This window comes from Actinoallomurus sp. NPDC052274, assembly GCF_040679475.1.
Taxonomy (GTDB): Bacteria; Actinomycetota; Actinomycetes; order Streptosporangiales; family Streptosporangiaceae; genus Actinoallomurus; species Actinoallomurus liliacearum.
Genome location: NZ_JBFAUT010000031.1, coordinates 1 through 55827 on the forward strand (window position 1 = coordinate 1; position 55827 = coordinate 55827).

54 protein-coding genes and 2 riboswitches (1 of these 56 only partly in view) are annotated in these 55827 nt (G+C 71.6%); of the genes, 32 read left to right on the forward strand and 22 right to left on the reverse strand.

Translation table 11 applies throughout. The features are described from left to right. The 3 genes from AB0K82_RS25035 to AB0K82_RS25045 form a co-directional block, all read right to left on the reverse strand. A partial coding sequence (locus tag AB0K82_RS25035) for a hypothetical protein (RefSeq protein WP_364401008.1) occupies positions 1-233 on the reverse strand: 233 nt, incomplete at its 3' end. 70 nt (positions 234-303) lie between these two features. Then, positions 304-1191 (reverse strand): YegS/Rv2252/BmrU family lipid kinase, encoded by an 888-nt coding sequence (locus AB0K82_RS25040; protein ID WP_364401009.1) that lies wholly within the window; start codon positions 1189-1191, stop codon positions 304-306. 131 nt (positions 1192-1322) lie between these two features. Next, complete coding sequence (locus tag AB0K82_RS25045) at positions 1323-2891, reverse strand: FAD-binding oxidoreductase (RefSeq protein WP_364401246.1); 1569 nt, start codon at positions 2889-2891, stop codon at positions 1323-1325. Between the two features lie 55 nt (positions 2892-2946). On the opposite strand from AB0K82_RS25045, the gene AB0K82_RS25050 reads away from it, so the two are divergent. From AB0K82_RS25050 to AB0K82_RS25060, 3 genes are all read left to right on the forward strand, one after another. After that, positions 2947-3531, forward strand: coding sequence for a TetR/AcrR family transcriptional regulator (locus AB0K82_RS25050; RefSeq protein ID WP_364401010.1), 585 nt, complete (start codon positions 2947-2949; stop codon positions 3529-3531). Beyond that, complete coding sequence (locus AB0K82_RS25055; RefSeq protein WP_364401012.1) at positions 3528-5075, forward strand: glycerol-3-phosphate dehydrogenase/oxidase; 1548 nt, start codon at positions 3528-3530, stop codon at positions 5073-5075. The genes AB0K82_RS25050 and AB0K82_RS25055 overlap by 4 nt, the downstream gene beginning before the upstream one ends. Before the next feature lie 150 nt (positions 5076-5225). Continuing rightward, a complete protein-coding gene (locus tag AB0K82_RS25060) occupies positions 5226-6068 on the forward strand; it encodes a TauD/TfdA family dioxygenase (protein WP_364401014.1) in 843 nt (280 codons plus the stop codon). Between the two features lie 25 nt (positions 6069-6093). Here the strand turns inward: AB0K82_RS25060 and AB0K82_RS25065 are convergent, their stop codons facing one another. Further along, entirely contained in the window at positions 6094-6555 is a 462-nt protein-coding gene (locus tag AB0K82_RS25065) for a hypothetical protein (protein WP_364401017.1), read from the reverse strand. 281 nt (positions 6556-6836) lie between these two features. Here AB0K82_RS25065 and AB0K82_RS25070 point away from each other — a divergent pair, with 281 nt between their 5' ends. Beyond that, positions 6837-7484: a phosphoribosyltransferase family protein gene (locus AB0K82_RS25070; RefSeq protein ID WP_364401020.1), complete on the forward strand. Its 648-nt coding sequence runs from the start codon at positions 6837-6839 to the stop codon at positions 7482-7484. A 210-nt stretch (positions 7485-7694) separates the two neighbouring features. Continuing rightward, positions 7695-7871: a hypothetical protein gene (locus AB0K82_RS25075; RefSeq protein WP_364401023.1), complete on the forward strand. Its 177-nt coding sequence runs from the start codon at positions 7695-7697 to the stop codon at positions 7869-7871. Between the two features lie 84 nt (positions 7872-7955). On the opposite strand, the gene AB0K82_RS25080 is transcribed toward AB0K82_RS25075, so the two are convergent. Further along, on the reverse strand, positions 7956-8252 hold the full coding sequence (locus AB0K82_RS25080; protein WP_289848350.1) for a WhiB family transcriptional regulator: 297 nt from the start codon (positions 8250-8252) through the stop codon (positions 7956-7958). A 156-nt stretch (positions 8253-8408) separates the two neighbouring features. Continuing rightward, entirely contained in the window at positions 8409-9320 is a 912-nt protein-coding gene (locus AB0K82_RS25085) for a sucrase ferredoxin (protein ID WP_364401026.1), read from the reverse strand. Between the two features lie 428 nt (positions 9321-9748). Between AB0K82_RS25085 and AB0K82_RS25090 the strand changes: the two genes are divergently transcribed. The 3 genes from AB0K82_RS25090 to AB0K82_RS25100 all read left to right on the forward strand — a co-directional run bounded on the left by AB0K82_RS25090 (position 9749) and on the right by AB0K82_RS25100 (position 13999). Next, complete coding sequence (locus AB0K82_RS25090; protein WP_364401028.1) at positions 9749-10906, forward strand: EfeM/EfeO family lipoprotein; 1158 nt, start codon at positions 9749-9751, stop codon at positions 10904-10906. After that, the gene (efeB, locus tag AB0K82_RS25095) at positions 10906-12153 is read left to right on the forward strand and encodes an iron uptake transporter deferrochelatase/peroxidase subunit (protein WP_364401030.1); all 1248 of its coding nucleotides are present in this window, start codon (positions 10906-10908) and stop codon (positions 12151-12153) included. The genes AB0K82_RS25090 and efeB overlap by 1 nt, the downstream gene beginning before the upstream one ends. Before the next feature lie 220 nt (positions 12154-12373). Continuing rightward, positions 12374-13999 (forward strand): alkaline phosphatase family protein, encoded by a 1626-nt coding sequence (locus tag AB0K82_RS25100; protein ID WP_364401033.1) that lies wholly within the window; start codon positions 12374-12376, stop codon positions 13997-13999. 74 nt (positions 14000-14073) lie between these two features. On the opposite strand, the gene AB0K82_RS25105 is transcribed toward AB0K82_RS25100, so the two are convergent. Then, complete coding sequence (locus AB0K82_RS25105; RefSeq protein WP_364401036.1) at positions 14074-15027, reverse strand: YihY/virulence factor BrkB family protein; 954 nt, start codon at positions 15025-15027, stop codon at positions 14074-14076. A 186-nt stretch (positions 15028-15213) separates the two neighbouring features. Then, the gene (locus tag AB0K82_RS25110; protein WP_364401039.1) at positions 15214-16002 is read right to left on the reverse strand and encodes a TIGR03084 family metal-binding protein; all 789 of its coding nucleotides are present in this window, start codon (positions 16000-16002) and stop codon (positions 15214-15216) included. Between the two features lie 92 nt (positions 16003-16094). Here AB0K82_RS25110 and AB0K82_RS25115 point away from each other — a divergent pair, with 92 nt between their 5' ends. The 9 genes from AB0K82_RS25115 (at position 16095) to AB0K82_RS25155 (ending at position 24613) form a co-directional block, all read left to right on the forward strand. Next, on the forward strand, positions 16095-16256 hold the full coding sequence (locus tag AB0K82_RS25115; protein WP_364401041.1) for a hypothetical protein: 162 nt from the start codon (positions 16095-16097) through the stop codon (positions 16254-16256). Positions 16257-16539: 283 nt separating this feature from the next. After that, the gene (locus AB0K82_RS25120; RefSeq protein ID WP_364401043.1) at positions 16540-18195 is read left to right on the forward strand and encodes a nitrite/sulfite reductase; all 1656 of its coding nucleotides are present in this window, start codon (positions 16540-16542) and stop codon (positions 18193-18195) included. After that, positions 18192-18368 (forward strand): Insertion element protein, encoded by a 177-nt coding sequence (locus tag AB0K82_RS25125; RefSeq protein WP_364401044.1) that lies wholly within the window; start codon positions 18192-18194, stop codon positions 18366-18368. Before AB0K82_RS25120 ends, AB0K82_RS25125 begins: the two co-directional genes overlap by 4 nt. Continuing rightward, positions 18365-19078, forward strand: a complete 714-nt coding sequence (locus AB0K82_RS25130) for a phosphoadenylyl-sulfate reductase (RefSeq protein ID WP_364401047.1) — start codon at positions 18365-18367, stop codon at positions 19076-19078. The genes AB0K82_RS25125 and AB0K82_RS25130 overlap by 4 nt, the downstream gene beginning before the upstream one ends. Further along, entirely contained in the window at positions 19060-19833 is a 774-nt protein-coding gene (locus tag AB0K82_RS25135; RefSeq protein ID WP_364401050.1) for a sirohydrochlorin chelatase, read from the forward strand. Before AB0K82_RS25130 ends, AB0K82_RS25135 begins: the two co-directional genes overlap by 19 nt. A 461-nt stretch (positions 19834-20294) precedes the next feature. Continuing rightward, positions 20295-20441: riboswitch (cyclic di-AMP (ydaO/yuaA leader) on the forward strand. Between the two features lie 107 nt (positions 20442-20548). After that, positions 20549-20690: riboswitch (cyclic di-AMP (ydaO/yuaA leader) on the forward strand. 12 nt (positions 20691-20702) lie between these two features. Continuing rightward, positions 20703-21455: a CHAP domain-containing protein gene (locus AB0K82_RS25140; RefSeq protein WP_364401053.1), complete on the forward strand. Its 753-nt coding sequence runs from the start codon at positions 20703-20705 to the stop codon at positions 21453-21455. Between the two features lie 142 nt (positions 21456-21597). After that, on the forward strand, positions 21598-22215 hold the full coding sequence (locus AB0K82_RS25145) for a hypothetical protein (protein WP_364401056.1): 618 nt from the start codon (positions 21598-21600) through the stop codon (positions 22213-22215). A 120-nt stretch (positions 22216-22335) separates the two neighbouring features. Next, positions 22336-23019 carry a TetR/AcrR family transcriptional regulator gene (locus AB0K82_RS25150; RefSeq protein ID WP_364401059.1) on the forward strand — a complete coding sequence of 228 codons (684 nt, stop codon included), beginning with the start codon at positions 22336-22338 and terminating at the stop codon, positions 23017-23019. Then, a complete protein-coding gene (locus AB0K82_RS25155; RefSeq protein WP_364401061.1) occupies positions 23006-24613 on the forward strand; it encodes an isovaleryl-CoA dehydrogenase in 1608 nt (535 codons plus the stop codon). Before AB0K82_RS25150 ends, AB0K82_RS25155 begins: the two co-directional genes overlap by 14 nt. 119 nt (positions 24614-24732) lie before the next feature. Here AB0K82_RS25155 and AB0K82_RS25160 read toward each other — a convergent pair whose 3' ends face one another. The 5 genes from AB0K82_RS25160 to AB0K82_RS25180 are packed head-to-tail and all read right to left on the reverse strand — an operon-like array spanning position 24733 to position 32041. Beyond that, positions 24733-26880, reverse strand: a complete 2148-nt coding sequence (locus AB0K82_RS25160; RefSeq protein WP_364401064.1) for a trehalase family glycosidase — start codon at positions 26878-26880, stop codon at positions 24733-24735. A gap of 2 nt (positions 26881-26882) precedes the next feature. Further along, positions 26883-28922, reverse strand: a complete 2040-nt coding sequence (locus AB0K82_RS25165; RefSeq protein WP_364401066.1) for a beta-galactosidase — start codon at positions 28920-28922, stop codon at positions 26883-26885. Then, positions 28919-29764, reverse strand: a complete 846-nt coding sequence (locus tag AB0K82_RS25170) for a carbohydrate ABC transporter permease (RefSeq protein WP_364401069.1) — start codon at positions 29762-29764, stop codon at positions 28919-28921. Before AB0K82_RS25170 ends, AB0K82_RS25165 begins: the two co-directional genes overlap by 4 nt. Beyond that, on the reverse strand, positions 29761-30705 hold the full coding sequence (locus tag AB0K82_RS25175) for a sugar ABC transporter permease (protein WP_364401071.1): 945 nt from the start codon (positions 30703-30705) through the stop codon (positions 29761-29763). Before AB0K82_RS25175 ends, AB0K82_RS25170 begins: the two co-directional genes overlap by 4 nt. A 4-nt stretch (positions 30706-30709) precedes the next feature. Then, on the reverse strand, positions 30710-32041 hold the full coding sequence (locus AB0K82_RS25180; protein ID WP_364401074.1) for a sugar ABC transporter substrate-binding protein: 1332 nt from the start codon (positions 32039-32041) through the stop codon (positions 30710-30712). A gap of 101 nt (positions 32042-32142) precedes the next feature. On the opposite strand from AB0K82_RS25180, the gene gcvPA reads away from it, so the two are divergent. The 6 genes from gcvPA (at position 32143) to AB0K82_RS25210 (ending at position 38283) form a co-directional block, all read left to right on the forward strand. Then, the gene (gene gcvPA, locus AB0K82_RS25185) at positions 32143-33504 is read left to right on the forward strand and encodes an aminomethyl-transferring glycine dehydrogenase subunit GcvPA (RefSeq protein WP_364401077.1); all 1362 of its coding nucleotides are present in this window, start codon (positions 32143-32145) and stop codon (positions 33502-33504) included. Next, entirely contained in the window at positions 33501-35075 is a 1575-nt protein-coding gene (gene gcvPB / locus AB0K82_RS25190) for an aminomethyl-transferring glycine dehydrogenase subunit GcvPB (protein ID WP_364401080.1), read from the forward strand. The genes gcvPA and gcvPB overlap by 4 nt, the downstream gene beginning before the upstream one ends. Next, positions 35072-36178, forward strand: coding sequence for an NAD(+)/NADH kinase (locus AB0K82_RS25195; protein ID WP_364401083.1), 1107 nt, complete (start codon positions 35072-35074; stop codon positions 36176-36178). The genes gcvPB and AB0K82_RS25195 overlap by 4 nt, the downstream gene beginning before the upstream one ends. A gap of 16 nt (positions 36179-36194) precedes the next feature. Next, a complete protein-coding gene (locus AB0K82_RS25200) occupies positions 36195-36956 on the forward strand; it encodes an SDR family NAD(P)-dependent oxidoreductase (RefSeq protein ID WP_364401086.1) in 762 nt (253 codons plus the stop codon). A gap of 41 nt (positions 36957-36997) precedes the next feature. Further along, complete coding sequence (locus AB0K82_RS25205; RefSeq protein WP_364401089.1) at positions 36998-37639, forward strand: GntR family transcriptional regulator; 642 nt, start codon at positions 36998-37000, stop codon at positions 37637-37639. Between the two features lie 158 nt (positions 37640-37797). Next, the gene (locus AB0K82_RS25210; protein WP_364401092.1) at positions 37798-38283 is read left to right on the forward strand and encodes a DUF6194 family protein; all 486 of its coding nucleotides are present in this window, start codon (positions 37798-37800) and stop codon (positions 38281-38283) included. A 110-nt stretch (positions 38284-38393) separates the two neighbouring features. Here the strand turns inward: AB0K82_RS25210 and AB0K82_RS25215 are convergent, their stop codons facing one another. The 4 genes from AB0K82_RS25215 to AB0K82_RS25230 all read right to left on the reverse strand — a co-directional run bounded on the left by AB0K82_RS25215 (position 38394) and on the right by AB0K82_RS25230 (position 42268). Next, entirely contained in the window at positions 38394-39293 is a 900-nt protein-coding gene (locus AB0K82_RS25215) for a TauD/TfdA family dioxygenase (protein ID WP_364401095.1), read from the reverse strand. 26 nt (positions 39294-39319) lie between these two features. Further along, positions 39320-40207, reverse strand: a complete 888-nt coding sequence (locus tag AB0K82_RS25220) for an ABC transporter permease (RefSeq protein ID WP_364401098.1) — start codon at positions 40205-40207, stop codon at positions 39320-39322. Positions 40208-40407: 200 nt separating this feature from the next. Next, positions 40408-41199, reverse strand: a complete 792-nt coding sequence (locus AB0K82_RS25225; protein WP_364401101.1) for an ABC transporter ATP-binding protein — start codon at positions 41197-41199, stop codon at positions 40408-40410. Between the two features lie 52 nt (positions 41200-41251). Beyond that, a complete protein-coding gene (locus AB0K82_RS25230; RefSeq protein WP_364401104.1) occupies positions 41252-42268 on the reverse strand; it encodes an ABC transporter substrate-binding protein in 1017 nt (338 codons plus the stop codon). A gap of 358 nt (positions 42269-42626) precedes the next feature. On the opposite strand from AB0K82_RS25230, the gene AB0K82_RS25235 reads away from it, so the two are divergent. Both AB0K82_RS25235 and glgX read left to right on the forward strand, forming a co-directional pair. Next, the gene (locus AB0K82_RS25235) at positions 42627-43940 is read left to right on the forward strand and encodes an MFS transporter (protein ID WP_364401107.1); all 1314 of its coding nucleotides are present in this window, start codon (positions 42627-42629) and stop codon (positions 43938-43940) included. A gap of 278 nt (positions 43941-44218) precedes the next feature. Beyond that, positions 44219-46327 (forward strand): glycogen debranching protein GlgX, encoded by a 2109-nt coding sequence (glgX, locus tag AB0K82_RS25240; RefSeq protein WP_364401108.1) that lies wholly within the window; start codon positions 44219-44221, stop codon positions 46325-46327. Here the strand turns inward: glgX and AB0K82_RS25245 are convergent, their stop codons facing one another. After that, positions 46328-46744: a hypothetical protein gene (locus AB0K82_RS25245; protein WP_364401110.1), complete on the reverse strand. Its 417-nt coding sequence runs from the start codon at positions 46742-46744 to the stop codon at positions 46328-46330. A 104-nt stretch (positions 46745-46848) separates the two neighbouring features. Here AB0K82_RS25245 and AB0K82_RS25250 point away from each other — a divergent pair, with 104 nt between their 5' ends. The 3 genes from AB0K82_RS25250 (at position 46849) to AB0K82_RS25260 (ending at position 50422) form a co-directional block, all read left to right on the forward strand. Beyond that, positions 46849-47580 carry a pyrimidine reductase family protein gene (locus AB0K82_RS25250; protein WP_364401111.1) on the forward strand — a complete coding sequence of 244 codons (732 nt, stop codon included), beginning with the start codon at positions 46849-46851 and terminating at the stop codon, positions 47578-47580. 20 nt (positions 47581-47600) lie between these two features. Further along, positions 47601-48662: an ATP-dependent DNA ligase gene (locus AB0K82_RS25255; protein ID WP_364401113.1), complete on the forward strand. Its 1062-nt coding sequence runs from the start codon at positions 47601-47603 to the stop codon at positions 48660-48662. Between the two features lie 323 nt (positions 48663-48985). Then, on the forward strand, positions 48986-50422 hold the full coding sequence (locus AB0K82_RS25260; protein WP_364401116.1) for an aldehyde dehydrogenase family protein: 1437 nt from the start codon (positions 48986-48988) through the stop codon (positions 50420-50422). A gap of 15 nt (positions 50423-50437) precedes the next feature. On the opposite strand, the gene ligD is transcribed toward AB0K82_RS25260, so the two are convergent. After that, positions 50438-51487 (reverse strand): non-homologous end-joining DNA ligase, encoded by a 1050-nt coding sequence (ligD, locus tag AB0K82_RS25265; protein ID WP_364401119.1) that lies wholly within the window; start codon positions 51485-51487, stop codon positions 50438-50440. A gap of 70 nt (positions 51488-51557) precedes the next feature. Between ligD and msrB the strand changes: the two genes are divergently transcribed. Together msrB and AB0K82_RS25275 are read left to right on the forward strand one after the other, a co-directional pair. Next, the gene (gene msrB / locus AB0K82_RS25270; protein WP_364401121.1) at positions 51558-51959 is read left to right on the forward strand and encodes a peptide-methionine (R)-S-oxide reductase MsrB; all 402 of its coding nucleotides are present in this window, start codon (positions 51558-51560) and stop codon (positions 51957-51959) included. A 221-nt stretch (positions 51960-52180) separates the two neighbouring features. Then, positions 52181-53080: a terpene synthase family protein gene (locus tag AB0K82_RS25275; RefSeq protein ID WP_364401124.1), complete on the forward strand. Its 900-nt coding sequence runs from the start codon at positions 52181-52183 to the stop codon at positions 53078-53080. Positions 53081-53181: 101 nt separating this feature from the next. On the opposite strand, the gene AB0K82_RS25280 is transcribed toward AB0K82_RS25275, so the two are convergent. Next, entirely contained in the window at positions 53182-53541 is a 360-nt protein-coding gene (locus AB0K82_RS25280; RefSeq protein ID WP_364401127.1) for an SH3 domain-containing protein, read from the reverse strand. A 277-nt stretch (positions 53542-53818) separates the two neighbouring features. After that, the gene (locus AB0K82_RS25285) at positions 53819-54322 is read right to left on the reverse strand and encodes a hypothetical protein (RefSeq protein ID WP_364401130.1); all 504 of its coding nucleotides are present in this window, start codon (positions 54320-54322) and stop codon (positions 53819-53821) included. 374 nt (positions 54323-54696) lie between these two features. On the opposite strand from AB0K82_RS25285, the gene AB0K82_RS25290 reads away from it, so the two are divergent. Both AB0K82_RS25290 and AB0K82_RS25295 read left to right on the forward strand, forming a co-directional pair. After that, a complete protein-coding gene (locus AB0K82_RS25290; RefSeq protein WP_364401133.1) occupies positions 54697-54966 on the forward strand; it encodes a hypothetical protein in 270 nt (89 codons plus the stop codon). 76 nt (positions 54967-55042) lie between these two features. Then, positions 55043-55564, forward strand: coding sequence for a DUF6879 family protein (locus tag AB0K82_RS25295; RefSeq protein ID WP_364401135.1), 522 nt, complete (start codon positions 55043-55045; stop codon positions 55562-55564). A gap of 182 nt (positions 55565-55746) precedes the next feature. On the opposite strand, the gene AB0K82_RS25300 is transcribed toward AB0K82_RS25295, so the two are convergent. Then, a protein-coding gene (locus AB0K82_RS25300) for a hypothetical protein (RefSeq protein ID WP_364401138.1) crosses the window boundary here: on the reverse strand, positions 55747-55827 show its 3' portion. 276 nt of this gene lie beyond the right edge of the window; only the last 81 of its 357 coding nucleotides appear in the window; its start codon lies off the right edge, out of view; its stop codon occupies positions 55747-55749.

The window sequence follows — 55827 nt, forward strand, 5'->3', positions numbered from 1 at the left end:
GCGGACGGGGCCGGCTGCGGCCGGCCGGGACCGGACGAGGCGGGCTGCCGTGCGGGCCGGTGCTCCGCCGGCCCCTCCGCGAACGTCCTCGGGAACCGGTGCCCGACGTGGGCCCACGGGACGTACCGGGCCGGCAGTCCCCCGGCGGGCCGCCCCTCCGGCCTGGGCGCCAGGGCCGCCAGCACCGGCAGGCCCACCGCGATGCCCGCCACCGCGGCCAGCGCGTGTTTCACAGTGATCGCCCCCGCACACCGGGAACGTACCGCCGCCCTCTTCTGGGACCGGTAAACCGCGCGCCAAGTGTCAGACCGGATCGGCGATCACGTTCAGCGCGCCGGGCAGCACGCGCGCCGTCGCCGGCAGCACCCCGAGCAGCTCGCCGTCGGCGCCGTACGGGATCTCCCGGTCGGCCTCGACCCGCACCTCCCGGCCCCGCAGCACCTCGACCACCGGGCGGTCGACGTGCGTGCCCCGCGGCAGCTCCCGCATGACGGCGAAGAACAGCCGTTTCGGCGCGTGCCGGATGATGACGACGTCGAGGAGCCCGTCGTCGACCGCCGCGTCCGGCGCGATGTGCAGGCCGTAGCCGTAGAACCCGGAGTTCGCGACGACGACCGTGTAGCCGCGCTCCTCGTGGAGCTCGCCGTCCACGGTGACGCGATAGGAGACCGGGCGCCAGGTCGCGATCGCGCGCAGCGGGCCCAGGTAGTAGGCGAGCGGACCGGGCAGCCGGGTGAGCCGGTTGATGTGGACGTTGGCGACCGAGTCCACCCCGGCGTACACGCTGCCCGCGACGACGCGCGACCCGCCGCCCGGCGAGGTCACCTCGATCGCGTCGATCCGCCTCGGCTCGGCCTCCAGCAGCAGGGCGGCGAGCCGGTCCGGCTCCTCCGGCAGCCCGAGCTGGCGGGCGAAGTCGTTGCCCCGGCCCGCCGGCAGGATGCCGAGCACGCCGTCCGTGCCGGCGAGGGCCCCGGCCAGCCCGCCGACCATGCCGTCGCCGCCCGCCGCGATCACCGTGTGGCCCTTGTCGGCCGCGGTGCGCGCGAGTTCGGCCGCGTGCTCGAGGCTGCGGCTGTACTCCACGGTCATCTCCGCGCCGGCCTCGCGCAGCAGCCGCGCGAGCGGGATGAGCCGGGCGGCCGCGTCGCCGCCCGCGGCCGGGTTCACCACGGCGGTGAACGAACGCATCCTCAGCACCCTTTCTTCCAGTACCGCGAGTCCGGCTCCGCCGGGAAACGCGCACGGAACGGGCCGCCGGGCCTCCGGCGTCCCTTCCGCGTGGCTCCGGCGGTGCCACGTCCTCCGCCGGATCGTACGGGTCATCCGGCGGCGGGCGGGACGAGCACGCCGGGATTGAGGATGCCGGCCGGGTCGAGCCGGTCCTTGACCGCGCGCAGGACGTCGACGCCGAGCGGGCCGATCTCGTCGGCGAGCCGGTCACGGTGGTCGGTCCCGACGCCGTGATGGTGGGTGATCGTGCCGCCGGCCTCGATGATCGCGTCGCCGACGGCGGCCTTGGCGTGCCGCCACCGTCCCAAGGGGTCGTCGCCCTGCGCGGTGACCACGGTGAAGTACAGGGAGGCCCCGTCCCGGTAGACGTGCGAGATGTGACACATCACCAGGGAGGACGGCAGCTCGCGGGACAGCGTCCGCCGCACGTCCTCGGCGAGGCGCGGCAGCACCGACCAGAACGCGGCGGTCTCCAGCGTCTCGGCGAATGCCCCCACGTCGAGGAGCGCGTCACGGAGGTACGGCGCGGAGAACCGGCCGGCGGCCCAGCTCTCCCCCGGCGCGTCGCCCAGCGGCTCCCCGCCGTGCGCGGTCAGGACGGCATGCGTGGCGGCGCGGCGCGCCGCCACGTCCTCCCGGCGGCCTTCGTACCCGCAGACCGCCAGACAGCCGTCGCCGCGCGCCTCGCCGATCTCGTCGGGCCGGGCGAGGCCGATCATCGTCTCGGTCTCGTCGGACAGCCGGAGCACGGTCGGCAGGGGCCCGTCCTGGGCCAGCGCCCGTACGGCGGCGGTGCCCTCGGCGAACGCGGGGAACCGCCAGCCCTCGTACCGGCGCGTCTGCGGCAGCGGGCGGACCCGCGCGGTCACGTCCGTGATGACGCCGAAGGCGCCCTCGGAGCCGAGCACCAGCTCGCGCAGGTCGGGGCCGGCCGCGGACCTCGGGGCCCGGCCGAGCGTCAGGGTGCCGCGCGGTGTGGCGACGGTCAGGCCGGCCACCATCTCGTCGAAGCGGCCGTAGCCCGCCGACGCCTGACCGGAGGACCGCGTCGCGGCGAACCCGCCGATGGTCGCCCACTCGTACGACTGGGGATAGTGGCCGAGCGTGAACCCGCGCTCGGCCAGCAGCGCCTCGACACGCGGGGCGCGCAGGCCCGCCTGGAGGGTGGCCGTCCGCGACACGGTGTCGAGCGCGGTGATCCGGTCCAGGCGGCGCAGGTCGAGCGCGACGACCCCGTCGAACCCCTCCCCCGCCGCGGTGAGGCCGCCGACGACCGACGTGCCGCCGCCGAAGGGGACGACCGCGACGCGCTCGCGCGAGCACCGCTCCAGAACCGCCAGGACCTGCTCATGATCGGCGGGGAGCACGACGGCATCCGGGGCCGCGCTCGCGTCACCCGCGCGGAGGCGCAGCAGGTCCGGCGTGGACTTCCCGCGGGTGTGCCGGATCCGCGTCTCGTCGTCGCTCACCACCCAGTCGGGGCCGACGACCTCCGCCAGGACGCGTACGGCGGGGTTCGGCGCGGGCGGGGTCATCTCCTCGAGCCGCACCGGCGGCGCGGGATCCGCCCGCACGCCGAGCAGCTCCCGCAGCAGCCCGACGACGGAGGCGGGCAGCGGCGTGGCCCGGTCCGGATCACCCCAGCCGTCCCAGCGCATCCTCGGCACGGCCCCTCCCTTCCTGCGGATGGCGACGAGATTTACACTGTTACACATGACGTCTATTCGTCACAAGAAGGACGCGGTGCTCGACGCCGCCCGTGACTGCGTCCTCGCCGTCGGGGTGCGGCGCACGACGCTCACCGACGTCGCGCGGCGCGCCGGCGTGTCCCGCATGACGATCTACCGGCGCTGGCCGGACGTGCGCACGCTGGTCGCCGACCTGATGACCCGGGAGTGGGCCGACGTGGTCGCCCGCGTCACCCCGCCCGGTGACGGCGCGCCGGTCCGGCCACAGGCGGTCGAGGCGCTCGTCGCGGGCGTCGCCGCGCTCCGCGGGCACCCGCTGTTCCACAAGATCCTGGAGGTCGACCCCGAGGTCCTCCTGCCGTACCTCCTCCAGCGGCGCGGCACCACCCAGGACACGATGCTGCGCGCCTTCGAGAAGACCCTGCGCGCCGGCCACCGCGACGGCACGATCCGCGCCGGCGACCCGGCGCGGCAGGCCCGCGCCGTCCTGCTCGTCGTGCAGTCCTTCGCGATGTCCGGGCACATCGTCGCCGACGGCGTCCCGGCCCTGTCGCCGGATGCCTTCGACGACGAGCTGCGGCAGATCCTCGACCGGTACCTCGCGCCATGACGCCGCCGGACTCCTCCCTGAACGCCGCCCGGCGGGCCCGTGACCTGGCCGCGCTCGCCGCGGGCGAGGTCGTCGACGTCCTGGTCGTCGGGCTCGGGGCGACCGGCGCGGGCGTCGCGCTCGACGCGGCCTCGCGCGGCCTGTCCGTGGCCGCCGTCGACGCGCACGACCTCGCCTTCGGCACGTCCCGCTGGAGCTCGAAGCTCGTGCACGGTGGCCTGCGCTACCTGGCCTCCGGACAGCTCGGCGTCGCGCACGAGAGCGCGGTCGAGCGGGGGGTGCTCATGGCGCGCACCGCCCCGCACCTCGTACGCGCGCTGCCGTTCGTGCTGCCGCTGACGCCACTGGTGTCGGGGTCGGCGGCGACCCTGTCCATGGCCGGGGTACGGGCCGGCGACCTGCTCCGGCTCAGCGCCCACACCCGCCGCGCCGTCCTGCCCCGGCCGCGCCGCCTGTCCGCGGTGGAGACGCTCCGGCTGGTGCCGGCGCTGCGCTCGTACGGCCTGCGCGGCGGGATCCTGTCCTGGGACGGCCAGCTCGCCGACGACGCCCGTCTCGTGACGGCGATCGCGCGGACGGCGGCCGCGCACGGCGCCCGGATCATCACCCGCTGCCGGGCCGCCGCCCTGTACGGCGACGGCGCGGACGTCCGGGACGAGCTGACCGGCGCGGAGCACGTCATCCGGGCCCGCGCCGTCATCAACGCGACCGGGGTATGGGCCGGCGGGCTCGCCGACGGCATCCGGCTGCGGCCCTCGCGCGGCACCCACCTCGTGCTGCGCGCCGACACGCTGGGCGTGCCGCTCGCCGGGCTGCACCTGCCGATCCCGGGAACGACCGGGCGGTTCGCCCTCGTCCTGCCTCAGGACGACGGCCGGGTGTACGTCGGCCTGACGGACGAGCCCGCGGACGGCCCGGTCCCGGACGTGCCGCGGCCGACGGAGGCCGAGATCGGCTTCCTGCTCGACGTCGTCGACTCCGCGCTCGAGGTCCCCGTGCGCCGCGCCGACGTCGTGGGCGCGTTCGCCGGGCTCCGCCCGCTGCTCGACGGCCCCGGCGGCCGGACCGCCGACCTGTCGCGGCGGCACGCGGTGCTGACCGGCCGGAACGGCGTGGTCACGGTCGTCGGCGGCAAGCTCACGACCTACCGCCGGATGGCCCAGGACGCGGTCGACGCGGCGATCGAGGGGCGCGGGCTCCCGGCCGGGCCGTGCCGGACGACCCGGCTGCCGCTGGTCGGCGCCGCACCGGAGCTCGGCCGGCTGACCGCGCCGCCGCGCCTCGTACGGCGGTACGGCGCCGAGGCGACCGCCGTCGCGGCCCTCGCGGCGGCGGACCCCTCGCTCGCCGAGCCGGTGACGCCGGGGTCGGCCACCATCGGCGCCGAACTGGTCTGGGCGGTCCTCCACGAGGGCGCCCTCGACGAGTCCGACCTCCTCGACCGCCGTACCCGCGTCGGTCTCGTCTCCACCGACCGGCAGGCCGCCCTTCCCGCCGCCCGCCGGGCCCTGGCCCACCTCCCCACCGCGACCGGCCCCCGCTGACCGCGCGGCCTGGAGGCGGGACCGGACCGCCGCGGGTGCCGCACCGGTCACGCGGTTGTACCGCTCCGAGGGGTGGCCAGGCATGTCGAAACGTGGCAACCTAGCGATTGCTTGTTTTGCTGCGCGGTGCACCGACGGAGGGCCACCGACATGATCGAATTCCACCCCGTAACACGGCACATCGGCGCCGAGGTGACAGGACTCGACCTGCGAAAACCGCCGTCGGAGGAGGAGGTCGCGGAGATCCGCCGGGGCCTGCTCGACCACCTGGTCCTGTTCTTCCGCGACCAGGAGATCACCGACGAGCAGCACCTGGCCTTCGCCGAGCGGTTCGGCACGCTGAACGAGCCGCCGATGAAGACGTCGACCAGCGCCATCCACATCCTGGACCAGAAGGATCCCAAGGGCGAGGGCGGGGACTCCTGGCACAGCGACAACACCTTCATGAGGGTGCCCCCGATGGGGTCGCTGCTGCGCGCCGTGATCCTGCCCGACGTCGGCGGCGACACCAACTGGGCCAACATGTACCTGGCCTACGAGTCGCTGCCCCGGTCGATCCAGCGGCTGTGCGACGAGCTCGAGGCCGAGCACGACCTGACCATGTCGGTGACGAAGGCCATCGCGAAGGGCCACCGGCTCGACCTGGCGGAGATGCAGCGCAAGTGGCCGCCCGTCCGGCACCCGGTCGTGCGCGTCCACCCGGAGACCGGCCGCAAGGCGCTGTTCGTCAACCGCAGCTCGACGACCCGCCTCGTCGGCCTGGACGACCGGGAGAACGAGGCGCTCCTGCCGCTGCTCCAGGACGTCGTCCGGTCACCGGAGTTCCAAGTGCGGCTGAAGTGGCGGGTCGGCACGCTGGCCTTCTGGGACAACCGGCCCACCCAGCACTACGCGGTCGCCGACTACACCCAGCGCCGCAAGATGCACCGTGTCACGATCAACGCTCCGGCGGAGATCGACGACGGCGTCCCGAAGGGTCCCCGGTCGGCCTAGGGCCGGTCCGGCGGCAGGTCCGGGATCAGGACTCCACCGCCGTCGCGTGCGTCGCTCCGGTCGCGAACGGCCGGGGCGGCGCGGGGCGGGGCCGCAGCGCGGGCGACAGCTCACCGTCCTCGGCCGCCAGCCGCCGGACCAGCTCGGCCAGGGCGCCGGCCTGGGCCACCGGCGCCCAGGCCGCCAGCAGGTTCATCGCGTCGGGGAGGGTCTCGGCGAAGACGTGCTCGACGACGTTCCCGGCGTTCCCCTCCAGTTGCAGCAGGAACTGCAGGGGCGGCTTCTCGCGGGAGTAGACCGTCAGCGTCAACGGCGTCGCGGCGAACCCCTCATCGCCGATCCGGCACCAGGCCTCGAAGCCAAGCCCGGCCATCGCGGCGTCCACGTCGCCGCCCTGCGGGTCGCACGCCGCCATCACCGGGTCCTCGCGCTCGGTCCACTCGCCGTTGACCAGGCACCATGCGGGGACGGGCTCCATCGCGATCACAGCGTCACGGTAGGACGCCGCCGGGTGACTGGCGAGGACGCCACGCCATGAGCGCCCGGCCGGCGTGGGCGCGGGATGCCTCGCGATCCGGACGGAGGGGGCGCCTCGGGTGAAGTCACCGGGGCGCCGAGGCGGCCGACGACCGTCCTCGGGCGGCCGGGACGGTGACGGCCGTCCTCGGGCCGTCGGGACGGGAGGAACCGCCGAACGGCCGGATGCGCCTGTCCGTTGTGGGTAGGGCTTTGGGAAGAAAGGCCCCTCATCCGTGCGAGGTGGTCGTCGTGGGTTGGAGCCGTCAGGGAGTGCGGCTGCCTTTCACCGACCGGGCCGAGGCCGGACGCCTGCTCGCGGAGGAGCTCGTGCCGCTGCGGCTCGTCGACCCGCTCGTCCTCGCCCTGCCCCGTGGCGGCGTACCGGTCGGCCGGGAGATCGCGCGCCGTCTGGACGCGCGGCTCGAGGTGCTCGTGACGCGGAAGATCGGCTGTCCCGGCCAGCCGGAGCTGGGCGTCGGCGCGATCGCCGAGGACGGGGAGCCGGTCTTCGATCCCGACCTGATGCACCGCGTGGGACTGACCCGCGCGGACGTGGAGGAGACCGTACGACGTGAGCGGGCCGAACTGGCGCGCCGGGTCACGGCGTACCGGGGGGATCGGGCGCTGCCGTCCGTCAAGGACCGGGACGTCGTGGTGGTCGACGACGGCCTCGCCACGGGAGGTACGGCGCGGGCCGCGCTCGCGGCCGTCCGGGCGGGCGAGCCCAGGCGGGTCGTGCTCGCGGTGCCGGTCGGAGCCGCGCAGACGGTGAAGGCGCTCGGCGGAGACGCCGACGAGATCGTGGTGCTGGCCGCCCCCTGGACGTTCCGCGCCGTGGGCCAGTGGTATGTGCGCTTCGACCAGTTGTCCGACGACGACGTGCGACGGCTGCTGTGAAGGCCCGCCCGCCGAACGTCCTTCCGCGGCCGCCGCGGGGTGGCTGAGAACACGTCCCGTGGGCCTGTTCCGGGCCTGCGCCGGAGCGGCCGCGGCGCTGGTCACGGCGGGCACGCGCCCGGACGGCGCCGCCGCGGTGGTGCACCGCAGCGGACGCCCGGGCATCACGGCAGGCTCCAGCGGTCGTACGTGCGCCTACACTGTTTGATCGTGGGCGGACGCGACCTGAGAGCGCTGTCGCCGAACGAGCGGGCGACCGCGCGGACGACGACCGAGACGGCGATCGTGGTGATGCCTGGCGCGGGTCGGCGATCGCCGAAGCCGGGCGCCCTCGATGAGGTCGCCCGGCTCGCGGAAGATCGGATCACCCGCCAGGTGAAGGGGTGAACATTCTGGATTGCTCGACGCTTACGTCGTTCCGCCCGGAATCCCCGGGCCGGGGTCGCGCAACCGCAGGCAGCGGAGGGAACGCTACGCGGCGTTGGCGCGACGCATGCGACGGCGACGCTCGGACGCGCGCTCGTCTTCGTTCAGGCCGCCCCACGTGCCGTACTTCTCGGGCCGGGAGACGGCGTAGTCAAGACACTCGTTGCGCACGGGGCAGCGCATGCACACGGCCTTGGCCTTACGCTCGCGGATCTCACGCTCCGGCTGACGCTCTCCGTCGGGGCCGAAGAACAGGATGAGGTCCTCCCCCCGGCACTCGGCAGCGTCCTGCCAGCCCCAGCTGGGACGGGGGAGGTTTGCCTGCCGACGTACCTGAGCCATAGAACTACCACCTCGTAGCTTGCTGGTGAGCAAATTTCGGTCACGGGCGCTACAGCAGTAAGAAGCGCGCAAAATCTTGCAACGTCTTGAAGCGCCGTGATGTTCCCCGAGAGCCGCCGTGTCCCCACGGGAACGGCGAATAGGGCCTCGGAGAGGCTACACGAGGGCCGCCCCGTTGAGAAGGGCCATCCCCCTTTTAACATACGTGGCGAGGTTCTCCGAACATCCCGCGCCGCACGGGCCGGGGTCCGCCCGCTCCACCTGGACGCGGTATCTCTCCTGGCCGGCACGTACAACGGCGGTGTCGGCGACCATCGACTCCACCGTGACGCCGTCCACCGCGAGGATCCCGGTGTGCGCCCGCACGAAGTGCTCGGCGGCCTGCACCGGCTCGGGAAGGCCGGCCCGTCCGCGGTAGCGGTCGAGCACGACCTCTCCGCCGTGGTACGCGGTCACGGCGGCCACCGCGCGCCGTTCGTCCATGTCGCCGTAGTACAGGCCGTGCGGCAGGCAGACGAGGTTGGCGGCGTAGCGGTCGCCGCCCACATGTGTGGTTTCCCACACTTGTGATCCGAAGCGCTCGCGCAGGGCGCGGGCCAGCGGCGCACCGGTCCGCGCGCAGCAGGCGTTCCGGCGGCCGTGGGCGCAGACGAGCAGGAGCGGACCCGCCACCGGCCGGCCGAGGCCGGGTGGCCGCCCGGCCGCCACGGCCGCGAGGTCGAGATCGGCCAGTTCGGCCGGGTCGGCGAGCTCCCGGCCCTCCAGCCAGGGCGTCACGGGCCGGCCGTCCGGGGCGGTGTCGCCGGAGAATCCGGTGTAGACCCACAGTGGAGGAGTCCGGCGCCGCCGGCGAGGGGCCCGGATGAACTGGGGGCGCACGCCGTGCCGCCCGGCCCGGCGGAGCGCGTCGGCGACCGGTCCCGGCAGGTCGCCGTCCTCGACGTACTCGGCCCACGGCCCGGGATGCTCGATGAGCAGCCACGAGCGCGCTCCGGTGGTGGCGCTGGCCAGGCACGGGCGCTGCCCCGTGTGACTGCCCGGACAGTGTGCGCAGCGGTGGTCCGCCAAGGGGTCCCCTGTCGATCGGCTGGTCGGAAATGGTCGCGCCACCTTATTAGGTGAGACTAACCTAACTCCAATCGGCCGGCTCCGTGCGCAATGGATCGAGAAGACCCCGGTAAAGCCCCGGTTACACGGACTTGAACAGCTGCGCGGAGCCCACCGACGCCCGGGATCCCGGGCGTCGGCGCACACCGTGGCGGGGAGAGTGTGGGGGGCCGCCGCCCGACGACAAAACCGCCGGCGCGGCCCCTGACCCCCCACCTACACCGCGCGCCCGCCCCCCCCCGCCGCCGGGCCGCCGGGGCGTCGGCGCACTCCGTGGCGTCTAGAGTGTCGGGGGCCGCCGCCCGACGATCAACGCGCCGGCGCGGCCGGTGACCGCCGACCAGGGACGGCCGCGCGCCGCGCCCTCCGAAGAACCGATGGAGTTCGTGATGCGCTTGCCGGCGCTCGCAGCGGGTGCGACGGGTGCGGCCCTGCTGCTCGCCATGGCCGGCGACGGCACGCGTCCCGCGCCGAAGGCGGCATCGGAGGCGCCCGCGATCGAGGCCGGCGCCTCCGGCTGCGGCACCGGGCGGGTTCCGCTGCGATCGGGCCGGCAGGACCTGCCGCTGCGCAACAACGGCAACACGTCGACGAACGTCACCCTCATCGACCCCGGCAACGGCGCGGTCTACGCCGAACTGGAGGGGGTCGGCCCCGGGACCGTCCGCATGCTGCGGATCACCCTCGGCCCGGGCTCGTACGCCTTCCGCTGCGCGCAGGACGGGCCCGGCGACCCGGTCACGGGGCCCGTGACACGGATCACCGGCCCCGGAGGCGGCACACCGGGGATCGTCCCGGTCTCCGAGAACGACCTGTACGCGCCGGCGCGCGCCTATCAGGCGTACGTCTCCACCGGCCTCGACCGCCTGGTCGCCCGGACCGACGCCCTGCGGTCCGCCGTCGACGACGGTGATCTCGACGCGGCGCGGACCGCCTGGACGCCGGCGCACCTGGCCTACGAGCGGCTCGGGGCGGCGTACGGCACGTTCGGCGACTTCGACGGCCGGATCGACGGCCTCCCCGCGGGGTTGCCCGCCGGTGTGCGCGACCCGGGCTTCACCGGGTTCCACCGCGTGGAGTACGGCCTGTGGCACGGCGAGTCCGCCGCCTCGCTGACCCGCGTCGCCGACCGTCTCGCCCGTGACGTCCGCGCCCTGCGGTCCGCGTGGCCCGACGAGCGCATGGAACCCGGCGACCTGCCGCTGCGCGCGCACGAGATCCTGGAGAACACCCTGCAGTTCCAGCTCACCGGCGAGGCCGACCAGGGCAGCGGCACGACGCTGCGGACCGCAACCGCCAACCTCGAGGGCACCCGGGAGCTCGTCGACCTGCTCCGCCCGCTGCTGCGCCCCCGTTACGCGGGCCTGGCCGGGGTCGACGCCTCGATGGACCGGATGGCCGCCCTGCTGAAGGGGCGTTCGTCGGTCGACGTGCTCTCGCGCGCCGACCGCGAGCGCCTCAACGGCGCGGCGGGAGAACTGCTCGAACGCCTCGCCCCGATCGCCACGATCTGCGCGCCCCGACGTCGCCCCCAGGGAGCGGGATGATGCCCTCCGACCGCCGATCCTTCCTGCGCGGCGCCCTGGCCGCCGGCGTGGCCGGTGCCGTCGCCGGCCCCTCCGCCGCCGGTGCGGCCGGGGCCGCCGCCGGAGCCGCTCCTTCCGGCCGGGCCGCGGCGCGCTCCTTTCACGGGGCGCACCAGGCCGGCATCCTCGAACCGGCCAGGCGGCGGACCGTCGTCGTGTCGTTCGACGTCGTCGCCGAGGGCCGCCGCGAGCTGACCGAACTGTTCCGCGGCCTCACCGACCGCGCCCGCGCGCTCACCGCCGGCGGCACGCCCGTCGACGCCGGGATCAGCGCGCCGCCCGCCGACTCCGGGGTGCTCGGCCCCGACGTGCCCGGCGCCGGGCTCATGATGACCGTCGGCGTCGGCGCGTCCCTGTTCGACGACCGGTACGGGCTGGCGGCCCGGCGGCCGCCCGGCCTGACGCCGATGCGCACCTTCCCCAATGACTCGCTCGACCCCGCCTGGTGCCACGGCGACCTGAGCGTGCAACTGTCCGCGGACGACGAGGACACGGTCGTGCACGCGCTGCGCGACGTCGCCCGGCACACGCGCGGCGCCATGCAGGTGCGGTGGCGGATCAACGGTTTCTCCAGCCCGCCGCGGCCCAGCGGCACGCCGCGCAACCTCATGGGCTTCAAGGACGGCATCGCGAGTCCCGACGTGACGGACGCCCGGGAGATGAACCGACTCGTCTGGGCCGCCCCCGGTACGACCGGCCATGGCCGGAGCGCGCCGGAGCCGGCGTGGACGGCGGGCGGCTCGTACGTGGTGATCCGGCTCATCCGGATGCTCGTGGAGTTCTGGGACCGAGTGGGGCTGACCGAGCAGGAGCAGATGTTCGGCCGGGCGCGGGACACCGGCGCCCCCCTCGACGGGAACCACGAGTTCGACGAGCCCCGGTACGCCGACGACCCGATCGGCAAGGTCATCCCGCTGACGAGCCACATCCGGATGGCCAACCCGCGGACGCCGCAGACCGCCGACAGCCGGATCCTGCGCCGCAGCTTCAACTACGACCGGGGCGTGGACGCGGTCGGCGACCTCGACATGGGGCTGATCTTCAGCTGCTACCAGCAGGACATCGCCCGGCAGTTCGAGGCGGTGCAGGGCCGGCTGACGGACGAGCCGCTCACCGACTACATCCGGCCGTTCGGCGGCGGCTACTTCTTCGCGCTGCCCGGCGTCCGCGATACGAGTGACTTCTTCGCCCGCGCCCTCCTGAGCTGATCCCCCACCGGCCCCACAGTGGTCAAAATCGGTCATTGACGGGACAGACGGCCCCGAGATCAGATAAAGATCGCCCAAAGAGATTTGAAGCTTCCATGGCGCCCTGTTCACCTGGGCGTCACCGTACGTCAGCGTGATCGTCGTCGCGGCTCGATGGGATCCCGGCTGAGCCGGGACTCCGTCGGAGGACCGGTGTTTCACAACTTCAGGAGGCAACAGGATGGGTCCCGGAAAGTGGAAGGGCCGACGGTCCGCGCTGATCGCCGGATCGGTGGCCGCGGCCGGAGCGCTCGCGCTGGCCACGGTGCCGAACTGGGCGAGCGGCGGGCGACAGGAGCCCGCCTCGCTGACCGCGGCCGAGACGCAGGTCCGCACCGCCACGCCGATCCAGCACGTCGTCGTGCTCTTCGGCGAGAACATCTCCTTCGACCACTACTTCGGCACGTACCCGAAGGCCGCGAACACGGACGGCACGAAGTTCACCGCGAAGCGGCACACGCCTCGCGTCGACGGGCTGACGAAGAAGCTGCTCAAGAACAACCCGAACCAGTACGACCCGAAGCGGCTCACCCATGAGCAGCCGCTGACCTGCGACCAGGACCACGGGTACGGGGCCGAGCAGAAGGCCGTCAACGGCGGCAAGATGGACAAGTTCGTCGAGTACACCGAGAAGGACAAGTGCACCGGGCAGCCCCCGCTGTTCGGCGAGCCCGGCCTGGTGATGGACTACTACGACGGCAACACCGTCACCGCGCTGTGGAACTACGCGCAGAACTACGCGATGAGCGACAACTCGTGGGACACGGTCTTCGGCCCGTCCTCCCCCGGGGCGATCAACCTCGTCTCCGGCCAGACGCACGGGGTCTACGCCGTCGACCCGGTGACCCACAACAAGGTCAGCGACTCCTACGTCGTGCAGTCGCCGGACAAGGACGGCGTCGGCACGATGATCAACGATCCGGACCCGGCGTTCGACGACTGCTCGGGCAACAACCACACGTCCAAGAACAACCTGGCCGTGATGACCGGCAGGAACCTCGGTGACCTGCTGAACGAGAAGAAGGTCACCTGGGGTTGGTTCCAGGGCGGCTTCCGGCCCACCGGCACGGCCAATGGGTACGCCGTCTGCGGCTCGACGCACAAGAACGTCGGCGGGATCACCCAGACCGACTACAACCCGCACCACGAGCCGTTCCAGTACTACAAGTCGACGGCGAACGAGAAGCACCTGCCGCCGTCCTCGGTCGCGGCGATCGGCCACACCGATCAGGCCAACCACCAGTACGACCTGGCCGACTTCGACGCGGCGCTGAAGGCCGGCAACCTGCCCGCCGTCAGCTTCCTCAAGGCCGCCAACTACCAGGACGGCCACGCGGGCTACTCCGACCCGCTGGACGAGCAGCAGTTCTACGTGAACACGATCAACAAGCTCCAGCAGTCGCCGGAGTGGAAGTCCACCGCGGTCGTCATCGCCTACGACGACTCCGACGGCTGGTACGACCACAAGGCCCCGCGGATCCTCAACGGTTCGGCGGACGCCGCGCAGGACACGACGCTGTGCGGCAAGGCCAAGGTGGCCGGCGGCTACCAGGACCGCTGCGGTCCGAGCCAGCGCCTGCCGCTCCTCGTCATCTCGCCGTACTCGAAGGTCAACCACGTCGACCACCACTACACCGAGCAGACGTCGGTGCTGAAGTTCATCGAGGACAACTGGGGCGTCGGCCGGATCGGTGACGCGTCGTTCGACCAGCGGGCCGGCAGCCTGGGCGGCATGTTCGACTTCCACCGCCCCCGCGCGAACCGTCTGATCCTCGACCCGAAGACCGGCGCCCCGGTCTCCGGCTGAGCGGACGTCTCGAGTCCACCACCCCGGAAGCCCCCGCCTCGGCGGGGGCTTCCGCCATGTCCGGGCGGAGGCCGTCAGGGCTCGCGGCCGGGGGCGGGGGCGGGGGCCTCGTCCTCCAGGCGGGCGCGCGAGGTGAACTCCCCGGGCCAGAGCTTGTCGACCTCGGCGTTCAGCGCCGCGCCGATCAGGACGGCCAGCGCGGTGACGTACAGCCAGGCGAGCACGGCGATGGCCGCGCCCAGCGACCCGTACACCGACACGGCCGTCGTCGAGCCGTCCAGGTAGAGCCGCAGCACGAGGCTGCCGAGCCCCCAGATGGCCAGGGCGGTGATCCCGCCGGGCACCTCCCGCCACCAGGCCGTCCGCACGGGGACGCTCAGGTGGTAGAGCAGCGCCAGGAAGATGACCGCGACGATGACGAGGATCGGCCAGTAGAGGAGACGCACGACCACGGCGCCGGCCGGCACCCAGTGCAGCACCAGCGTCGGCCCGGCGACCAGGACGGGGATGACGATCAGCCCGACGCCTAGCCCCGCGATGTAGAGGAAGAACGCCCGCAGGCGGGTACGGATCACGCCACGCACGCCGGACAGGCCGTGCGCGATCGTGATCGTGTCGACGTAGACGTTCAGCGCGCGGGAGCCGGCCCACAGCGAGATCAGGAAGCTCACCGAGACGATCCCCACCTTGCCGCCGCGCAGCACCTCGTCGAGGAGGGGCTCGACGACGGACTTGACGGTCTGCTCCGTGAGCACGGTCTGGGCCCGGTCCAGGACCCAGTCGCGGGTCTCCCTGACCGTCGTGGCACCGAACAGGTTGCGGAAGTGCCCGATCAGCCCGATCAGGCCGAGCGCCAGGGGCGGCAGCGACAGGAGCGTGAAGAACGCCGCCTCCGCGGCCAGCCCGGTCACCCGGTAGCGGAACGCCGACAGGGTGGTGCCGCGGACGACCTGCCATACGGCGGAGCGCATCCGTGCCACGGCAGACGGCCCGGCGACGCCCGTCGAAGCATCGGAGGCGGTGGTCATGACGATCTACCGTAGGGGCTCGCGGAACCGGTACGCGGCATGACGCTCATCTCGCCGGTCGCCTTCGGCCGGTCGCCGCGGCCCCGCGTCGGGGGCCGGGATCCCCGTCCGGAGCGGAGAATCGAAGGCTCCCCCATGAGATGACCCGGTCGGCGCGGCGGACGCATCAGACAGATGTGACGATCATCACATCTTGGGCGAACCGGCCGGCGGCCGACCGGTGCCGGGCGGTCCGGCGAACGCCTGCGCGATCTCCATCCACTCCTCCGCGACCGGCCCGGCGACCGCGAGGTTCACGTCGGCCCGGTTCCGTCGTTGCGTGACGAGCAGGCAGAAGTCGAGCGCCGGGCCGCGTACGACGTCCGCGGCCTCCTCCGGCCCGGCGGCCCAGGCACCGCCGCCAGGGAGGGTGAGCTCCACCCGTACGGGCGCCTGCGGCGCCGGCCGGCCGTGGACGATGAAGCTCCACCGCAGGGTCCGCACGCCGATCTGGGCGACGTGCCGGAGCCGGTCGGTCGGCTCGCGCCGGACGTTGACGGCGTCGGCCACGTCCTGGCCGTGCGCCCACGTCTCCATCAGGCGGGCGGTGGTGAACGAGGCCGCCCCCATGTCGGGGCCGTACCAGGGGATCCGCGCCTTCGGATCCAGGGCGGTCAGGGCGTCGATCATCCGGCCGCGGGCCGTGCGGAACCAGTCCAGGACCTCGCCGCCGGGCATGGACCGCCGTTCCGCGACGATCCGGTCCGTGTCGAAGCCCTCCTCGACCAGCCGGCGGACCTCCGCGCGGAAGGCGTCGGGGTCGGTCACGGCGCGCACGGCGGCCTCGTCGAACCAGGCCAGGTGGGTCACCTGGTCGCGCACGGTCCAGCCCGCCGCTGGGGTCGGCAGGTCCCACACCTCCGGTCCAAGGAGGCGCTCGAGGTCGCCCGTCTCAGCACCCAGGTCGGTCAGCAGTTGATCCAGCGCCACGGCCACGGGCCCCAGCGTACAGAACGATGTTCGGTCCAGTCCGTACGCGCGACTCCCGGCGGGGCGGTGAACAGGCTCTGAGTGGGCACAATGGACACGTGATCTGCGAAGCGTGTCGTGAGCGACGGCACGACGAGTGCCGGGGCGGCACGTGGTGCGACTGCCAGCACCTGCCGCCCGAGTCCGACGGCCCCGAGGAGCAGCGGCCCGAGGCCGGCGAGGGCCCCGAGCCGGGCGTCAACTGGCTCCGACAGGGCTGAGATCCGACCAATGCGACGCCCGTCCGCATTTCGGACATGGTTGGACAGTCATCGAACCACATGTCATCATCGATACATGGCTGCTGCGGATCCGTTGCTGGTTATGCGCCGGCACGTCGACTTTCTCCGCGTGGGCAGCGCCATCTGTCGCTGACACCTGACCACCGCCACTGCCTCAAGGGCGCGCGGTATGCCGGTGTCATTCCCCAAAGCTCAGCGTTGAGCCAGCAGTGCGATCTGCCGGCGTGCTTCGCGTCCCCCACGACCACGGAGGACGCGCACGATGCCATCCCGTCTGCAGCGGAAACGAGGCGAGGGCCAGTGGGCCCTGGGCTACCGTGAACCGCTCAACAAGAACGAAGAGAACAAGAAGAACGACGACGGCCTGAACGTCCGCCGTCGCATCATCGACGTCTACGCCAAGGGCGGCTTCGACTCCATCGACCCCGCGGACCTGCGGGGCCGGTTCCGCTGGTACGGCCTGTACACGCAGCGCCGGCCCGGCATCGACGGCGGCAAGACGGCGGTCCTCGAGCCCGAGGAGCTCGACGACCGCTACTTCATGCTGCGCGTCCGCATCGACGGCGGCCAGCTGAACCTCGACCAGCTCCGGACGATCGCCGACGTGTCGTCGAAGTACGCCCGTGGCACCGCGGACATCACCGACCGGCAGAACATCCAGCTGCACTGGGTCGAGATCGAGAACGTCCCGGCCATCTGGGAGGCCCTGGAGGCGGTCGGGCTGCACACCACCGAGGCCTGCGGCGACACGCCGCGGGTCATCCTCGGCTGCCCGCTCGCCGGGATCGACGCGGACGAGGTCATCGACGCGACGCCGCAGCTCCGCGACATCCACGACCGGTACATCGGCCACCCGGACTTCTCCAACCTGCCGCGGAAGTTCAAGACGGCGCTGTCCGGCTGCACGGCCCAGTGCACGATCCACGAGATCAACGACATCGCGTTCGTCGGCGTGGTCAATGACGAGGGCGAGGCCGGCTACGACCTCTGGGCGGGCGGTGGTCTGTCCACGAACCCGATGTTCGCCAAGCGGCTGGGCGCGTTCGTCCGGCCGGACCAGGTCCACGAGGTCTGGGCGGGCATCACCGGGATCTTCCGCGACTACGGCTACCGCCGGCTCCGGCACCGCGCCCGGCTCAAGTTCCTGATGAACGACTGGGGCCCGGAGCGGTTCCGCGAGGTCCTGGAGAAGGAGTACCTCGGGTACGCCCTCGCGGACGGCCCCGCGCCCGGCGGACCGCGGGACCAGCGCCGGGACCACGTGGGCATCCACCGGCAGCGCGACGGCCGGTACTACGTCGGCTTCGCGCCGAAGGTCGGCCGGGTCGACGGCGACATCCTCCGCGTCATCGCGGACCTGGCCGAGGAGTACGGCTCCGGCCGGGTGCGCACGACGACCGAGCAGAAGATGGTCATCCTGGACGTTCCGGAGGAGCGGACCGAGGAGCTGGCCGCCGAGCTGGAGGCCCACGACCTGCGGGTCCGCCCGTCGACGTTCCGCCGCCAGACGATGGCCTGCACCGGCATCGAGTACTGCAAGCTCGCCATCGTCGAGACCAAGCGGCGCGGCATGGATCTGATCGAGGAGCTGGAGCGGCGCCTGCCGGACTTCGACGAGCCGCTGACGATCAACATCAACGGCTGCCCGAACTCCTGCGCCCGCATCCAGACCGCCGACATCGGCTTGAAGGGCCAGTTGGTCACCGACGCGAACGGCGACCAGGTCGAGGGCTTCCAGGTCCACCTGGGCGGCTCGATCGGCGGGGAGTTCGGCAAGAAGATCCGGGGCCTGAAGACCACCGCCGAGGAACTGCCCGACTACGTGGAGAGGGTGCTGCGCAGGTTCCAGGAGAACAAGGCCGACGGCGAGTCCTTCGCCGCGTGGGTGCAGCGTGCGGAAGAAGGTGACCTGAAGTGACCGAACGAGCCGTCCCCTTCTACTGCCCCTACTGCGGAGACGAGGACCTGGAGCCGTACGAGAGCGACGGCGGCTGGCACTGCCGTGCCTGCACGCGGGCCTTCCGGCTCCGCTTCGTCGGGCTCGGCGCGCTCAGCTCGGCGGGTGCTCCCCGAGGGGAGGGCTCGGCATGACGCTCCTGTTCGAACGCCCCACCGCGGCGCTCGACCTCACCGACATCGTCGAGTCGGCGGCGGACGCCCTGGAGGACGCCTCCGCCGAAGAGGTCATCCGCTGGTCGATCGCGACGTTCGGCGACCGGATCTGCGTGACGTCGTCCATGAAGGACGCCGTGCTGGTGGACCTCGCTTCCAAGGTCCGCCCCGGCATCGACGTGCTGTTCGTCGACACGGGGTACCACTTCGCCGAGACGGTCGGCACCCGCGACGCGGTCGAGGCCGTCTACCCGGTGAACGTCGTGAACGTCACCCCCTCGCGTACCGTCGCCGAGCAGGAGCGCGACCTCGGGCCCCGGCTGTACGGCCGGAACCCGGACCTGTGCTGCCACCTGCGCAAGGTCGAGCCGCTGAACCGCGCCCTCGAGCCGTACCTCGCGTGGATCACGGGGATCCGGCGCGAGGAGACCTCGCACCGGCGCGGCGCGCGCGTGGTCGAGTGGAACGCCGCGCGCGGCAAGGTCAAGGTCAACCCCCTCGCCCGCTGGAGCCAGGCCGACCTGTACGGCTACATCGAGAGGCACGGCATCCTGGTGAACCCGCTGCAGTACGACGGGTACCCCTCCATCGGCTGCGAGCCCTGCACCAAGCGGGTCGCGCCGGGCGAGGACCCGCGCAGCGGACGCTGGGCCGGCACCGGAAAGACCGAATGCGGCATCAACCTGTGAGACCTCGGAGCAGCCGGGCGGCGGTCCCCCTGGTCGCGGTGGCCCACGGGAGCCGTGATCCACGTGCGGCGGCGACGGTCGAGGAACTTCTCGATCTTGTACGTCGTTCCTCGGGGGTGCGGGTCGTGACCTCCTATCTCGACCACGCTCCCCCGGCACCGGGGCAGGCGCTCGGTGGTCTCGTCGGAGAGGGGGCCGACGAGGCCGTCGTGCTCCCTCTTCTGCTCACGGCCGCCTATCACAGCAAGACCGACATCCCCGGCGCGCTGCGGGAGGCCCGGGCGGCCCACCCGCGGCTGGCGCTGCACTACGGCGCCACGCTCGGCCCCCACCCGCTGATGACGGGCGCCCTGGAACGGCGGCTCGCCGAGGTGGGCGTCCGGCCCGACCCGGAGACGGCCGTGGTGCTCGCCGCGGCCGGCTCCAGCGATCCGGCGGCGAACGCGACGATCGACCGGATGGCGCGCGACTGGGGCGGCTGGCGCGCCGTCGTCCCCGCGTACGCCTCCGCGGCCCGTCCCACGCCCCCCGAGGCCGTACGCGCGCTGTACGCCGCGGGGGCGCGGCGTGTGGTGGTGGCGTCGTACTTCCTGGCCCCGGGCTTCTTCGCGGACAAGGTACGGGACGAGTCCCTGGCGGCGGGCGCCGTGGCCGTCTCACCGGCCCTGGGCGCCGCCCCCGAGCTGGCGGAGATCGCCGCCCAGCGCTATCGCGAGGCCCTCGTCCGGGCCGACCTCGTCGCGGCCGCGGGCTGAGCGACCTTCCTCCGGCCGGCCGGAACACCGGCCCGGCATCTCCGCCGGCCGGCCGGAACGGCGGGCTGAGCGATCTTCTTCGACTGGCCGCGACGCCCTATGCCGTAAGGCTTTTCGGCCCGTCCGCAATTATGATCATTTCCAGGCTTCGTGATTCTTTTTCCTTATCCGTAAATTGATCACGGCAGGCCATGGCGGCAATAAGATCATGTATTCCAATGGATCATGTGAGCCATGTCGCAAATCTGGGTATTTGGCCCGTCGGTATTCGCGTGCTATGTTCGCCTAAGTCCGGCGGACGCCCCCCATGCGCCTCCCGGAAACCCGCCGGCGACGGCCGGCCCACCAGCGCAGACGGCGCGGCGCGAAGAAGCGTGCGAGGGCCTCCGTACAGAGCCGGGATGATTCATATCCAATATCACGCCACTCCCGTGGAGAACCCCTTGATCCATTTGGATGCGGGAGCGGCAACGTCGAGTCCGTGAAGATCACGGAGCCGGGGACCCACACGAAGTCCCGGGGTGAATCGGTACACCTGTCGTGCCGTAGGGCGACTTCCACGCCCGAACCCGTCAGCTAACCCGGTAGGCGTCTGGAAGTAAGGAGTTTCGGAACCTCGTCCGCGAGTCCTCCCTGATCTGAATACCTGGTCGTCGTCCCTACCCCTGGGACCGTACGACCAGACCCTGTCTCTTTGTTCGTGCCGCCCGCGCAAGCGGGCGACCCGCTGAATCCGCACCTCGCGGAACCGGGGACCCACAAGAAGTCCCGGGGTGAATCGGCACATCTCTCGTGCCGTAGGGCAGCTTCCACGCCCGAACCCGTCAGCTAACCCGGTAAGCGGCATGGAAGCCGAAGGAGTACCCCCCGTGTCCCCTCGACACGCCAAACCCCGCTTTGCACCGAAGAAGTGCCTCACCGGCCTCGTCGCCGGTGCCGTGACCGCCGGCGCGGCCGCGATGGCCGTCGCCACCGCCGCGCCCGCCGTCTCCGCGCAGACCCCCACCGCGTCCCGTCCCGCCGCCCACCAGGCTGGTCAGGTACCCGCACCTGGTACGGGTAAGGCGAAGCACGCCCGCCCGGTGAACGACAACCCGCACGTCAAGGTGCACACCGTCGCCGAGCAGAAGGCGAAGAGGGTGCCCACCGCGGCGGACGTCGTGAAGCTCGCCATGTCCCAGGTCGGCACGACCGAGAACGCGGGCGGCGGCAGCAAGTTCAACCAGTGGTTCATGACCACCCCGTACGCCAAGGCCGGCGCCGCGCGCGACGGCGGGTCGGTCAACGACTACGCCAACGCCTCCTGGTGCGACATGTTCGTCACCTGGGTCGGCGACCAGCTCGGCGTCAAGGGCATGGGCGGTGACGCGTTCACCCCCTCCCACGCCAAGTGGTTCATCTCGCAGGGCCGCTGGGGCACCACTCCCAAGCCCGGCGCGGTCGTCTTCTTCTCCTGGAACGGCAGCGGCGTCGACAACATCGATCACGTGGGCCTGGTCATCAAGGACAACGGCGACGGAACGATCCAGACCGTCGAGGGCAACACGGACGACGCCGTGAAGGTCCGGACGCGTAACACCTCCACCGTCGTGGGCTACGGCTACCCGGAGTACCCGCAGTAATTCACCCGTCGACGCGTGCCGTGCCGCCGTCGGCGACGCGGCACGTGCCGACCTCCCTTCCCGGGCCGTTCCCGGGATCTCTCCTCACCCCTCCCCCGGTACCCCCATGCCCTCATCCCCCCATGCCCCCGAAAGGAAAGCGATGATCAGGTTCTCGACCAAGGCCATCGCCGGTATCGCCGCCGGTGTCGCTCTCGCCGGCGGCGGCGTGACCACCGCCCTCGCCTACGGCGGCACCTCGGAGGCGGCGTCGGCGCCGCAGGCGCAGAGCGCCCCCGCGAAGACCTCGCAGCAGGCGCAGGCCGAGAAGCGCGTCGACAGCGCCGCCCAGGACCGGATGCTCGTGGCGGTCAAGAAGGACAAGGACCCCAAGAAGGACACCAAGAAGGACGCCAAGGCGGCGGCCCTGCCGGGTGGCGTCTCCACCGCCACGTCCTTCTGGGACCCCTCGACGGCATCGGGCAAGCCGATGTCGTACCACACGATCGCCAGCCCGTACTGGCCGCTCGGCACGAAGGTGAAGATCACCTACAACGGCAAGAGCGAGATCGGAGTCGTCGAGGACTTCGGCCCGGCGGAGTGGGCGGTCGCCCAGCACAACCCGCCGGCGCTCATCGACCTGTCGGAGAAGATGATGCAGCACCTCACCGGCACCGCGTCGAACTCCATCACCATCAAGTTCCAGGTGCTGGAGCTGGGCAAGGGTGGCGTCTACCGCCACTCCGGCACCGGCTACGACACAGCCACCGGCAAGGCGTAACCCGCTCCCCCTCGCCTGCCGGCCGGACGGCGCGGGATCCCCTCTCGGGATCCCGCGCCGTTCTTTCGTCTCCGGTGACAAGGCTTGCCGGGAAGGAGTGAACTGAGGTTCAATCCTTGTGTGCCGTACCGCCGCACGCCCCGCGTCGAGGCCCGGCTCAGCGCCTCGCGGGAACGCATCCGCGCCGCCGCGCTGGCCGTCGTGGCTGAGCGGGGCTACGCCGGATGTTCGATCGCCGCCGTCGCCCGGCGGGCGGGGGTGGCGACCGGCAGCGTCTACCGCCACTTCCCGTCGAAGTCCGAGCTGGTCGCCGAGGTGTTCCGGGTGGCCTCGCAGCGCGAGGTGGACGCGTTCGCGCGCGCCGCGTCGCCGGCACGGCCGGCGGCCGAGAGCGTCGCGGCGGTGATCGAGACGTTCGCGGGCCGGGCCCTGCGCGCCCCCCGCATGGCGTACGCGCTTCTCGCCGAGCCGGTGGACCCCGCCGTCGACGCCGAGCGGCTGGTCTTCCGCCGGGCGTACGCCGCCGTCCTCGCTGGACTCATCGGCCGCGGCATCGCCGCCGGCGAACTCCCCGACCAGGACGTCGAGGTCAGCGCCGCCGCGCTCGTCGGCGCCATCGGCGAGGCCCTCGTCGGCCCCCTCGCGGTCGGCGCGGCACAGCCCGCCGACGCGTGTCCGCCCGCCGCCCCGGCCCTGCCGACCCGGACGGACGCGGCGGCGCGCGACCGGGTCCGGGCCGGCCTGATCTCCAATCTCATCTCGTTCGCCCAGCGCAGCATCGGAGCGGTCAGTGACAACACATGAGGTCTTCAACCAGGTCCCCCCGCTCATCGGCCACGACGTGGCCGACGATCCGGCTCTTCTCGACGGGATCTTCCGGGAGGGCGGTGGCTGGGCGGCCGAGGCCGTCCACGAGCTGGGCCGGCTGGCCGGCACCGAGCAGGCCCGGGAATGGGGCCGGCTCGCCAACGAGCACCCGCCGGTGCTGCGGACCCACGACCGGTACGGCCGGCGCATCGACGAGGTGGAGTTCCACCCGGCCTGGCACGAGCTGATGCGGGTCGCCGTCGGCCACGGGCTGCACGCCCGCGCCTGGACCGAACGGTCCGGGGCACACGTCGCCCGCGCGGCCAAGTTCTACGTCTGGCGGGTCGACGCCGGTCACGGCTGCCCGATCTCGATGACCTACGCCGCCGTACCTGCGCTGCGCCACGCGCCCGAGCTGGCCCGGCGGTACGAGCCGCTGCTGACGTCCGACACCTACGACTTCGGGCTGCGGACCCCGGCGGACAAGCGCGGCATTCTCGCCGGCATGTCGATGACGGAGAAGCAGGGCGGCTCCGACGTCCGGGCGAACACGACGCGGGCGGTGCCGCAGCCCGACGGCACGTACCTGCTGACCGGCCACAAGTGGTTCACGAGCGCGCCGATGTGCGACGTGTTCCTCGTCCTCGCGCAGGCGCCGGAGGGCCTCACCTGTTTCCTGCTGCCCCGCGTGCTGCCCGACGGCACCCGCAACGCCATCCGCCTGCAGCGGCTCAAGGACAAGCTGGGCAACCATTCGAACGCGTCCGCCGAGGTCGAGTACGAGGAGGCGGTGGCCTGGCGCGTCGGCGACGAGGGGCGGGGCGTCCGCACCATCATCGAGATGGTCAACATGACCCGGCTCGACTGCGTCGTCGGCGCAGCCGCCGGGATGCGCGAGGGCCTCATCCAGGCCGCCCACCACGCCGCGCACCGGCAGGCCTTCGGCCGGTACCTCATCGACCAGCCGCTGATGCGCAACGTCCTGGCCGACCTGGCCGTCGAGTCCGAGGCGGCGACCGTGCTGATGCTCCGCCTGGCGGGGGCGACCGACCGGGGCGAGACCGCGTTCAAGCGGCTCGGGCTCGCCGTGAGCAAGTACTGGGTCTGCAAACGCTGGCCCGCCCACGCCGCGGAGGCCCTGGAGTGCCTCGGCGGCAACGGCTACGTCGAGGACTCCGGCATGCCGCGGCTGTTCCGCGAGTCGCCGCTCAACGGGATCTGGGAGGGCTCGGGGAACGTCTCGGCGCTCGACGTGCTCCGCGCCATGGTCAAGGAGCCGGAGACCGTCGAGACGTTCTTCGACGAGGTCGGCCTGGCCTCGGGCGCGGACGCCCGGCTGGACGCCGCCGTGCGGGAGGTCAAGGACTCACTCGCCGACGTCGCGACGATCGAGCTGCGCGCCCGGCGGATCGTGGAGCGCCTCGCCCTGGTGCTGCAGGGTTCGCTGCTGGTCCGGCACGGTCACCCGGCGGTCGCCGACGCCTTCTGCGCCTCCCGCCTGGACGGCGACTGGGGCCGGGCGTTCGGAACGCTGCCGGCCGGCGTCGACTTCGCCGCGATCGTCGAACGGGCCCGCCCGAAGATCGGCTGACTCCGGCCGCCCGCGGCTTCGAAGGCCGGTGCCGCGGAACCGGAGTCGCTCGCGGCGGACGTGCGCGGGCCCGCGGCCGGCCGAGGCCGCGGGCCCGTGATCTCACCGGCCGATCCCGCTCAGGCGATGCCGGGCAGCAGCGCCGCCGACCAGCTGAAGTTGGTGGAGTTCAGCGGCTCTCCGGTCAGCGGGTCGTAGTTCTCCATGATCGGACCGTCGCCGAGCAGGCCGCCGGCCGACCGCCACAGCCGGTCCGCCGCGGTCGCCGCGTCCCTGCCGTAGCCGTACCGGCGCAGGCCGGTCAGCGCGAAGTACGCCTGGTCGAGCCAGACCGGCCCGCGCCAGTACTCGTGCGCGGCGAAGTACGGCGAGCTCTTGGCCACCGTCGGGAACGGCACCTTCGTGGCGAACTCCGCCGGGTCGGTCAGCCTGGCCCGGACCCGCGCCGCCTCGGCGCCGTCGGCGACCCCGGCCCACAGCGGGACGGCGCCCTCGATGCCCCGGCCCCGATCGACGAGCCGCCGGCCGGTGGCCAGGTCGGTGTCGTAGAAGAAGCCGGTCGCCGGGTCGTACATCTTGGCCCGGATGGTCGCGGCCAGCGTCCGTGCCTGCGCGGTGTACCGCGCGGCGTCCGCCCGGTGCCCGAGCCGCGCGGCGATGGCCGCCAGGTAGCCCTTCTCGGCGACGAGGTAGGAGTTCAGGTCGACCGACTCCTGGTTGAGCGAGTAGCCGACCAGGCGGCCGTTCGCGTCGCGGTTGTCCACCACGGTCGTGCCGAGCGCGGCGTCGAAGCGCGGGGCGTTGTCCATGCCGCTCTCCCAGGCCGCCGCCTGCCGCCGTTCCTCGGTGCTGTCGTTGGCCGGGTCGACGGTGGCGCCGTACTCGGCCAGGCCGTCGTGGTCGTGGTCCCGGTCGCGGTACCACCAGTCGTGGTAGGCGACCAGCTTCGGGTACATCTCCTTGAGGAACGCGGTGTCGCCGTTCGCCTGGTACACCTCCCAGACCGCCCAGGCGGCCAGCGGCGGTTTGGAGTTGCGCTCGTTCCAGTTGCCGCCGCCGCGCGCCGGGTCGTTGTAGAAGACGCAGTCGGGGATCATCCCGGCGTCCTGCGGGCGGGTCGGCGAGTCGGGGCGGACCTGATAGTCGAACATCGACCGGATCTGCGACTCGGCGAGCGCGGGCGCGAACCGGGCGGTGCCGACCGCCTGCTTCCAGGTGTCCCAGGCCCAGAGCCCGCCGGTGAACCACTTGTAGGTGATCGACGGGGTGACGCCGTCGTGCTTGAGCATCCCGGCCGCGCCGCGCCAGTTGGTGATCAGCGTCTCGACCGACTTGACCAGGGCCCGGCGCCGGTCGGCGGGCACGCCCCGGGTCGCGGCGGTGACGTAGCCGCGCCAGCGCGCGTCGCCCCGGGCGACGGCCTGCTCCGGCCGGCGCAGCAGGTCGCGCACGACCGGCAGCTCCCGGTCCCGCTCCGCCGCGGTGAAGGTGTAGGTCTCGGTCCAGGTCAGCGCGGTGGTGCGGTGCGGCGCGACGGTCCGCGGACTGGCCAGCTCGGTGTCGTACGAGTCGCCGGTGACCGTGGTGCGGACCGGCTCGGCGTGCACGACCTCGAACCGCTCGGTGCCGTCGGTGAGGTAGTCCCAGACCTTCCGGACCTTAGCGAAGTCGACGGCGACGCCCTGGCCGGTGGCGCGCAGCGACGGGGCGCCGCGCATCGGCTCGGTGTCCGGCCGCAGCAGCGCGCCGCTCCAGCCGACCTCCAGCGTGCGCGCGGTGGTGCCGGTGTTCTCCAGGTACGCCCGCACGAGCGCGCTACGGTCGCCGCCGAACCGCAGCTCCAGGGTGAGGCGCAGCCCGGGCAGGTCGTACGACTGGCGCAGCAGGCCCGGCAGCGCGGTCAGCACCGGCTTCTTCGCGGCGGCCAGGTCGATGTCCCGGCCGTTCTCCCGCAGCCGGATGCGGGAGAACGCCTTGCTCAGCCACCACGGGTACTCCTGCGCGATGTACATCGGCCCGGAGAACGCGCCGTACGTGGAGGGGTCCTTCGGCAGCGCGTAGGCGTGCCACGCGCCCTGGTCGGCGAACACGTTGATGTCGCTGACGTCGGCGGGCAGGGCGGTCGCGGGGACGCCGCGCAGGTCGAGCACGTCGGCGTACCCGGTGGGCCCGGCGGGCGGCGGCGCGGCCTGCGCGGCGGGCAGGCCGGTGATGACGAGGGCCGAGCCGAGCGAGAGCCCGGCCAGGGCGTGCAGCGATCGACGCATGGTCACCTTTCGTGGGGAGGGAGCGGCCCCTGGGGCGAGGCCGTCTTGAGCACCGCCGCCCCGAGCGCGGGCAGCCGGAGCGTGCCCCGCACGGCGGTGCCGGTCAGCAGCTCGACCCCGTCGGGCACGGGCACGTCCGTGTCCGCGCCGCCGTGGTTGAGCAGGAAGAGGTAGGAGGCGTCCGGGCCGTCGCGGCGGGTGACCTCGACGCCGTCCGGGGCCGCCAGCACGGGCCGGACGCCCGCGTCGGCGAACACCGCGTCCAGCAGGACGCCGACGTCCTCGCCGAGGTGGCAGCCGACGTACCAGGCGCGGCCCGCGCCGTGGTCGTTGCGGGTGATCGCGGGACGGCCGGTCAGGGGGCCGGCGGCGTACGCCCCGACCACCTCGGCCGTCGTCGCGGTCAGCCACTCGCTCCACAGCGTCGCCGCGAGGACGCGGTCGCCGGCCGCGACCTCGGTCGCGTCCCCGTCGGCGATCGGCCAGAACTCCTCGACGGCCACGCCGAGCACGTCGCGGAGCGGGCCCGGACAGCCGCCGTCGTGGATGTGGTCGTGCTCGTCGGCGACGCCGCTGAAGCAGCCGCAGACGAGCCGTCCGCCGCGTTCGACGTGGGCGGTCAGCCACCGCGCGGTGGCCTCGGTCACCAGGTACAGGTTGGGGGCCAGGACGACGCGGTAGCCGTCGAGCGGCGCGCCGGGCGGCACGAAGTCGACCGTCACGTTGCGGGCGTGCGCCGGGGCGTACCACGAGGCGGTCAGCTCGCGCAGCCGCAGCCGCGACGACGGATGCTCGTCCAGTTCCAGCGCCCACCAGGAGTCCCAGTCCAAGACGACGGCGACGTCGGCGGTCAGCCTGCTGCCCGCGACCTCGCCGATCCGGGCCAGTTCCCGGCCGAGCCCCACGGTGCCGGCCCAGCGCGGCGACGCGACGCCCCGGTGCGGCAGCAGCGCGCTGTGGAACTTCTCCGCGCCCGCCCGGGACGCCCGCCACTGGAAGTGCAGGACGCCGTCGGCGCCGCGCGCCACCGTCTGCAGTGACCACAGCCGCTGCAGCTCCGGGGTCTTCGGGACGTTGACGGGCCGCCAGCTCACCCCCGAGGGCGCCTGCTCCATCAGCAGCCACGGCCGGCCGCCCTTGAGCGAGCGCATCAGGTCGTAGTTCAGCGCCGCGCCGACGTGCGCCGCCGGGTCGGCCGGGTCGGGGTAGGCGTCGTCGGACACCAGGTCCTCCTCCGCGGCCCAGGCCCAGTAGTCCAGCGCCTTGAACATCGACATGAAGTTCGTGGTCACCGGCACGTCGCCGCGGACCTCGTCGAGCACCGCCTTCTCGGCCCGGTGGCAGGCCAGCAGCGCGTCGGAGCAGAACCGCCGCCAGTCCAGCACCTGGGTGGGGTTGACGGGGCCGGGCGCGGCGCGCGGCGGCTCGATCTCCTCCCAGGCGCCGTACCGCTGGGACCAGAAGTCGGTGCCCCACGCGGCGTTCAGCGTCGTCAGGTCGGCGTACCGCTCCCGCAGCCAGCGCCGGAAGTCGGCGGCCGAGGTCGGGCAGAAGCACTCGGTGACGTGGTCGCCGTACTCGTTGTGGACGTGCCAGAGGACGAGCGCCGGATGGTCGTGGTACCGCTCGGCGATCGCCCGCGCGAGCCGTACGGCCGCCCGCCGGTAGACCGGCGAGGACGGGCAGTAGTGCTGCCGCGAGCCGAACTCCAGGCGCACGCCCTCGGCGGTGACCGGCAGCACCTCCGGGTGCGCGCGGACCAGCCAGGCGGGCGGCGACGCGGTGGCGGTGGCCAGGTCGACGCCGATGCCGCTGCCGGCGAGCAGGTCCAGCAGCCGGTCGAACCAGCCGAAGTCCCAGGCGTCGGGGCCGGGCTGCAGCCGCGCCCAGGAGAACACCCCCACCGTGACCAGGTTGACCCCGGCCTCCTTCATCAGCCGGACGTCCTGCTCCCACACCTCCTCGGGCCACTGCTCGGGGTTGTAGTCGCCGCCGTACAGCAGACCCGGGATCCGGGTCAGCCGACCGTCGGTCCGCGTCATCCCTTCACCGCCCCTCCGAGCAGGCCGGACACGAACTGCTTCTGGAAGATGAAGAAGACGAGCATCAGCGGCAGCGTCGCCAGGAACGAGCCGAGGATCAGCCCGGAGTAGTCGACGTGGCTCTGCCCGACGAGGGTGTACAGCGCGACCGGCGCGGTGTACTTGTCCTCGGTGTTGAGCATCAGCAGCGGCCACAGGAAGGAGTTCCACTGGCTCATGAACGTGAAGATGGCCAGCGCGCCGAGCTGGGGGCGCACCACCGGCAGCACGATCCGGTAGAAGACGCGCAGGTCGCCGGCGCCGTCCATGCGGGCCGACTCGATCAGCTCGTCGGGGAAGTCCAGGAACGCCTGGCGCATCAGGAAGATGCCGAACGAGTTGGCCAGGAACGGGAGGATGACCGCCTGGTAGGTGTCGATCCAGCCGAGGTTCGACATCATCTGGAACAGCGGGACGAGCAGCACCTGGAACGGGATCATCATGGTCGCCAGCACCAGGCCGAGCAGCAGCCCGCGGCCGCGGAACCGGTACTTCGCCAGGCCGTACCCGCACATGGCGGAGATCAGCGAGCTGACCACGGTGTAGACGACCGCGACGCCCAGGCTGTTGGCCATCACCCGGGCGAAGCCGATCGAGTGCTGCAGCGACACGAGGTTGTGCAGCAGCCGCCCGCCCGGCAGGAACGGCGGCGGGGAGCGGAACAGCTCGTCGTTGTCGCGGGTGGAGGCCACCACCATCCAGTAGAACGGCACGATGCTGACCACCGCGCCGGCGGCGAGGAACAGGTAGCCGACCGCGCGGCCGAGCAGACGCGGGCGCAGGGTGCGGGTCGTGGTGGTCATCGGCCCGACCGGTCCTTTCCGAGGAAGCGGAACTGGACGAACGAGATCAGCCCGATCAGCAGGACGACGACCCACGCGATGGCGGCCGCGTAGCCGAAGTCGAGCTGCTCGAAGCCGACCTTGTACAGGTAGAGGACGGGCGTCATCGTGGCGTTGCCCGGCCCGCCCTTGGTCAGCACGTAGTTCTCGTCGAACAGCTGCAGGGTGCCGATGGTCGAGGTGACCGAGCAGAACAGGATCACCGGCCGCAGCTGCGGGACGATCACGCGGGTGAAGGTCGTGAAGGCGCCCGCGCCGTCGATGGCCGCCGCCTCGTACTGCTCGCGGCCGATGCCCTGCAGCCCGGCCAGGAGGATCACCGCGTTGTAGCCGGTCCACCGCCAGGTGATCGATCCGATCAGCGCCAGCCGGGCCCAGCCGGGGCTGTTCAGCCAGTCCACCTCGGGCAGGCCCACGGCGTGCAGCGTCTGGTTCACCATTCCGCCGTCGGTCTTCAGCAGCACCCGGAACACCACCGAGTAGGCGACCAGCATGGTCACCGCCGGCAGGAAGTAGGCGATGCGCCAGGTCGACCGGAACCGCAGCCACGACCGGTTCAGCCCGTACGCCAGCAGCAGCCCCAGGCCGATCATGAGCGGGACCTGCACGATGAGGATCAGCCCGGTGTTGCGCAGCGATGCCCAGAAGACCGGGTCGTGCAGCATCCGCCGGTACTGGGCGAGCCCGACCCAGGTCTGCACGCCGTCGCGGTCGGCGGTGAAGCTCTGGTAGACGCTCGCCAGCAGCGGATAGGCGAAGAAGAGGACGAACAGCGCGGCGGCCGGCCCGGCGAAGATCCACGGAGTGAGCCGTGGCAGGCCGCGCCGCCCCTCGCCCCGGCCGGGCCGCCGCCCGGCCGGGGCCGGCGCGCGCACGGCCTCCCGTGTCACGTCGACGGTCACGGCGTCACCCCACCGCGCGGCCGGTCGCGGCGGCGATCTGCTGCGCCGCCGAGTTCAGCGCCTTCTGCGGATCGTCGTGGTGCAGCACGATGCCGGAGATGGTGCCGTTGACGATGTCGGACGCCTTCGACCCGTCCTTGGTGTACTCCACCGGCGGCACGGTCTTCTCCAGGTCGGCGAACGTCTTGAAGACCGGCCGCCCGCCGTAGTAGTCCTGCGGCGCGCTGACGTACGGGTCGTTCAGCGCGGGCAGGAAGGCCGGGAAGAGCCCTTCGGTCTTCAGCATGGACGCCTGGTTGGCGGCGTCGGCCAGCGCGAACTCGACGAACGCCCACGCGGCCTCGGGATTCTTGGTCTGGCCGGCGACGGCGAGGGTCGAGCCGCCGTCGTTGGACGTGCGCACGCCACCGGCGTCGAAGGCGGGCAGCGGGACGACGCCGAACTTCCCCTTAAGCTCCTTCATCTCGTCGGTGAGCGTGCCGGACCACCAGACGGCGTACGGAGTGGTGGCGACCTTGCCGGACTTGGTGGCGGCGACCAGGCCGTCCCAGCCCTTCTCGAAGTCGACCAGTCCCTTGTCGGCGAGCGTCTTCAGCAGCGTCGCGGCGCGGACGGCCTGCTGGTCGGCGACGGCGACCTTGCCGTCCTTGAAATACCGCTGGCCCTGCTGCTGGAGCATCATCGGGAACGTGCTGTCCTCGGCGGGGTCCATGACGAGCAGCTTCTTGCCGGTCTTGGCCTTGATCTGCTCGCCGGCGCGCACGTAGTCGTCCCACGTGTGGATCGAGGCCGGGTCGACGCCGGCCCGCTGGAACAGGTCCGTGCGGTAGAACAGCGCGCACGGGCCGCTGTCCCACGGCAGCGCGAACACCCGGCCCTGCTCGTCGGTGACGTTCGCCCAGGTCGCGGGGGCGAAACTCGACTTGTAGCGACCGGCCAGGGACGTCAGGTCGTACAGCCCGCGCGGGAAGTTGCCGATGTAGCTCGGCAGCTTGCTGCCCTCGACGGTGAGGACGTCGGGGAGGCCCTGCCCGGACCGCATGCCGACGGTGATCTTGTCGTACGCGTTGTCGTAGCCGATGTCGACGACCTTGACCTTCACGCCGGGGTGCTGCTGCTCGAAGGCGGGCGCGAGTCGCTTGAGCGCCTTGGCGGCGACGTCCCACGACCACACGGTGACGTCGCCCTTGAGCGCGGTGGCCGAGCCGGACTTCAGCGCGGGGCCGGGCCTGCGGGCCGTCCCTCCGGTGGCGCAGCCGCTCACCGCGAGCAGTACCGACATCACGCCGGCGAACCCGGCGGTCAACACTGACCGCCGTTTCAGGCTCGTCGCCATCTTGCCTCCCAGGACTGGTATGAAGAATGCTGTATACAGCACACTGCATCATGTGCTTTCGTCAAGAGGGTGCGACGAGAAACTCGAAAGCGAGGACGTGTGTGAGCGTTCATCCGTACATCCCCAACTCCGTACCGGCCATCAAAGAGCAGATGCTGGCGGCCGTCGGGGCGGCGAGCACCGAGGAGTTCTACGCCGACGTGCCGGAGAGCATCCGGCTGCGCCGGCCCCTGGACCTGCCGGCCCCGCTGCGCTCGGAGGCGGAGCTGGTCCGGCACGTCGGCGCCCTGCTGACCCGCAACACCGGGACCCACGAGGCGCTCAGCTTCCTCGGCGCCGGCTGCTACCAGCACCACGTGCCGGCGGTGGTCGACGAGGTGATCAACCGCAGTGAGTTCCTCACCGCCTACGCGGGCGAGCCGTACGAGGACCACGGCCGCTTCCAGGCGCTGTGGGAGTACCAGTCGCTGATGGGCGAGCTGCTGGAGATGGACGTCGTCAACGTGCCGACCTACGACGGCTTCCAGGCGTCCGCGACCGCGCTGCGGATGGCCGGCCGGATCACCGGGCGCCGCCGTCTGCTGCTGGTCACCGCCCTCGACCCGGACAAGCTGTCGAAGATCGACGACTACGTGCGTCCCGTCCACGACGTGGTCGTCCTCCCCGTCGGCGCCGACGGCCGGGCCGACCTGGACGCCGTGCGCGCGGAGCTGGCCGCCGGCGACGTCGCGGCCGTCTACGCCGAGGCGCCCTCCTACCTGGGCATCGTCGACCCCGCACTGCCGGAGCTGGGCCGCCTGGCGCACGAGGCCGGCGCGCTGTACGTCGTCGGCTGCAACCCGATCTCCCTCGGCGTGGTCGCGCCGCCCGCCGCCTACGGCGCGGACATCGTCTGCGGCGAGATCCAGCCGCTCGGGCTCCACCTGGCGTACGGCGGGCTGAACGGCGGGTTCGTCGCGACCAGGGACGAGGAGCGGCTCGTCGCCGAGTTCCCCTTCCGGCTGTTCGGCGTGGCGCCCACCGAGGTCGAGGGCGAGTACGGCTTCGGCGACGTGGCCTACGAGCGGACGTCCTTCGCGCTCCGTGAGGAGGGCAAGGAGTGGGTGGGCACCGCCGCCGCGCTGAACGGCATCACCGCCGGGGTGTACCTCGCGCTGATGGGCCCGCAGGGCATGCGCGAGATCGGTCAGACGATCATGGCGAACACGCGGTACGCGATCCGCCGGCTGGCCGAGGTGCCCGGCGTCGAGGTGCCGTACGCCGACGCGCCGCACTTCGCCGACTTCACCGTGCGCTTCACCGGCGCTCGGACGGCGGCCGAGGTGGGCGACGCGCTGCTGGACCGCGGCATCTTCGGCGGCCGCGTGCTGTCCGAGACCGACGCCCTGTACTGCGTCACCGAGATCCACGGCAAGGACGACATCGACCGCCTGGCCACCGCCCTCCAGGAGATCGCGAAGTGAACACCGAACGCGCCACCGTCACGACCGCCGACGCGAAGATCGGTCCGAAGCCGCCGCTGCGTCGTTTCCACCAGGCCCGCTGGGACGAACCGCTGCTGTTCGAGCTGAGCAGCCCCGGCGAGCGCGGCGTGCTGGTCCCCGAGCCCGAGGTGCCGCTCGACGACAGCCTGCCCGAGGGGCTGCGCCGCGCGGCCCCGCCCGCCCTGCCGGAGCTGTCCCAGCTGCACGTCCTCCGGCACTACCTGCGGCTGTCGCAGGAGAACCTCGGCGTCGACCTGAACGTCGACGTCGGTCAGGGCACGTGCACGATGAAGTACAGCCCGAAGGTCAACGACCGGTTCGTCCGCGACCCGAAGATCGCCGAACTGCACCCGCTGCAGGACGAGCGGACCGTGCAGGGCGTCCTGGAGATCGTCTACCGGCTGGAGCAGCTGCTGCGGGAGATCTCCGGCATGGACCGGGTGTCGTTGCAGCCCGGCGCCGGTTCGGCGGCGATCTACACGAACGTGGCCATGATCCGGGCGTACTTCGCCGCGCGCGGGGAGCTGGAGCAGCGGGACGAGGTGATCACCACCATCTTCTCGCACCCGTCCAACGCCGCCTGCGCCAAGACGGCCGGGTTCAAGGTGATCACGCTGTACCCGGACGCCGACGGCTACCCCGACATCGAGGCGCTCAAGGCCGCGGTCGGCCCCCGCACGGCGGCCCTGCTGATCACCAACCCGGAGGACACCGGGATCTTCAACCCGCGGATCGAGGAGTTCGTCAAGATCGTCCACGACGCGGGCGGCCTGTGCTCCTACGACCAGGCGAACGCCAACGGCATCCTCGGCATTACCCGGGCCCGCGACGCCGGCTTCGACCTGTGCCATTTCAACCTGCACAAGACCTTCTCGACGCCGCACGCCTGCGGCGGCCCCGCGGCGGGCGCCTGCGGCGTGACCGAGGCGCTGGCGCCGTTCCTGCCCAAACCGACCGTGGAGTTCGACGGCACCCGCTACCGCCTCGACGACGACCGGCCCGCGTCGGTCGGCAAGATCCGGCCGTTCTACGGCGTGGTCCCGAACCTGGTCCGCGCCTACGCCTGGATCATGGCGCTCGGCGCGGAGGGCCTGCGGGAGGCCGCCGAGGTCGCCGTGCTCAACAACAACTACCTGATGAAGAAGGTCCTGGAGATCCGCGGCACCTCCGCCCCGTACGCGGAGGGCCGGCGGCGGATCGAGCAGGTCCGTTACAGCTGGGCGAAGCTGGCCGAGGAGACCGGCGTGCACACCGAGGACATCGGCTACCGCGCCGCCGACTTCGGCACGCACTACTGGACCAGCCATCACCCGTTCCTGGTGCCGGAGCCGATGACGCTCGAACCCACCGAGTCCTACTCCAGGGCCGACCTGGACGAGTACGCCGCGATCCTGGCCGAGGTCGCGCGCGAGGCGTACGAGGAGCCGGAGACGGTGCGGACCGCGCCGCACCGCTCGACCGTGCACCGCATCCGGCAGGACACCCTGGACGACCCGCAGACCTGGGCGGTCACCTGGCGCGCCTACCGGCGGAAGATCCTGGGCGAATGAGGTTCGGGCTCGTCGTCAACCCGGTCGCCGGCCTCGGCGGCCGGGTCGGCCTCAAGGGCAGCGACGGCGCGGACGTGCAGCGGCGGGCCCGCGCGCTCGGCGCGGAGCCCCGGGCGGGCGAGCGCGCCGCGCTCGCGCTGACCGAGCTGCGCTCGCGGCTCGGCGCCGGGCTGACCGTGCGGACCGCCGCGGGCGCGATGGGCGCCGACGCGGTCGCCGCCGCCGGGCTGCGGCCCGTCGTCGTCCACGAGCCGGGCGCCCCCACCACGCCCGCCGACACCAGGGCCGCGGCCGCCGCGCTGGCCGCCGAGGTGGACCTGCTGCTGTTCGCGGGCGGGGACGGCACCGCCCGCGACGTCCTGGACGTGGTCGGAACGTCGGTGCCGGTGCTCGGCGTGCCGACCGGCGTGAAGATGCACTCGGCGGTGTTCGGCGTCAGCCCGCGCGCCGCCGGGGAGGCGGCCGCGCTGATGGCGGCCGGCGGCACGGCGCTCCGCGACGCCGAGGTGATGGACCTCGACGAGGACGCGGTGCGCGAGGGACGGGTCTCGGCCCGGCTGTACGGCCACCTGCGGGTGCCGGACGTCCCGGTCCGGATCCAGCAGCGCAAGGTGGGCGGCTCGGTCACCTCGCCGGCGTCCGTCGGCGGGATCGCCGCCGAACTGCGCCGGCGGCTCGGCCCCGGCGAGGCGCTCGTCCTGGGGCCGGGCGGCACGATGCGCGCCGTCGCCGCCGCGCTCGGCGCCGACGTCCCCGTCATGGGCGTGAACGTGCTGGACCGGGACGGGCGGCTCGTCGCGGCGGACGTCGCCGCGGCGAGACTCGAGGAGACCGTACGGAAGACGCCCGCGTGGGTGGCCGTCACCCCGATCGGCGGGCAGGGCTTCCTGCTCGGCCGGGGCAACCAGCAGATCTCCCCCGCCGTGCTGCGCGCCGTCGGCGCGGACCGCCTGCTGGTCGTGGCGACCGAGACCAAGCTCGCCGCCCTGGGCGGGCGGCCCCTGCTCGTCGACACCGGCGACGAGGAGCTGGACCGGGAGCTCACGGGCCACCGGCCCGTGCTGACGGGGCACGGGCGCACCGCCATGTACCCCATTCGTTGAAGGAAGGACCTGAGGAATGATCTCTCTTGCGGGCAAGCGGGCCGTCGTGACCGGCGCCGCGTCCGGCATCGGCCGGGCCACGGCCGAGCTGCTGGCCGAGCTCGGCGCCGCCGTCGTGCTGGCCGACGTCGACGAGACGGGTGGGGCGGAGGCCGAGAAGGCCGTCATCGCGGCCGGTGGCCGGGCGGTGTTCGTCCGCTGCGACGTGTCCGACGCCGCCGACTGTGAGCGCGTCATCGCGACCGCCCGGGAGGCCTTCGGCGGCGTCGACGTGCTGTTCAACAACGCCGGGATCATCCGGCGGTCCACCGTGTGCGGGATCGCCGAGGACGACTGGGACCGGGTGATGGCCGTCAACGTCAAGTCGATCATGTTGTTGAGCCGGCACGCGATACCGCTGATGCGGGCCGCCGGCGGCGGAAGCATCATCAACACGGGATCCGGTTGGGGCATCAAGGGCGGCGCGGACGCCGTATCGTACTGCGCGTCCAAAGGCGCGGTCGTGAACATGACGCGTGCGATGGCCATCGACCACGGGCCCGACGGCATCCGGGTCAACTGCGTCTGCCCGGGCGACACGGCCACCGGCATGCTCGCCGAGGAGGCGCGGCAGCTCGGCGGATCGGTGGAGGCCTTCTACGAGGAGGCCGCCGACCGTCCGCTCGGCCGGATCGGCACGCCTGGGGACATCGCGCGGACCGTGGCCTTCCTGGCGAGTGACGCCGCGTCGTTCGTCAGCGGCGCGGTCATCGCCGTCGACGGCGCCGGCACCGCCTGAACGACCTGATCGCCGGCCGCCGGAGAAAGGAAGACTGCCAGATGCCGATCGAGCGCCGCCCGTTGCGCGAGCAGATCAAGGACGAGATCCTCGACCGGCTGGGCCGGGGCGAGTTCGACCCCGACCAGCCGATCAACGAGACCGTCCTGGCGACCGACCTGGGGGTGAGCCGCACTCCCCTGCGGGAGGCGCTGATCGGCCTGGAGCGCGAGGGCATCATCGTCAGCGAGCGCGGCCGGGGCTTCCGGTTCGCGCCGATGAGCGCGCAGGAGTTCCGCGACCTGACCACGATCGTGGCCCACATGGAGTCGCTGGCGCTGGAGCTGTCCGAACCGGAGTACCTCGTCTCGATCGCGCCACGCCTGCTCGATGAGGCGCGGGCGTTCTCGGCGCCGGAGGCGGAGTACGCCGTGCTCGAACGCTACGACGACGCCTGGCACGACCTGCTCCTGTCCGGCTGCCCCAACGAGCGCCTGATGGACCTGATCACCTCGCTCAAGCTCACCATGCGCCGGTACGAACGCGTCATCATCGGCGACCAGCAGGTACTGGAGCGTTCGGCCGAGGAGCACGAACGGATCGCCGAGTGCGTCCAGGCCGGTGACATCGACGGTGCGGTGGCCGCCTTGAAGATCAACTGGAACAGCGGCATGGAACGCATCCTCGAACGCCTCGGCGACTGACCCGCTCCTCAGCCGGCAGGCTCGTTCAACCCGCATTTGAGGGTTCCGTGGCTGGAGGCACTGCTCTCGGCGCCGTCCTGCGCGAAAAGTCGCAACTAGCACTTCAATGGAATGCTTGAAGGGAGGAAACGGCACGAGATGTGAGACGAGAGGACCTCATGACCGAGGACGAGATCATCCAGTTCGCCGCCGGCCTGCCGGGAACCGTCGCCGTCACGGCGGGCGAGGACACCGGCGCTCCGGAGGCGGCCTGGGGCGACACCTTCATCTCCTACGATCCGCACGGTGACGCGTCCGCCGATCGATGGCAGCCCTTCGCGACGATCGTCATCAAGGACTACGAGGGGTTCGACACGGCGTCCGACCTGAACCGCCCCGGCGTGTTCCGGTTGAACATCGCCGTCGGGCGCAAGCGGTTCGAGGAGTTGCTCGGTTACCCGCCCGCCGCGGCCGCGGAGCACCGCGCCGGGGTCGACTTCACGGTGGCCGACCGGCTCCTCCCCCACCCCGCGTACGCCGTCCAGGGCTGGGTCTGCGTCCTGAACCCCGGCGAGGCGACCGCCCCGCTCGCGCGGACCCTGCTGGAGGAGGCCCGCGACCGGGCGGCCGAACGACTCGAACGGACCCGGCCGAACCCGGCCTGAGCCGAACGACCCGAACCGGACCCGGCCGAATCCGACCTGGCCCGTCCCGTCCGGCCGCCCGCGGCGGCCGGACGGGACCCGGAGCCCCGCCGCTCCGGGCCCCGCGTCCATCAGGCGGCCGCGACGGCCGGTGTGTAGTGATGGGCCTCGTCGCCCTCGATGACGTGGCTCTCCGCCCCGTCGACGCTCACCGGAACGTCGCCCGCCACGGTCACCCGGTGCAGCCTGCGGGGCTGGTCCCCGTAGTCGTCCGGGGCGTAGTGCTGGGTGATCCGGTTGTCGAACACCACGAGGTCCCCGGGGTTCCACTGAACCCGCAGGATGTTCTCCGGCCGGATGACGTACTCCTGCAGGATGCGCAGGATGTCGCGCGACTCGGTGCTGTTCAGCCCGACGATCCGCTGGGCGAACCCGCCGATGAACAGCCCGCGCTCGCCGGTCTCCGGATGCACCCGCACGACCGGGTGTCCGGTCTGGTATCGCCGGGAGACGAACGTCTCCCGGTACTTCACCGCGTTCTCCGTGTTCGTACGCGGCAGGACGTAGTCGTAGTCGTTGGTGTGCACGGCCCAGAGCCGGTCGGCGAACTCCCGCAACTGCTCCGGCAGGTCCCGGTAGGCCGCCGCGGCGTTCGCGATCAGCGTGTTGCCCCCGTACGGCGGCACGACCAGTGCGCGCAGCGTGGTGACCTTGGGCGGCGTGCGCACGAACGTCACGTCCGTGTGCCAGTGGTTGGACCGGATGCCCTCGTCGCCGTCGACCGGCAGGATGTTGGGGCTTCCGTCCACGGCCGGCACGGTGGGGTGGGCGGTGGTCAGCTCGCCGAACCGCGCGGCGAAGCGGATCTGGCCCTCGTCGTCGAGGCCGGTGTTGCGGAAGACCAGGGCCTTGTGCTCGAGCAGTGCCGCGTCGACCTGGCGGAACTCCTCGTCGTCGAGTCGGCCGAGGTCGGCGCCGGTGACCTCCGCGCCGATGCGTCCGCCGACCTTGCGGATGTCGATGATGGACATGGGGAACTCCTTCTCTCTCAGAGCTGTCACGAGTGGCGGACGGTGGGGTCGGCGGCGCGCAGCAGCAGACGCAGCAGGCCATCGAACGCGAAGCCGAGGACGGCGATGACGATGATCCCGCTGAAGATCAACGGGGTCTGGAGGTAGTTGCCGGCCTGCAGGATCAGGAAGCCGACTCCCCCGGTGGCCGCGATCATCTCGGCCGCGATGATGCTCGTCCAGGCGCCGCCCATGGCGATCCGCATCCCGGTGATCACTCCTGGGACGGCGGCGCGGAGCCGTACGTGCACCATCGTGTGGAAGTGCGAGGCGCCCAGGCTCCGGCTGGCGTGCACCAACTCGACCGGTACCGCGTCGAGGGCGCCGAGGGTCGCGATCGTGATGACCGGGACCACGCCGAAGAAGAGCAGCGCCACCTTCGACGTCTCACCGATGCCGAACCAGACCACGAGCAGCGGGATGAACGCGATCGGCGGCAGCGGCCGTACGACCGCGATGAGGGGGTCGGCCAGTTCGCGGATCACGCGGACGCCCGCCATCGCCGCGCCCAGGACGAGGCCCACGAGCGTGCCGAGGCCGAACCCGGCGAGGATCCGGCCCGTGCTGATCAGGGCGTCCTCGACCAGGGTCCTGCCCTGGACCTCCGGGTACGGATGGGTGACGTAGTGCAGGAACTCACGGACGGTCTGGACGACGGTCGGCAGCGTCACCGGATCGTCGATGACGAGCGCCGCGACCTGCCAGCCGCCGAGGGCCAGCAGCAGCCCGGCGCCGCCGTACGCCACCCGCCGCCACGAACGCCGTCCCCGCCGTTCCGGCGTGCCGCCCGCCCCGGGCGTCGCCGGCGCCGGTTCCGCCCCGGCGGGAGCCTCCTGTACGGCGGTCGCCGGGGGACGCGGGTCGATATCGCTCATGCGTCCTCCTTCGTCGGAGGAGTGACCAGAGGCGCTGCGCTCATGATTCGCTCGCTTCGCTCGCTCATGCGCCCTCCTTCGCCGGAGGAGTGACCAGAGGCGCTGCGCTCATGATTCGCTCGCTTCGCTCGCTCATGCGCCCTCCTTCGCCGGAAGAGTGACCAGAGGCGCTGCGCTCATGATTCGCTCGCTTCGCTCGCTCATTGCTCCAGCACCTCCCTGATGCGCCGCTTGGCGGTGACGAACTCGAGCGTCTCGGTGTCCTCGTAGACCCGGGGGCGCCGAAGGGGGATGTCGACGACCGCCTTCGTCCGGCCGGGCCGCCCGGACAGGACCGCGACGCGGTCGCCCAGGAGCGTGGCCTCCTCGACGTCATGGGTGACGAACACGATCGTCATGCGGTGCCGCTGCCAGAGCTCCAGCAGGAACCGCTGCATCCCGGCGCGCGTGATGGCGTCGAGCGCCCCGAACGGCTCGTCCATGAGGAGCACGCTCGGGTGGTTGATCAGCACGCGGGCGAACGCGGCCCGGTGGCGCATCCCGCCGGAGAGTTCGTGCGGATAGGCGTCCCGGAAGTCCGCCAGTCCGACCGTCTCCAGGAGCGCGTCGGCCTCCTCCGCCGCCTCCGGGGTGAGCGCGCCTCGGGCCTTCGGCCCGTACAGGACGTTCTGGCGGGTGGTGAGCCAGGGGAACAGCGTCGGCGTCTGGAACAGCACGCCCCGGTCGGGGCCCGGCCCGGCCACCGGCCGCCCGTCCACGAGCACCTCGCCGGCGTCGGCGGGGACGAACCCGGCGAGGATGCCGAGCAGCGTGGACTTGCCGCATCCGGAGGGGCCGAGCAGGCAGAGGAACTCCCCCGCCTCGATGTCGAGGCTCACTCCTTCCAGCGCCGGGGTCCGCCTGCGTCGTCCGCGGAACGTCTTGCCGACGTCCCGGAGCCGTACGGCGGACGGCCGTTCGGTGATCGGGCGTTCTTCGACGATCGCGTTCATCGGCGGGCCTCCCGGGGTCGCCGGGCCGGAAGGCGGGTCGCGCCGGGCCCGCTCACGCGCAGCCTCCCGCCTGTGCCTTGTCCCAGAAGCTCGGGTCGATGTGCGCGGCGGCCTGGGCGACGGACGGAGCCGTCTTCGCCCGGCCCTGCGTCACCAGGAACTCCCCGGTGCGCTGGAAGTTCGCGGCCAGCCTGCCGGAGGACGCCTTGCCGTCCGCGCCCCTGAGCCAGCCGGTCTCCTCGGCGGGCGGGATGTAGGGGTAGTTCTTCGTCGCCTCGACGGCGTCGTCGGGCCGCACCCCGAGGAAGCGGGCGGCCGGGCGGACGTACTTCGCGGCCTGGTCGCCGTGGACCAGCGTCTGGGCCGTGGAGATCTGGCAGACCAGTCGCTGGACCACGTCGCGGTTCTTCGCCGCGTACGGCCGGCTGACGGCCAGCATGTTGACCGCGGCGTACCCCAGCTTCGCGATGTCCGCCGCCGTCGTGAGCACCCGCCCGCCGTGCTTCTTCAGGTCGAGCAGGAAGGCCTGGCTGATGTACACCGCGTCGATCTTGTGGGCCTTCCAGGCGGCTGCCTCGGCTGCCTCGCTCGCGAAGCTGGCGATCTGCACCCTGCCGGCGAGCCCCTGGCTCTTCAGCCAGCCCCGGAGCTGGAAGTCGAGCGTGGAGCCGACGAGCACGCCGACCTTTCCCAGGTCGGCGTTCGACCTGACCGCGCCGCTCACGACCAGCCCGGACTCGTCGATGCTCTCGGCGAAGACCACCTCCACGTCCGTGCCGGAGGTGAAGGCGCCCACGAAGGGCGGGTTGCCGACGCCGGAGACCACCGGGAAGGCGCCCGCGCGCAGTTGGGCCATGCCGGCGACGCCGCTGTCGATCGGGCGGAGCTCGATCTTCGCCTTGACGCGGGAGGCCAGGCCGGGGTCGGCGGCCACGACGGCCTCGGGGCCGGCGACGGCCCCCTGGAAGTAACCGATCTTCAGGGTGGGTGAGTCCGAGCGCGCCTGCGCGGCGCAGCCGGTTCCGGCCAGGGCCAGGGTCAGGACGGCCGAAAGGGATCTGTAGGGCATGAGGGAGTGCGCTCCTGTACGGGGGCGGCGCCGCCTTCGGGCACGGAGCACTCGTCGGAGGAGTGCCGTGGGACCCCGTGACGGGTGAACGGGCTGCGGGGATGTGAGGGGACGCGGTCGGGAGAAGGGCCGCGGGAGACGGTGATCGGCGAGGTCGTCAGCCGCGACAGCGGGCTGCGGCGACACGGACCAGGTCGACGTGCCACCGGCGGGTGAGGGCGGGCCGGACGCGCATGATCTGAATGAAACACGACGAACCGGATGCAGTCAACCTTTCCTACCTGGTAACCATGGAATTGATTCTCTCAACACTGGGTAAAGATCGGCTGGGAGCGACCGACCGGACGAAGGACCGCACATGGGCATCCCCCTGCTCGGCGACATCCGCGACCAGGCCGGCGGCCTGGATCGAGACCAGCGCAACGCCTTCCTCGCCGCGTTCCTCGGCTGGATGATGGACGCGTTCGACTACTTCCTTCTCGTCTTCGTGATCACCGAGGTCGCCAAGGACTTCGGCACGTCGGCCGAGAAGGTCACCGTCGCGACCACGCTGACGCTGATCGCCCGGCCGCTCGGCGCGTACCTCTTCGGCCTCTGGGCGGACAAGGTCGGCCGGCGGATCCCGCTCATGGTCGACGTGCTGTTCTACTCCGTCGTCGAGATGATCTCCGGCTTCTCGACCTCGCTGACCATGCTGCTCGTGCTGCGGTTCCTGTACGGCCTCGGCATGGGCGGCGAGTGGGGCCTGGGCGTCTCGCTGGCGATGGAGAAGATCCCGCCGGCCAAGCGCGGGTTCTACTCCGGCATGCTCCAGGTCGGCTATCCGGCGGGCTACCTGGTGGCCGCGCTCGCCTACTTCGTCATCACGCCGATCTTCGGCTGGCGCGGCCTGTTCGTCTTCGGGGCGGTGCCCGCGCTGCTGGCGCTGTACGTGCGGTACCGCGTGGGCGAGTCGGAGGTCTGGGAGCGCACGAACGCGCGGCTGCAGATGACGCGCACCCCGCTGCGCAAGGTCTTCTTCGACCGGAAGGTCCTGGTCCGGTTCTTCTACCTCGTGCTGCTCATGACCGCGTTCAACTTCATGAGCCACGGCACGCAGGACATCTACCCGACCTTCCTGAAGAAGGGGCTGCACCACTCCCCGCACTACGCGGTCGGCATCGCGGTGATCTACAACATCGGCGCCATCGTCGGAGGCGTCGTGGTCGGCACCCTGTCGCAGCGCTTCGGCCGGCGCCGCGCCATCGTCGGCGCGTCCCTGCTGGCGCTGCTCGTCGTGCCGCTCTTCGCGTACTCGAAGGGCACGGCCCTCCTGGCGATCAGCGCGTTCGTCATGCAGTTGTTCGTCCAGGGGGCCTGGGGCGTCATTCCGGCGCATCTGACCGAGATGTCGCCGGACGCGATCCGGGGCTTCTACCCCGGCGTCACCTACCAGCTCGGAAACCTCCTGGCCGCGATCAACCTGCCTCTGCAGGAGCGCCTGGCGAGCGCGCACGGCTACCCGTTCGCGTTCGCCGTCGTGATCGCGCCGACGCTGCTCGCGGTGGTCCTGCTGACCGCGTTCGGCCGCGAGGCGCACAGCGTCGAGTTCGGCAGCGCCCCGACGGCCCCGCCCGGCCCGGAGGAGCCGGAGCGGACCACTCCCTCACAGCCCGGTGAGGCGACCGCGTGACCCTCCCGGCACGCTGAGCGTGAATCGGCCCGGCCGCCCCGCGCGTCCGCCGGGGCGGCCACCGCCCGGACCGCCCGGCCTGGCACTGACCTTTCCTGACCTCACATAGAGTGCATGCCTGGCGAATCCGGAGAAAAGTCCTGGTCACCGGCGTGGTGGGCACCACCCGCGCGGGTTCCGGGCACCGATTACCGGCCGTTCCCGGCCGTGCCATTCGCGTCTTCGGCGAGGTGCGGCAACAATTCGATGAGGCATGTCCGTGGACACCGAGGAGAGCGATGCAGGAGGTCTGGCCCGGCACCCCGTACCCGTTGGGCGCCACCTGGGACGGGACCGGTACGAACTTCGCACTGTTCTCCGAGGTGGCGCGGCGGGTCGAGCTGTGCCTGTTCGACGAGGACGGCGCCGAGACCCGCTACGCCCTGCCCGAGACGGACGGCTTCGTCTGGCACGGCTACCTGCCCGGCGTCGGTCCCGGGCAGCGGTACGGCTACCGGGTGCACGGGCCGTACGCCCCGGAGCAGGGACACCGGTGCAACCCCGCCAAGCTGCTGCTGGACCCGTACGGCAAGGCCATCGACGGTGACGTGCGCTGGCACGAGTCCCTGTTCTCGTACCGGTTCGCGGCGCCGACGGAGCTCAACACCGAGGACAGCGCGCCGTACATGCCGAAGAACGTCGTGATCAATCCGTTCTTCGACTGGGGTGACGACCGGTCGCCGCGGACGCCGTACCACGAGACGGTGATCTACGAGGCGCACGTCAAGGGGCTGACGCGGCTGCACCCGGCGATCCCGGAGAGCCAGCGCGGCACCTACGCGGGGCTCGCCCATCCGGCGATGATCGAGCACCTCCAGGAGCTCGGCGTCACGGCGATCGAGCTGATGCCGGTGCACCACTTCGTCTCCGAGCACGCCCCGGTGGCGCGCGGGCTGACCAACTACTGGGGCTACAACACGATCGGGTTCCTCGCGCCGCACAACGCCTATTCCTCGTCCGGGCAGCTCGGCGAGCAGGTCCTGGAGTTCAAGGCGATGGTGCGGACCCTGCACGAGGCGGGCATCGAGGTGATCCTCGACGTGGTCTACAACCACACCGCCGAGGGCGACCACCTGGGCCCGACGCTCAGTTTCCGCGGGATCGACAACGCCGCCTACTACCGGCTCCGGGACACCGACAAGCGGTACAACCTGGACTACACCGGCTGCGGCAACAGCCTCAACGCCCGGCACCCTCACGCGCTGCAGCTGATGATGGACTCGCTGCGGTACTGGGTGACCGAGATGCACGTGGACGGGTTCCGGTTCGACCTCGCCTCGGCGCTGGCCCGGGAGTTCCACGACGTGGACCGGCTGTCGGCGTTCTTCGACCTGGTCCAGCAGGACCCGATCGTCTCGCAGGTCAAGCTGATCGCCGAGCCCTGGGACGTCGGCGAGGGCGGCTACCAGGTCGGCAACTTCCCGCCGCTGTGGACGGAGTGGAACGGCAAGTACCGCGACTCGGTCCGGGACTTCTGGCGCGGTCAGCCGGCGCTGCAGGAGTTCGCCTCCCGCCTGACCGGCTCCAGCGACCTGTACGCCGACGACGGCCGGCGCCCGCTGGCCTCGATCAACTTCGTCACCTGCCACGACGGGTTCACGCTGCACGACCTCGTCTCCTACGACCGCAAGCACAACGAGGCCAACGGCGAGAACAACCGCGACGGCACCGACGACAACCGCTCCTGGAACCACGGCGTCGAGGGCGAGACCGACGACCCGGAGATCATCGCGCTGCGCGCCCGCCAGCAGCGCAACCTCATCGCCACGCTGTTCCTGTCCCAGGGCGTGCCGATGCTGTCGCACGGCGACGAGCTGAACCGCACGCAGCACGGCAACAACAACGCCTACTGCCAGGACAACGAGCTGGCCTGGGCGTCCTGGGACGGCGACCGGGACCTCGTCGACTTCGTCCGTACGGTGTCGGAGCTGCGCCGGGACCACCCGGTCTTCCGGCGGCGGCGGTTCTTCCAGGGACGCACGCACGGCGACGAACTGGACGGCGAGCGCGACATCTGCTGGCTCACGCCGTCGGGCACGGAGATGACCGAGGCGGACTGGAACATCGGCTACGCCAAGGCCGTCGCGGTGTACCTCAACGGCGACGCGATCACCGAGCCGGACCCGCGCGGGCGGCGGGTCCGCGACGACTCGTTCCTGCTGCTGTTCAACGCGCACTCCGACGGCATCGTCTTCCGTATCCCGGACGCGCGCTTCGGCGAGCGGTGGGAGGTCGTCCTCGACACGGCGACGCCGAAACCGGCCGACCGCGAGCCGGTCAAGGCCGACGACGACCTGGCGGTCGCCGACCGGGCCCTGGTCCTGCTGCGCCGCGCCCTTCCCGCCTGATCAGGGCTGGCCACGGCTGACCCTGATCGCGGTGAACAGCACGAGCACGAACGTCAGGATGGCGACCGTGCCGTGGGTGAGCACGCCGAGCAGCGGGAAATGCTGCTCGGCCCCGCGCGCGTGCTTCCCGCCGCGTCCGGTCAGCCACCGCGTCAGCAGGGTGAACCCCAGCAGCGCCACGACCACCAGCACCCCGAACGAGCTCCACGCGTACGCGATCCGCGCCGTCAGCAGGAACTCCACCCAGGCCGCCAGCGCCACCACGGCGAGGGCGGGATGGCCGAGGACGAGCGTCATCGGGAAGCGGGTGACCTTCGTGCCCTGCCGTCGCAGGCCGCCGTTGGCCAGCCAGATGATCAGCAGGTAGGCGCCCACGACCGCGGCCAGGATCCACATCATTAATGCGGCGAAGCCCATCCTTTGCCCCCTCTTGCCCGTTGTCTCACAACGTGTCACTCAGTGAACCTCGCGACAAGAGCGCGGTAAAGTCACGAACCGACTGCTGTGCCACCCTGGGTGTCATGCGACGACTCGAACCAGCCGGCCTCGCGGACCTCGCCGAGGCGTACGCCTATCCGGACACCACCCCCTGGCTCCGGGGCAACATGGTCGCCAGCGCGGACGGCGCCGCGACGTTCGAGGGGAAGGCCGGGGGCCTGGGGAACGAGGCCGACCGGCGGCTGTTGTCCCTCCTGCGCGGGCTGGCCGACGTCGTCGTCGTGGGCGCGGCGACGGTCCGCGTCGAGGGGTACGGGCCGGTCCACGCCCGCGAGTGGTGGGGGGACATCCGTACGGGCCGGCCGCCGGCGCCGCCGCTGGCCATCGTGTCGCGGTCGCTGGAGCTCGACTTCGACGCGCCGGTCTTCACCGAGGCGGCGAGCCGCACGATCGTCATCACCTGTGCCTCGGTCGGGGACGATCGCCGGAGAGGCGCCGAGAAGCACGCCGACGTGATCGTCGCCGGCGATGAGGCGGTCGACGTGGCCGCCGCACTGGACGCGCTGGCCGAGCGCGGGCTCACCCGCCAGCTGACCGAGGGCGGCCCGCGACTGCTCGCCCAGTTCGTCGCGGCGGGGCGGCTCGACGAGCTGTGCCTCACCGTCAGCCCGCAGCTCACGGCGGGCGACGCGGCACGGATCATCAACGGCCCGGGCGAGGGGTCGACCCCACTGCGCCTCGGGCACGTCCTGGAGGAGGAGGACTTCCTGTTCCTCCGCTACACCCGCCGCGTGGACGACGGAAGACCGTCGTAGGCGTGTTCTAGTGTGAGGTCATGGACCTGCCCGTGAGCCTGCCTCTGGCGCCGATGCTGGCCAAGGCCGTCAAGGAGCTGCCCCGGGGGGACGTGCTCTACGAGCCGAAGTGGGACGGGTTCCGGGCGGTCGTGTTCCGGGACCGCGACGAGGTGGCGATCTACGGGCGGAACGGCAAGCCGCTGGACCGCTACTTCCCCGAGCTGGTCGAGGGCTTCCGCCGCGAGCTGCCCGAGCGGTCCGTCCTCGACGGGGAGATCGTCCTGCGGAAGGGCCACGTCCTCGACTTCGACGCGCTGCAGCAGCGCATCCATCCCGCCGCGTCCCGGATCAAACTGCTCTCCGCGGAGACACCGGCGGGCTTCGTCGCCTTCGACCTGCTCGCGCTCGGCGACGAGTCGCTGCTGGAGACCCCCTTCGGCGACCGGCGCGCCCGGCTCACCGAGGCGCTCGCCGGCGCGAAGGCGCCCGTCCACGTCACGCCCGCCACCGACGCGTACGACGAGGCCCTGCGCTGGTTCGAGGAGTTCGAGGGCGCCGGGCTGGACGGCGTGGTCGTCAAGCCGCTGACCGGCGCGTACGAGCCGGACAAGCGGGCGATGTTCAAGGTCAAGCACGAGCGCACCGCCGACTGCGTGGTCGCCGGGTTCCGTTGGCACAAGTCCGGGCCGGTCGTGGGCTCGCTGCTGCTCGGCCTGTACGACGGAGACCGGCTGCAGCACGTGGGAGTCTCGGCGTCCTTCCCGATGAAGCGCCGCGAAGGGCTGGTCGCGGAGCTCGAGCCCTACCGGGTCACGGACCTCACCGGGCACCCGTGGGCCGGATGGGCCGAGCAGACCGAGGCCACGGTGGACCGCATGCCCGGGGCGATCAGCCGGTGGACCGGCAAGAAGGACCTGTCGTGGGTGCCGCTCCGGCCGGAGCTGGTGTGCGAGGTCGCCTACGACCACATGGAGGGCCGCCGGTTCCGGCACACCGCCCGGTTCCGCCGCTGGCGACCGGACCGCACGCCGGAGTCGTGCGGGTACGACCAGCTCGAGGTGCCCGTCGCGTACGACCTGGACGACATCCTCGGCGGCTGAGCCGGTTCTCCGGGAGCGGGCGGCGTGCCGGGAGACACGGACCAGGCATGGCCGCACTCGCGCGAGCCGCAGGCCGAGCGGCCACCTGGCGGAGGTGACCGCGCGGCCATCGAACACGCCCCGGCCCGCCCCAGAGATCATTTGGTTATCGAAGGCGTCCGAACGGCCCTCACCGAGTCAGTGGACCCCGATCGCGCGGAAGGAGCACCTGACGAGCTACAGGTGGAACGAGCTCTGGCGTTCAGCCATGGGCGGCTTCTTCCTCCGAATACCGAGCAAGCGTACGCTTGTCTTCGAGTATGCGTGGGACGGAAGGGATCGCGATGCGGGAGTTCTCGAACCTGATCGGCGGTGAGCTGCGCCGAACGGAGCGCATGCTCGATTCGATCAATCCGGCGACCGGCGAGGTATGGGCGAGGATCCCGCGGAGCACCGCCGAGGACGCCGACGCCGCCGTGACGGCGGCACGCGAGGCGTTCCCCGCGTGGTCCGCCATGCCGGCGGCCGGACGGGCGCACTTCCTCCGGCAGGTGGCCGGCGTCTTCGCCACGAACGCCCGGGAACTGGCCGAGATCGAGACCCGCGACAACGGCCGCATCATCAGCGAGACCGCCAAACGCGACGTCCCCGGCATGACCTATCTCTGGCACCTGGCCGCCGCCGAATGCGGCGCGGCCGTGGAGGGCAAGTCCGTGGTCCTGGGCCCGGACAGCCTCGGCCTGACGCGCCGCGTGCCGTACGGGGTGGTCGTCGGGATCATCCCGTGGAACTCCCCCATCTCCACCTTCTCGGCCAAGGCGGCGTTCGCGCTGGCGGCGGGGAACACCGTGGTCATCAAGCCCGCCGAGCAGGCGACGGTGTCGACGCTGCGCCTCGGCGAACTGCTGCGCGAGGTGTTGCCGCCCGGCGTGCTGAACATCGTCTCCGGGCTGGGCGAGGAGGCCGGCGACGCGCTCGTCCGCCATTCCGGAGTCGACCGGATCAGCCTCACGGGTTCCACCGAGACGGCGCGGATCGTCACCCGGGCCAGCACCGACGCGTTGAAACCGCTGGCCTTCGAGCTCGGCGGCAAGTCGCCGAACATCGTGTTCGCCGACGCCGACCTGGACCGTGCCGCCACCGGCGTCACGACCCAGAGCGTCTTCACGGCCAACGCCGGGCAGGTCTGCGTGGCCGGGTCCCGCATCCTCATCCAGCGGACCGTCTTCGACGAGATGATCGACCGGATGACGGCCATCGCCGGCCGGATCCGGCTCGGCGATCCGCTGTCGAAGGACACCACGATGGGGCCGATCGTCTCCCGTGAACAGTTCGAGCGGGTCACGTCCTACCTCGAGATCGCCACCAAGGAGGGCGCGGAACTGGTGTTCGGCGGGCGTTCGGGCGGCGAGATCGTGGACGAGGCGTACGCGGGCGGCTACTGGGTCGAGCCGACGCTGTTCGCGACCGAGGACAACGCGCTGCGCGTCTGCCAGGAGGAGATCTTCGGGCCGGTCGCCGTCGCGCTGCCCTTCGACACCGAGGAGGAGGCGATCGCGATCGCCAACGACTCCTCGTACGGTCTCGCGGCGGGCGTGTGGACGCGGGACCTGGGTCGCGCCCAACGAATGCTCCGCGACCTGCAAGCCGGGACGATCTGGGTGAACACCTACCGCAAGATGCCGCCCGGCCTGCCGTTCGAGGGCATGAAGGACAGCGGCTACGGCCACGACTCGGTGCTGGCCAACACCCGCGAGAAATCCTGCCTGATCGAGACGTGACGCCGGAGCCGGGGCTCAGTCGCGGCGGGCCTTGCTGGGCTGGACGCGCTTGGGCTCCCCCGCCATCTTCGGGTAGTTCGGCGGATAGGGCATGTCGCCCAGCCCGTGCTCCCGCTCGTCGCGGTCGGCCCACTCCAGCAGCGTCTCCAGGGAGAACGCCCGCTCGTCGATCGCCGCGTGCCGGTCGCCGACCTTGGCGAAGCGCTCCGGCATCGTCGCGATCGTGAAGTCCTCCGGGTCGGCGTCGGGCACTTCCTCCCAGGTCAGCGGCGCGGACACCGGGGCGTGCGGCTTGGGGCGGACGCTGTAGGCGGAGGCGATGGTGCGGTCGCGGGCGTTCTGGTTGAAGTCGATGAAGACCTTCTCGCCGCGCTCCTCCTTCCACCAGTTGGTGGTCACCAGGTCGGGCATCCGGCGCTCGATCTCCCGTCCGAAGGCCAGCGCGCTGCGGCGGACCTCGGTGAAGGTCCAGCGGGGCTCGATCCGCACGTAGACGTGGAGGCCGCGCCCCCCGGAGGTCTTCGGGAAGCCGACGAAACCGAGCTCGTCCAGGATGTCGCGGACCGCCTCCAGAGCGACCTTCCTCGCCTCCGCGAAGCCGGTGCCGGGCTGGGGGTCGAGGTCGATGCGCAGCTCGTCGGGATGGTCGACGTCCGCGCAGCGCACCGGCCACGGGTGGAAGGTGACGGTGCCCAGGTTGGCGCACCAGGCGACGGCCGCGAGCTCGGTGGGGCAGATCTCGTCGGCGTGGCGCCCGCTGGGGAAGCCGATCCGGGCCGTCTCGAGCCAGTCCGGGGCGTTCTTCGGCACCCGCTTCTGATAGAACGCGTCGCCCCGGTTGTCGGCGCGCGTGGCCATCTTCGCGCCCTCGAACACCCCGCCCGGCCAGCGCTCCAGCGTCGTCGGCCGGCGGCCCAGCGCGCGCAGGACGCCGTCGCCGACGGCCAGGTAGTAGTTGACGAGGTCCAGCTTGGTCTCCCCGCGTGCCGGGAAGTAGATCTTGTCCGGATTGGTGATCTTGACGACGCGATCTCCGACCTGGATCTCCACGAACGGCGATGCCATAACCGCACCGTACAACCGCGCACCGACAGATCACCGGAATGGCCGCTCCCGTTCCCGGGTTATGCGGGACATGACAGTCATTCGCAAGAGCGAGGAAGAGTGGAAGGTCCAGCTGTCGCCCGAGGAGTTCCGCGTCCTGCGTGAGGCGGGCACCGAGGCGCCGTGGTCCGGGGAGTACGTCTCCACCAAGACCGAAGGGGTCTACCGCTGCCGGGCGTGCGGCGCGGAGCTGTTCCGCTCGGACACCAAGTTCGACTCGCACTGCGGCTGGCCGAGCTTCTACCAGCCGACCGAGTCGGACGCGGTCACGCTGCTGCGGGACACCTCGCACGGCATGATCCGCACCGAGGTCCGCTGCGCCCGGTGCGACTCCCACCTCGGCCACGTCTTCGAGGGCGAGGGCTACCCCACCCCGACCGACCAGCGTTACTGCATCAACAGCGTCTCGCTGCACCTCGAACCGACCGAGTAGACCGCGGCCGTTCCCGGCGCCCGCCGGGGCGGACTCGCGCCGGGCGAGAACACGAAGGCGCCGGCGCGTCGCGCGCCGACGCATCTGAGAGGCGTTCCGGCATGGTTCTGGACACACAAGATCACGATCTTGTGTGTCCATGGTGGCCGTGTGATACTCCGCCGAGTGACGGCGTGCGCACCGTGGCGGCACCGGACCATCGAGGTGAGGGGAACACCAGCATGACGCCCACCTTCTCCACGTCACCGAGAACCGACGCGTTCTTCGCCGGAGCGGCCGCGGCGAAGATACGCGCCTGCGAACAGGACCTCGTCGACGACGCACGGCGATACCCCGACCTGTTCCCCGACAAGCCGTTCGCGACGGTCTACGGAGAGGTCGCGAAGACCATGGTGTTCAGCGCTCCGTGGTGCGCGCCCGACGATCTGGCGATCACCTGCCGGACGATTCTATGGATCTTCGCGCTCGACTGGCTTGTCGATCACGTCGCGGAGTCACGCCGCGACGTGGCCGACCTCACGGCTGAATGCCTGGCCGTTCGCGCCGGCCGGCCCCCTGGCTCATCGTTGGCCCGGATGCTGTTCGACATCCGTGAGGACCTACGCGCCGAGCCCATGTTCGCCCAGCTGGGCCGCCTCTGGGACGAAGAGCTGACAAAAATGATCGACGCCATGTCCAGAGAGTGGGACTGGAAAAGATCTTTCAGGGGAGCGACCCCTTCGGCGGTCCGGCCGACGCTGGAGGAGTACCTGGCGAACTCCGCCAACTTCGGCTGCACGTTCACGAACGTTACGTTCTGGATCAGCTCCGGCGACCCCGAGGCAGCCGCCTCCATCGAGGAGCTGCGGCCTGCCAGTGACACCGCGCAGCGGGCGTTGCGCCTCGTGAACGATCTGGCATCGTCCGAACGAGAGAAAACGTGGGGGGACATCAACGTCTTCGCGTTGGGTCTCGACAGAGCCCAAGTGGTCGAGCGCATCGCGCGGGTACGCCGGACCTTCGAGGACGCGCTCCTCTCGCTGGACCGCTCCAGCCCCGTCCAGGCCGATTTCCTGCGCAGGCAACTCGAATACAGCGTGACCTACTACAGCGATGGCGCTGACTACTGGTACGCGGACTGACCGTCCCCAGCCCGCCGAGAAGATCGGGTGAGACCTCGGCCGGGGCGCAACGGAAGCACGAATGCGCCGGCACGTCGCGTGCCGGCGCATTTCAGTGAGCCTCAGCGGCCTTTCCTCTGGACCTGCTGGAGGTCCTTCGCCGGGACCCACCCGGTCCTGCCATTGCTCGCCTTCACCTCGATGTAGCCGTGGGACGACCTGCCGGTGCCGGTGGTCGTCGCCCCCGCCTTGAGGTGACCGACGGTCCGCCCCGTTGAGCTCGCCGACGCCCGAACGGCGAGCTCATGCCCCTTCCTCACCCCGACGACCTGGTAGGTGGTGGTCTTCGCGCTCGGCGCGTGCGCGGCGGGCGCGGAGACAGGCCGTACGGCGGCGTTGGCCGCCGCCCCCGTCGCCAGGACCCCGCCTCCGGCGATCGTCGCGGCCGTGACAGCGGCGATGACTCGATTACGCAGCTTCATTACTACCCCCTGGTATTCGTCGGCTTTCAGGTGTTGAACACCGTAATCGCGCCATCTGGGAGCACAGTGAAGCTCGGTTAGGAGCCCGATAAGATCGGCTTGAGAGCTGGATTAACCGGATTAACGCGTTCTGAGTACCACCAGCGACTCGCAGGATCCCAGACCGTATGTAATGCTCGGAGACCGTGTCCCGCAAACGAGACCGAAGCCCACAGACCATCGCCGCAGGTGGTGCTCTCTCCCGAGCATTCGGGCGGCACAGGACCACGGTGGGCGCTCAGGGAACCCGGCCCAGCCGGCAGCTGTCGTTCGCGTCCATCTTGTTGGCGAGAACGGGGTACCCGTCACGTTCGCGCGCGTGCACGAACACCACCGGCGCCCGGCCCCGGACCTGGAGGTACGCGGCGCCCGTCTGACACAGGGCCAGGGCGGCCGGGGAGTTCGCGTCGGTGCCGGGCAGGTCGGTGTAGACGCGCAGGATCGGCGCCGTCCAGATCACCTCGCGCACGTGGCCGGCGACCTCGGGCACCGCGCTGCGGTAGTACGTCACCGCCGCCGCGTCCCGGGCGTCGTCGTGCCACCCCGGCGCGGTCGGCGTCGTGCTCGGCGTCGCGACCGGGGTCGGCCGTTCCACCTCGACCACCGGTCGGCCCGGCCGCCGGTGCGGGGCGGCCGGGACGAGCGCGACGGCCACCAGTACGAGCCCGGTCGCCCCGCCGAGCAGCAGGCACACCGGGCGTAGGGCCGAGGCCGGCAGCAGCCGGACGATCATGTCGGGCACGCCGGCGCGCGGCCGCCCGTGTCTGCCCCTCCGGCGCCCTGATCGAGTCACGCGTGGAATACTCCGCCGCGGCACGCCGACCGACCCGCCCGATGGCCAAGTCTTCGACCGCGCTTGACCCGCCGATTAGCCGGCGGACGCCGACCACGACTCTTACGGCACGAAGACGATACGACGGTCGCTTCCGCTCCGCGTCCAGTTCTCCTCCACGTCGGCGAGTGGAATGGTCTCGACGTCAAGGAGGAGTCCGCCGACGGCCGCCTGGTCGAGCAGTTCGCCGATGAGAGGATTCTCGAGACCGGGGGAAGCTTGTTCCGTCTCCTTTGACGTGCGACAGTCACTGACAAGCCCGTCCAGGATGCAAGGAGACCGCCATGCCACGCCCCTGGGAAGCCGACCCCGGAGCTCAGTTCAAACGTCGGCTCGGTAAGACCGCCGCTGAATTAGGGAACAGCCGTACGACCAACGACTGTCCCGACATCTGGGAACTCGACAACGGCGACATCGCGATCGTCGGCCGCGACATGACGACGATTTTCGCCGATCGGCTGCCGGCGGACGTCCGGATCGGCCTTGACGAACGTCTCGTGGTCATACCTCGGAACATGTTGAGCGCCGCCAAACCGGACATCCCGGATGCTTGATCGTATACGTGCGGTTCCGGGGAAGACGCTCGACGTCGCGGCCTATCACGCCATGCGGCGGGAAGAGACTCAGCACTTGACCAGACCCATCTGGAAGCTCGAACGCGCCCAGTACTTCCACGAGCCCGACGATGATCCAAGTTGGCGCGCTTTCGTCGCGGAGGACTGGCCGCGGGTGCTCGCCGTTTTCGAGGGTGAGCGGGCCGACGCACGGGCCGAGGCGGAGAACTATGCGCGGCAGGGTAGTGAGCTCCGGGGCCTGCGCATCGTCGAGCGCCCGGTGTCCCGGTACCTCCTGTGGGAGATGCAGTGGTTCAAGATCCTTGCCGAGGAGGGCACGGCGATCCGCGTCCTGGACGCCGCGCACGTCACGGACCTTGAGCGCGATGGCCGCCTATCCGAGGTCGTCGTGGACGAACACGCGCTTTACCACGTGCGATACGACGAGGATTGGCGGCCCTGTGGCGCCAGGCGCATCGACGACCCGGACGTGATTCGCCAGGCAACCGAAGAGATCTCTGCGTTGTGGAATTCGGCGGAGCCGTTCTCGCGCTACTTCAGTCGTGAGATCATGACGCTCCTGCCGTCGGCCCCATGAGGGCCGGACCCGCCAACGAGGTATGAGCCGACGAACCGATAACCGAAGCATCAGAAGCGCGCTCACCACGACCGTCCTCCTGCTCATCGCGCTGACGGCCGTTGCCTTGATCGGCATCTACCGAGTGCTCCGCCGGGGCACTGATGGACGATGAAGCAGGCTGCGGAAGGGTGGGACCGCGATCAGCTATCCGTGTCTCTGGGATGTCGCGGGGAAGCGTAGACGAGAAACACGGTCCGCTTGGTCTGATCGACGAGGTAGCG

What these genes read in the sequence shown, in the direction of transcription:
- AB0K82_RS25260 (WP_364401116.1), top strand. Translation starts at nt 48,986, where the DNA reads ATGCGGGAGTTCTCGAACCTGATCGGCGGTGAGCTGCGCCGAACGGAG.
- msrB (WP_364401121.1), top strand. Translation starts at nt 51,558, where the DNA reads ATGACAGTCATTCGCAAGAGCGAGGAAGAGTGGAAGGTCCAGCTGTCG.
- AB0K82_RS25200 (WP_364401086.1), top strand. Translation starts at nt 36,195, where the DNA reads ATGATCTCTCTTGCGGGCAAGCGGGCCGTCGTGACCGGCGCCGCGTCC.
- ligD (WP_364401119.1), bottom strand. Translation starts at nt 51,487, where the DNA reads ATGGCATCGCCGTTCGTGGAGATCCAGGTCGGAGATCGCGTCGTCAAG.
- AB0K82_RS25100 (WP_364401033.1), top strand. Translation starts at nt 12,374, where the DNA reads ATGGGTCCCGGAAAGTGGAAGGGCCGACGGTCCGCGCTGATCGCCGGA.
- AB0K82_RS25105 (WP_364401036.1), bottom strand. Translation starts at nt 15,027, where the DNA reads ATGACCACCGCCTCCGATGCTTCGACGGGCGTCGCCGGGCCGTCTGCC.
- AB0K82_RS25145 (WP_364401056.1), top strand. Translation starts at nt 21,598, where the DNA reads ATGATCAGGTTCTCGACCAAGGCCATCGCCGGTATCGCCGCCGGTGTC.
- AB0K82_RS25055 (WP_364401012.1), top strand. Translation starts at nt 3,528, where the DNA reads ATGACGCCGCCGGACTCCTCCCTGAACGCCGCCCGGCGGGCCCGTGAC.
- AB0K82_RS25170 (WP_364401069.1), bottom strand. Translation starts at nt 29,764, where the DNA reads ATGACCACCACGACCCGCACCCTGCGCCCGCGTCTGCTCGGCCGCGCG.
- AB0K82_RS25090 (WP_364401028.1), top strand. Translation starts at nt 9,749, where the DNA reads ATGCGCTTGCCGGCGCTCGCAGCGGGTGCGACGGGTGCGGCCCTGCTG.
- AB0K82_RS25120 (WP_364401043.1), top strand. Translation starts at nt 16,540, where the DNA reads ATGCCATCCCGTCTGCAGCGGAAACGAGGCGAGGGCCAGTGGGCCCTG.
- AB0K82_RS25045 (WP_364401246.1), bottom strand. Translation starts at nt 2,891, where the DNA reads ATGCGCTGGGACGGCTGGGGTGATCCGGACCGGGCCACGCCGCTGCCC.
- AB0K82_RS25080 (WP_289848350.1), bottom strand. Translation starts at nt 8,252, where the DNA reads ATGGCTCAGGTACGTCGGCAGGCAAACCTCCCCCGTCCCAGCTGGGGC.
- efeB (WP_364401030.1), top strand. Translation starts at nt 10,906, where the DNA reads ATGCCCTCCGACCGCCGATCCTTCCTGCGCGGCGCCCTGGCCGCCGGC.
- AB0K82_RS25215 (WP_364401095.1), bottom strand. Translation starts at nt 39,293, where the DNA reads ATGTCCATCATCGACATCCGCAAGGTCGGCGGACGCATCGGCGCGGAG.
- AB0K82_RS25250 (WP_364401111.1), top strand. Translation starts at nt 46,849, where the DNA reads ATGCGACGACTCGAACCAGCCGGCCTCGCGGACCTCGCCGAGGCGTAC.
- AB0K82_RS25275 (WP_364401124.1), top strand. Translation starts at nt 52,181, where the DNA reads ATGACGCCCACCTTCTCCACGTCACCGAGAACCGACGCGTTCTTCGCC.
- AB0K82_RS25255 (WP_364401113.1), top strand. Translation starts at nt 47,601, where the DNA reads ATGGACCTGCCCGTGAGCCTGCCTCTGGCGCCGATGCTGGCCAAGGCC.
- AB0K82_RS25040 (WP_364401009.1), bottom strand. Translation starts at nt 1,191, where the DNA reads ATGCGTTCGTTCACCGCCGTGGTGAACCCGGCCGCGGGCGGCGACGCG.
- AB0K82_RS25195 (WP_364401083.1), top strand. Translation starts at nt 35,072, where the DNA reads ATGAGGTTCGGGCTCGTCGTCAACCCGGTCGCCGGCCTCGGCGGCCGG.
- glgX (WP_364401108.1), top strand. Translation starts at nt 44,219, where the DNA reads ATGCAGGAGGTCTGGCCCGGCACCCCGTACCCGTTGGGCGCCACCTGG.
- AB0K82_RS25220 (WP_364401098.1), bottom strand. Translation starts at nt 40,207, where the DNA reads ATGAGCGATATCGACCCGCGTCCCCCGGCGACCGCCGTACAGGAGGCT.
- AB0K82_RS25060 (WP_364401014.1), top strand. Translation starts at nt 5,226, where the DNA reads ATGATCGAATTCCACCCCGTAACACGGCACATCGGCGCCGAGGTGACA.
- AB0K82_RS25230 (WP_364401104.1), bottom strand. Translation starts at nt 42,268, where the DNA reads ATGCCCTACAGATCCCTTTCGGCCGTCCTGACCCTGGCCCTGGCCGGA.
- AB0K82_RS25245 (WP_364401110.1), bottom strand. Translation starts at nt 46,744, where the DNA reads ATGGGCTTCGCCGCATTAATGATGTGGATCCTGGCCGCGGTCGTGGGC.
- AB0K82_RS25165 (WP_364401066.1), bottom strand. Translation starts at nt 28,922, where the DNA reads ATGACGCGGACCGACGGTCGGCTGACCCGGATCCCGGGTCTGCTGTAC.
- AB0K82_RS25180 (WP_364401074.1), bottom strand. Translation starts at nt 32,041, where the DNA reads ATGGCGACGAGCCTGAAACGGCGGTCAGTGTTGACCGCCGGGTTCGCC.
- AB0K82_RS25050 (WP_364401010.1), top strand. Translation starts at nt 2,947, where the DNA reads ATGACGTCTATTCGTCACAAGAAGGACGCGGTGCTCGACGCCGCCCGT.
- AB0K82_RS25235 (WP_364401107.1), top strand. Translation starts at nt 42,627, where the DNA reads ATGGGCATCCCCCTGCTCGGCGACATCCGCGACCAGGCCGGCGGCCTG.
- AB0K82_RS25290 (WP_364401133.1), top strand. Translation starts at nt 54,697, where the DNA reads ATGCCACGCCCCTGGGAAGCCGACCCCGGAGCTCAGTTCAAACGTCGG.
- AB0K82_RS25160 (WP_364401064.1), bottom strand. Translation starts at nt 26,880, where the DNA reads ATGCGTCGATCGCTGCACGCCCTGGCCGGGCTCTCGCTCGGCTCGGCC.
- AB0K82_RS25225 (WP_364401101.1), bottom strand. Translation starts at nt 41,199, where the DNA reads ATGAACGCGATCGTCGAAGAACGCCCGATCACCGAACGGCCGTCCGCC.
- AB0K82_RS25280 (WP_364401127.1), bottom strand. Translation starts at nt 53,541, where the DNA reads ATGAAGCTGCGTAATCGAGTCATCGCCGCTGTCACGGCCGCGACGATC.
- AB0K82_RS25210 (WP_364401092.1), top strand. Translation starts at nt 37,798, where the DNA reads ATGACCGAGGACGAGATCATCCAGTTCGCCGCCGGCCTGCCGGGAACC.
- AB0K82_RS25135 (WP_364401050.1), top strand. Translation starts at nt 19,060, where the DNA reads ATGCGGCATCAACCTGTGAGACCTCGGAGCAGCCGGGCGGCGGTCCCC.
- AB0K82_RS25130 (WP_364401047.1), top strand. Translation starts at nt 18,365, where the DNA reads ATGACGCTCCTGTTCGAACGCCCCACCGCGGCGCTCGACCTCACCGAC.
- AB0K82_RS25205 (WP_364401089.1), top strand. Translation starts at nt 36,998, where the DNA reads ATGCCGATCGAGCGCCGCCCGTTGCGCGAGCAGATCAAGGACGAGATC.